Consider the following 57,671-nt stretch of genomic DNA (forward strand, 5'->3'; position numbering starts at 1 on the left):
GGAAAAGCTGACGGTTTCTTGCGCGACGGCTTCCGCGGTTGGGGAAACGGCCTTGATGGCTTCTGCAATCTGGTTTGTCATGCGGACTATTGTTACACACTATGACCATCCTCGTGCTTGACCCTCGTTGGCCCGACATGCTGCCCGTTTCAGTTGCGCAGCGCATCCGGGGACCAGTGGAGTTCACCATGGAAGTGCCCGTCTCCGTGCGTTGGGACCTTGCCGACGCCCCCGACGGCCCCTCCCCCTGGCTCCTCACCACGAACGAGGACGACGAGGTGGTGCGGGAGCGCGTCGCGAAGGGTGAGCACCTCGAGCGGGTGCCCTCGCTCGAGGACCCCGTCCACCAGGCAGTATCCGTCATGCACGCGGCGCGCACGCGCGGGCAGTGGGAGCGCTCCATGACACATGAAACGCTGCTGCCCTACCTCCACGAGGAAACCGAGGAGCTCGCCGCCGCCATCACCGACAACGAGGGCGACGAAGCCCTGCGCAAAGAGCTTTCCGACGTCCTGTTGCAAGTCCTCTTCCACGCCGAAATCGCGGCAGAGCGCGGCGCGTTCGGGTTCGCGGAGGTGGCGCAGGGGTTCGTCGACAAGATGAAGGCGCGCTCCCCCTACCTTTTCGACGGCAGCACCGGCACCATCGACGCCGAGACCCAGGACCGGCTGTGGCAGGAGGCCAAAGCCAAGGGCAACTAGCCTTGCGGCCCGTAGGCCCCGCCGCGCAGGGCGCGGTCGTTGAGCTCGCGGCGCGCCTGCTCAAGCGCCACCAAGTCGGAAAACAGCGCGTTGTAGGCGGCCTCGTCGTCGGAGGGGCGCATGCGCTGCAACTGCGCCTTCAGCAGCGCAATCTGATCCCCCACGCGGGTCTCCTGCAGGCGAGACAGCACCGAGTCCACGTAACGATCAATGTCGTCCGGGTGCATCGGCTCAACCGCCAACTCTGAAACGAAATTGCGGCCCACCAGGTCCAGCATTTCCTGCGCCACCTTCGCCAAAAACTGCGGGCCCACGTGCGCGCCCGTCACCCCGCCAGCCTTCTCGATCGCGTCACGCACCTGGCGATACGCCGGGTTGGTAAACGCCTCTGGCGAAATGCCCTCAAAGTAGCTGCCGGCCTTCTCCGGGTACTGCAACGCAATCTTGAGTGCCTCGCGCTGCGGCCACAACAGCGGATCCTGCGGGTTCGGCGGCACCAACGCGGGCGGCTGGCCCGGCGCGGCCTGCTGCTGGTTACGCTGTGGCTTCTGCCAGGTTCGCTGCTGCTTCGGGCGGCGGGCCTCCTCGCGGACCTGCTCGAGCACCTCGTCCGGGTTCGGCCAGCCCACCCAGCCTGCGAGTCTGCGCGCGTACTCCGTCTGCAGCACCTTGTCGCTGATACCGGCGACGACGGGAACGGTGCGCCGCAACGCCTGCAGACGCCCCTCCGCCGTGTCCAGCGAATAGTCCTTCAGCAGGGACTCAATCACGAACTCAAAAATCGGGATTCTCGACGCCACCAAGTCCCGCAACGCGGAATCCCCGCGCTCAAGGCGCAGGTCACAAGGGTCCAGGCCGTCGGGGGCGACCGCCACAAACGACTGCCCCGAAAACTGCTGATCCCCCTGGAACGCGCGCATCGCCGCCTTCTGACCGGCCTCGTCGCCGTCGAAGGTGTAAATCAGTTCGCCGCGGAAATAATTGTCATCCAGCATGAGGCGGCGAATCACCGCCATATGGTCCTTGCCGAACGCCGTACCACACGACGCCACCGCCGTCTTCACCCCGGCGGCGTGCATCGCCATCACATCCGTGTAGCCCTCCACCACCACCGTCTGGTGATCCGTGGCAATATGCTTCTTCGCCAAATCCAGCCCGAACAGCACCTTCGACTTGTGGTACAGCATCGTGTCCGCGGTGTTCATGTACTTACCCATCGGGTCATCATCGAACAGCTTGCGGGCGCCGAACCCGATCACGTTGCCGGCCACGTCCTTAATCGGCCAAATCAGGCGGCGCCGAAACTTATCAATCGGCCCGCGACGCCCCATACTCGAAATCCCAGCATCCTGGAGCTCCTGGGCGTCGAAACCCTTGCGAAGCAAGTGCTTCGTCAACGTGTCCCAACCATCCGGGGCGTACCCACACTCGAAGTGATAAATCAGCTCCTTCGAAAACCCCCGCTCCAGCAAGAAATTCCTACCGACTTCCGCCTCCGGCGTCTCCAACTGCTCACGGTAAAACTCGTGCGCCGCCTTATTCGCCGCCAACAGGCGCGCACGAGTCCCCGGCTTCACATCACGCCCACCAGTCGTGCCGCCCTGGTAATTAATGTGGTAGCCGATCTCCTGAGCAACCGCCTCCACCGCCTCCGGGAAGGACATCTGCTCCATCTCCATCAGGAACGAAAAGACATCCCCGCCCTTGCCCGTGGAAAAGCAGTGGTAGTACCCGCGCGCCGGCCGGACGTGGAAAGACGGCGTCTTCTCATCCTTAAACGGGCTCAAGCCCTTCAGCGAGTCATACCCAGCCGGTTTGAGCTGCACATACTCGCCAACGATGTCCTCGATCGCCGCCCGCTCACGAATAGCCTCAATGTCACTATCCGGAATTCTGCCCCTAGCCATACGCACATCGTAGCGCCTGTGCCACAATGACTCAGCGTGAGCCGAAAATCGAAGAACACCGCCGTCGGCGCCGTCGTTGTCGCCGCGGCGCTCCTGATCAACACGTTCCTGCCCCACAATGACGAGGGCGCCGCGTCGGGAGACCCCACCTCCTGCCCGAACCTCCCCGCAGAGGCCTGGGACACCATCAACCTCATCGAATCCGGCGGACCCTACCCGCATCCGGAGGACGACTCGCGCTTTGGTAACTACGAGCGCACCCTCCCCGAGGAGCCACTCGGCTACTACCGCGAATACACCGTGGACACGCCGGGCGTGCACCACCGCGGACTTCGGCGCATCGTGACCGGCGGCGGAGCCGACGGCGTCGTCGACGAGTGGTACTACACCGACAACCACTACGACACCTTCTGCGAGGTGCAGCCGAGGTAACCAACTGGGGGAAGGTGGCGTCTCGAGCACACTCGGGAAATTGTGAACAAAATTGCTACACTGCCAACGCATGGGGGAATTCGCAGCGCTCAGCGCACACATTCACAGCCTTCGGGGACGCACAGTACAAGCTCAGCGGCTCAAACGAGCCGTCACGACCGGAACTATGGTGCGGATTGGGAGGTATGGGGCCGTCGAAAAGCAGTGGTGGGGCACGCTAGACCCCGACACCCGCCGCATCGCACGAGCCCTCATCCACGGCCGCGAAAACCGCAAAGCCGCCATCGTTGGGCGCACCGCCGCGCGCCTCCACCGCCTCCCCGTGCCGCACCTCGGCCGACAGCCCGAACTCACCGAAGTCGCGCTGCCCAACGGCACCTCCATCACCCGCAGCAAATGGCGCCCCGGCCTCCACTATCGACGCCAAATCCTCCACACCACCGACACCATCGCCGGAATCCGCGTCGCACCCCTGCCCGAAACCATCGCGGGCATCTTCAAATGGGAGCCACGCGCGCAGCTCTACCCCGTCCTCAACCACCTCAAACACATCGGCGGCCACGAGGACACCATCACCGCAGCCATCTGGGCCCTGCCCCGCCAACGCGACCGCAACACCCTCCAACTCTGCTGGGAGCGCGCCTCCCACCACCCAATCGCGCCCGAGCTCAGCTACCTCGCCACCGCCCTCCTCTCCCACCACGCACTCCCCGCGCACTACTGGCACACCCAACCGCACCGCGTCATGTACGGCACCCACTTCGCCCTCGCACTCACCGACGCCCCACTTTTCGACGACCACTGCGCCCCCACCGAAACCAGCTGGGTCCGCACATTGCACGTCCCCGTGGAAGCACTCCACCGCGACCTCCGCGGCACGATCAGCCTCATCGCCGACACCGTGCGCGCCACCTACCGAGGCCGCCCGCATTGCGACATCTGCCGGGGCCCGCGAGAACCACTGCAATATGCTGACAGCTCCCCACGCGACGCAAGCATTGAAGCCTACATCGCACGGATTAGCAGATTCCCCGACGATGAGCGGCCCGAAGGCCTTCTTCCCACGTGGTGATTTTGGGGGTGGCATGTGTGCTCTCGAGCGGAGTCGGGAATTTGTGAACAAAATTGCGTGTGGTTGGAGTCACAAAATGCGCAATTCTATTCACGATTTTCCGAACAATCTCGCGAGGCATATCCCCACCCCACGCGAGCCGTCGCCGACGAGAACCTCCAGGAGAGTTCAGAAAACGCCGGAAATGAGCTGTGAGGTGTGGCATACTTTCCGAAGTTGTGACCCAAAACACGGAAAGAGAGGCGACCGCATGAACTCGCTCTTCCTGGTACTCATCGGACTGGCGATGCTGGTTACTGGGTACCTGCTGTACTCAAAGTTCCTCGCGCAGCGGGTCTATAAGCTATCGGAAAACTACGAGACCCCGGCGCACACCATGGAAGACGGTGTGGACTACGTCCCCACAAACAAGTACGTGCTGTGGGGCCACCACTTCACCTCCGTGGCGGGCGCTGCGCCGATTATCGGCCCGGCGGTCGCGGTCATCTGGGGTTGGCTCCCGGCGTTCTTGTGGGTGACCCTCGGTACCGTTTTCTTTGCTGGGATGCACGACTTGGGGGCGTTGTGGGCGTCGCAAAGGCATAGGGGCCAGTCGATTGGCACGTTGTCGGGTCGCTACATCGGCTCGCGGGGGCGCAACCTCTTCCTCGTGGTGATTTTCCTGCTGCTGCTGATGGTCAATACTGCGTTCGCGGTGGTGATTTCGAACCTACTGATTGCGACGCCATCAGCGGTGATTCCGACGTGGGGCGCGATCCTGGTCGCGGTGCTGATTGGGCAGGCGATTTACCGCTTCAAGTGGAATCTGCCGCTGGTGTCGGTGGTTGGCGTCGTGGCGTTGTACGCGCTGATGGTGCTTGGCGACCGCATGCCGCTCGCGCTGCCGGAGACCGTAATGGGTATTCCGGACCGTGGCATCTGGATTAGTTTACTGTTCGTGTACGCGTTCATCGCGTCGATGCTGCCAGTGTGGGTGCTGCTGCAGCCGCGTGATTACATCAATGGCCTACAGCTGTTCGTCGGCCTGATTATTCTGTACGCATCGTTCTTCATTGTGCGTCCGGAGATTGTGGCGCCGACGCTGAATGAGTCTGTGCCGGAGGGTACGCCGAGCATCTTCCCGCTGCTCTTCGTCACCATTGCGTGTGGTGCGGTATCTGGTTTCCACGGCATTGTTGCTTCAGGTACGTCAGCGAAACAGCTGGATAAGGAGACGGACGCGCGCTTCGTTGGGTACTTCGGTGCGGTCGGTGAGGGCCTGCTGGCACTCGGCACGATTGTGGCGACGACCGGTGGCTACAAGACCGTCGCGGACTGGGAGAACGTGTACAACGCGTGGAACGCCGGCGGCGTGAACGCCTTCGTTGAGGGCGGCGGCTCCCTGATGAACGAGGGCCTGGGTATCCCGACGACCCTGTCGGCCACTATCCTGGCCACCATGGCGGTCCTCTTCGCGGCTACCACAATGGACTCCGGTGTGCGTCTGCAGAGAATGGTCGTCGGCGAAATTGGCCAGATTATGGGCGTGAAGCTCTCCGGCCTGGTGGCCACGATCATCGCGGTTGGCGCTGCGCTTGGCCTGACCTTCTCGACGGGCCTGGACGGCTCCGGTGGCATGATCATTTGGCCACTGTTCGGTACCACGAACCAGCTGATGGCCGGGCTGACCCTGGCAGTCCTGGTGGTCATCCTGACGAAGCTGCGCCGCCCGACGTTGCCGCTGCTGATCCCGCTGGCGTTCGTCACGCTCATGTCGCTGTGGGCGGCAGTGCTGCAGCTGCGCACCCTGCACGCAGCTGGAAACTGGCTGCTGCTGGTGATCGACGTCGTCATTATTATCTGCGCAATCTGGGTCATCGTTGAGGCGATCACCGCGATCAACAAGGCGCGCCGCGAGCCAGCCATGCAGTGGGAGGACACCCCAGCCCATGAGCCTGCGCAGTAGGTTGGCCGCGCTCGGCGCGGGCCTCAACGAGTTCTACCAGGCGCCCTACCGGCGCGAATTCGCCCGCGCCGCGCGCGAGGAGGACGACCTGTTCACCCTGCTGGTCGCCTCCGAAATGCTCGGCATCCCGAACCCCGCCAGCTACTACACGCTGGAACTGTTGCCCCTGCTCTACGACGACTTCCACGCCTGGCACACCCGCATGGGCATGGAACGCTCACCACTCGATGGGATCTCATGTTGTTAGACGCCCCAGTCATGTTCTTCGGCGGGAAAGGTGGCGTCGGCAAGACGACGATCTCCGCCGCCACGGCCGTGCGCCTCGCCGCGCGCGGCGACCGCGTCCTGTTGGTCTCGACGGACCCCGCACACAACCTCGGGCACATTTGGGGCACCACGCTTGACGACGCCCCCACTGCCCTCGAACCGAACCTCCACGCCATCGAGCTCGACCCGGCAACCATTACGTCACAGCACCTGCGCGCGGTTGGCGAATCGATGCGCGCCATGATGCCCGAGCGTCTCCACCGCGAAGTGGACCGCCACCTGGAGATGTCGCGGCACTCCCCCGGCATGCACGAGGCCGCACTTCTGGAACGCATCGCCGACCTCGTCGCTGAGCGCGGCGACTACGACCACATCATCTTCGACACCGCCCCCTCCGGCCACACCTCCCGCCTCATGGCGCTTCCCGAAGTCATGGCCGCCTACACCGATGGCCTCTTGGCCCGGCGCGACAAGTCCGACAAGTTCAGCGAACTCGTCCGCGGGATAGGTGGCACTGCCGGCGACAGCGGCTCGCCCGTTGACCGCCGCAACCAGCAGATCCGCTCGACGCTGCTGAAGCGCCGCCGCAAGTTCGAGCACCTGCGCGCCGTGCTCACCGACCCTGCCCAGTGCGTCTTCCACATCGTGCTCACCGCAGAACGCCTGCCGGTCATGGAATCGATGGAGTTCTACGAGGAGCTCACCTCCCACGGCGTGCACGTCGGCGGCGCCTTCGTCAATCGGCGCGCGCCGGATGAGGCCGGCGATTTCCTAGCGGGGCGGCGCGTGGTGGAATCTCGAGCACTGGAGCTGCTGGATCTGCCGGTGCCGGTGCTTGAGTTGCCGTGGCTGCCGGGCGAAATCGGCACGCGAGATGCCCTCGAGCAGATTGCTGGTTTCCTCCCCGCGTAGGGGTAGAAGGTGTCATCTCGAGCGGAGTCGGGAATTTTTGAACAGAATTGCTTGTGGTTCGAGTCACAAAAACTGCAGTTTTGTTCACAATTTTCCGAATCTCGTCGTGACGAATACCTCTAGAAGAACCCGTCGAACGCAGCGGCCTTCTTCGCGGTGCGCTCCAGGCGTGACTCCGTCATCGAGGCGATCTGGTCCACGATGACGCGTTCGCGCTCCAGATCCGTCTCGGCGGCCTCGAACCACTGCTGGAACATCGTGTCCAGGGTGCCCGGCGCACCCGCGCGCAGGTACTCGTGGACGTGGAAGATGCGGTCGCGCTGCCGGTCCTGGCGCGCGAGGTGCGCGGGCTCGTCCATGACGTAGAGCACGGCCACGGTTTTGAGCAGACGGACTTCCGCCTCCACGTCGGGCGGGACGATGAGGTTGCCGTGCTGCCTGCCCAGTATTCGGTTTGCCTCGTCGTCGAGCGTGGCTTGCGTGACCCCGCCGACGTAGCGCCCCACTAGTTGCGAAGTCAGTGCTTTGAGTTGGGTCCAGGACTGGAGGGTGAAGTTGAAGTCGGCGGCTGCGGCGATGGCGGGCAGGGCGCGGAGGCGGTCGGCGGCGTCGATGAGTGAGTCGGCGGTGCCGCCGAATGCGGCGGCGCCTTTCTCGGCGAGTGCGGCGAGCTCAACGAAGTCCCACAGGACTTGGAGGGATACGCGCCCGGAGACGATACCGTCTTCGACGTCGTGGACGGAGTAGGCGATGTCGTCGGAAAAGTCCATGACTTGAGCTTCCATGGGTGGGCGCGAATCGGTGTGGCCGGCGCGTGCCCAGGCGAGTATGTCGGCGTCTTCGTCGTAGGCGGAGTATTTACGGTTAGTGGAGCCGTCGGGGTTGGTGCGGGTCCGCGGGTATTTGGTGGCGGCGTCGAGGCTGGCGCGGGTGAGGTTGAGTCCGTAGGTGGTGGCGTCGATAATTATTTTTGGTTCGAGGCGCGCGAGGATGCGCAGTGTTTGTGCGTTGCCTTCGAAGCCGCAGGGGGCGGCTGCGTTCAGGGCGTTTTCGCCGTTGTGGCCGTAGGGCGGGTGGCCGATGTCGTGGGTGAGGCCGGCCATTTCGCACAGGTCGGGGTGGAGGCCGAGTCCGGTGCCGATGCCGCGTGCGATCTGCGCGACTTCCAGCGAGTGGGTCAGGCGTGTGCGTGGTGTGTCGCCGTCGCGGGGGCCAACGACTTGGGTTTTGTCGGCGAGGCGTCGCAGTGCCGCGGAGTGGAGGACGCGGGCGCGGTCGCGGGCGAAGGCGTCGCGGGTGTCTGCCTGGGGTGCGGTTTGGGCCCCTTTGGCGGCTTCGGGGGCGCGGCGTTCGACGTCTGCGGCGTTATAGGTGTACACGCCTTCTGAGCGTAAACGGTTCCGGCACGTTTCTGTGTGAGCGACTACCCTCATTGGCATGACTAAGCGCAATTACCGTCTCTTGGCCGCTGCCCCGCTGTTTGTTGGGGGCGCGTTGCTGGCCGTCGCTCCGGTGGCGCAGGCTGCAGCGCCGTCCGTGTCTGTGCAGGCACTTCGGCCCAGCTTATTGACGACGCCGGTCACCGACGAAGCTGGTGTCCTGACTCCTGGGGAGATCTCCCAGATTGAGGACGCTATCGCGCAGGTCAGCGCGCAGAAGGGCCGCTCGGTGCGGGTGGTGTTCCTGGATTCCTTTGAGGGAACGCCGCCGTCGCAGTGGACGGAGGATGCGGTGCGGGCCAACGGGCCGAACACGGCGGTCATCGCGATTTCGCCGAATGAGCGCGCGTACAGCGTGACCACTGGCGAGCAGTGGTCGTCCGCGGAGGCGGACGCGATTGACCAGGCGGCGTACGCGAAGTTGACGCAGTCCGACTGGGCGGGTGCGGCGTTGGCCGCGGTTGAGGCGGCCGGCAGCTCAGGCGCGGGCTCGAGTGGCACAGGCTCGGCCGGCGGCGAGTCCACCGGCCTGATTGCTGGCGGTGCCGGGCTCGCCGCGGTTGCCGGTGGCGGGTACTGGGCGGTATCGCGTCGTAAGAATAAGCAGCACAGGGAGGCGCAGGTGGCGTCGGCACGCGAGCTCGCCCCCGGCGATGCGGATTCACTCAACCGCCTACCTACTTCCACCTTGGACGCGGTGGCGCAGGAGGCGCTCGTAGCAGCCGACGAGTCCGTGCAGCAGGGCCAGGAGGAGCTGCGCCTGGCTATCTCCGAGTTCGGCGCCGACCGTGTGCGCCCGTTTACCGCGGCGATGAACTCGGCGACGACCGCCCTGCAGCGCGCGTTTCGCACTCAGCAGGCGCTGCACGACGCCATCCCGGAAACGGAGCCGGAGCGTCGCGCCATGCTCATCGACATCATTACGTCCGCCCGCACCGCTGAAGCGTCGCTGCGCGCAAAGACGGAGGAGTTCAACTCGATGCGCGGTGTGCTGATGCGCGCGCCGGAGGAGATCGAGAAGGTCATGCAGCGCACCGTCGATCTGCGCTCGCGCCTGGAGCCGGCGAAGCGGCAGCTGGCGGCGCTGCGCGAGCAATACCCCGCACAGATGCTGCACTCCATCGACGGCAATGTTGAGCTCGCCGCCGAGTCCCTCGACGAGGCCGAGGCACAGCTGGACAAGGCCCGCGGGCTCACCGCACGCCCCGCCGGTGAGCAAGGTCCGCTTCTCGACGTCCTCTCCGCCGCCACCCGCGCCGTCGAGCTTTCCGACCACAACTTGTCCGCCATCGAGCACGCCGACGCGAACATCCGCACAGCGAAGGAGAACATCTCGGCGCTCATCCAGGAAATCCGCGACGAAATCGAGCAGATCGCGCAGCTCAAGGGTGCACGCGCGCAGGGCGCCGACATCGACGTCGCTGCCCTCGACCGCGTCACCGCGACCGCCCGCGAGGCCATCGCCAACATCGGCGACCGCGACACCACCGACCCGCTGAGCCTGTACGCCGACTTGAGCGACGTGGACGCCCAGATCGACGCAGAAATCGAACGCGCCGAGGGTGCCGCCCACGACCAGTCACGGGCGCTGACCATGTTCGACCAGCAGATGCAGGTGGCCACCACCCAGATCCAGTCCGCCGAGGACATGATTCGTTCCCGCGGCCGGATTATCAGCTCCCAGCCCCGCACGCTGCTGGCCCAGGCACAGCGCGAGTACGCGGAGGCCCAGCAGCGCCGCACCAGCAACACCCGCGAGGCCATCGAGTACGCCCGCCAGGCGACCACCACCGCGCGTCGCGCGATCCAGGCCGCCAAGGACGACTTGGATCAGTACCGCCGCGCCCAGGCCCGCGATACCGCGAACTCCATGGCGCAGGCCGTGCTGTGGGGATCGATCCTCTCCGGTGGCGGCAACCGCGGGGGAAGCTTCGGTGGGGGTGGTTTCGGTGGAGGCGGCGGCTTCTCCGGTGGCGGCGGTGGCGGCGGGATGACTACCCGCGGCGGCACCTTCTAACCGGCTAGTAGCGCAGCCTGCGCGTGGGCGTATCCACGTACGTGAGCGCCCACGTCATAAACAGCAGGTCCCCCACAAGCGCCTCGGAAGCGCAGTCCCCCAGAACGGTCACCTCTAGCTCCCCGTTGAGGTGGCCGTTTGTTGTTGCGACGGTGATACCGCGGGCGTCGATAATGTCGCGGCGGCGCCCCCGTGTCCGGCGCACCGTGTACGGTCTGCTGCCGCACTCGGCGGCGTAGCGCGCCACGGTCAGGCTGGCCTTGCGCAGCAGATAGCGCTGGCCGCGCTCGTCGACTCCGCGTAATGAGGCGGGGGACGTCGACACCATCGTGATGCGGTGGACGTCCGCGGTGATCGTGGCGCCCTCAACGGTTGCCACCGTTGCATCGCATCCTTCGAGCGCCGCACCGCGCCACCACCACGTGGTCATTAGAGGAACATCACCAGCACGATGATCCCCGAGAACAGCAACAGCGTGCCGATCAGCGCATTCGAAATCCCGAGCTTCTTCGCCTCCAGGACCTCGCGGCTCACCCATGCCAGGCCCGCAACGTCGGTGGCGGGCAGGGTGGTTTCGCCCTCGAACTCGAGGATCGCCTTGCGCACGCCGTTGTGGTCCTGGGTGAACTGCGCAACCTTCTCACCAGCCGCGTCGTTGACCACCCAGTTCTTGCCCCACTCGTTGACAAGCACGTAGGAACGCTCCCCGATGTGCGCCGGGATCTCCTTCGCGCGCGCCAAGGAAGCGGTAGCTTCCACTACTTTCTCACCGTTGCACGTCGCCACCGCACCGGACTCCGGCGCGACCAGCAGGTCCCACTGCTGCCCGCCCACCGTTGCGGACTCGTGCGTGAACTCGCCGAGCACCTCCGGGCCGGCCTCAGCCAGCAGCTTCGGGGCGTCGCGCTGCGTGCGGTCCCAGCTTACGTAATGCATGGTGCGTGCCTCCTAGCAGCCGATCAGGCGGGTCGCCAGGTATGCCTCGAGCTCGTCGATCTTGACGCGCTCCTGCTCCATCGTGTCGCGCTCGCGGACGGTCACGGCGCCGTCCTCAAGCGAATCGAAGTCGAAGGTCACGCAGAACGGCGTACCGGTCTCGTCCTGGCGGCGGTAGCGGCGGCCGATCGCACCAGAGGTGTCGTAGTCCACGTTCCAGTGCTGGCGCAGCTTCGCGGCGAGCTCCTCAGCCGGCTCAGCCAACTCCGGTTTCTTGGACAGTGGCAGCACGGCAACCTTCACCGGCGCCAGGCGACGATCTAGCTTCAGCACCACGCGGGTATCCGTGCCACCTTTGGCGTTCGGGGCTTCTTCCTCGTGGTAGGCGTCGACAAGGAAGGCCATCAGCGCGCGGCCAAGACCTGCTGCTGGCTCGATGCAGTACGGCGTCCAGCGCTCGTTTTCTGCCTGGTCGAAGTAGGACAGGTCCTCGCCGGACTTCTCAGAGTGCGTGCGCAGGTCGTAGTCCGTGCGGTTCGCGATGCCCTCGAGCTCGCCCCACTTGGAGCCGGTGAAGTTGTAGGCGTACTCGATGTCGACAGTGCGCTTCGAGTAGTGCGACAGCTTCTCCTTCGGGTGCTCGTACAGACGCAGGTTATCCGGGTTAATGCCCAGGTCGATGTACCACTGCAGGCGGTTATCAATCCAGTACTGGTGCCACTCTTCATCCTCACCCGGCTTGACGAAGAACTCCATCTCCATCTGCTCAAACTCGCGGGTACGGAAAATGAAGTTGCCCGGCGTGATCTCGTTGCGGAAGGACTTACCAATGTTGGCGATGCCGAACGGCGGCTTCAGACGCGCGGACGTCATCACATTCTTAAAGTTCACGAAGATGCCCTGCGCCGTCTCCGGGCGCATGTAGTGCAGGCCCTCCTTGTCGTCGACCGGGCCGAGGTACGTCTTCATCAGGCCCGAGAACTCACGCGGCTCAGTCCAGTTGCCCGGCTGGCCCGTCTCCGGGTCCTTGATGTCAGCCAAACCGTTTACTGGCGGGTGGCCGTGCTTCTCCTCGTAGGCCTCCAGCAGGTGGTCAGCGCGGTAGCGCTTGTTGGTGTACAGCGACTCCACCAGCGGGTCCGTGAACACCTCCACGTGGCCCGAAGCCTCCCACACCTGACGCGGCAGAATAATCGACGTATCCACGCCGACAGTGTCCTTGCGGGACTGCACCATGTGCTTCCACCACTGGCGTTTAATGTTTTCCTTCAGCTCGACGCCGAGCGGACCGTAGTCCCATGCAGAACGCGTACCGCCGTAAATTTCACCGGCCGGGTACACAAGGCCACGGCGCTTGCAAAGGTTAACAACGGTATCGATCTTGCTGGCTGACATGAACACTCCTCATAGATGGGTGATGCAAAAACTACCCGCTTAGTGTAGCCAATCACCCAGACACTTAGCATCTACCCCACCACATTGGCGCCGTCCGCTACTCTGGAACGCACTATGCCAAGCTCGAATAACCCCGTCAGGAAACTCGGCCCGCGCATGACCCGCCAGCGCCAGGCCGTCGTGGACGCGCTGAAAGACATTGACAAGTTCAGCCCCGCCAAAGACATCCACGCAGCGCTGATCGACCGCGACGAGCAAGTCGGTCTCACCACCGTCTACCGCACGTTGCAGGGGCTCGCAGAAATCGGCGCCGTCGACGTCATCCAAAGCCCAGAGGGCGAAACCCTCTACCGACACTGCCTCACCGAGCACCACCACCACCATCACCTCGTGTGCGTCAAGTGCGGCACCAGCGAGGAGATCGAAGGCGGCCCCGTCGAGTCCTGGGCTGAGGCCACCGCCAAAGAGCACGGCTTCACACTCGTCGCCCACGAAGCAGAAATCTACGGCATCTGCAGCACCTGCCAGGCCTAATCAAACTTATCGACGGCCCCTCCGAACCTCCTGTCCCGCTTCGCATACTCGTAGACGGCGTCGAACATGTCGTCCTTGGTGAAGTCCGGGAAGAGCTTGTCCTGGTAGACCATCTCCGCGTACGCCGACTGCCACAGCAAAAAGTTCGACGTCCGCTTCTCCCCACTCGGCCGCAAAAACAGGTCCACGTCCGGCATATCCGGGCGGTACATGTACTTCGCGAACGTCTTCTCCGTAATATCCCCAGGCGCAATCTTGCCGTCCCGAGCGTCCTTGGCCAGCTGGCGGGCGCCGTCGATAATCTCGGCGCGACCACCGTAATTAATGCACATCGCAAGTGTGAGCCCCGTGTTGTCCTGCGTGAGCTCCTCGGCCGCCTCGAGCTCGCGTAGCACCGAGCGCCACAGGCGCGGGCGACGCCCCGCCCACACGATGCGCACGTTCTTCTCGTGCAGCTCCTCGCGCTGGCGGTGCAACACATCGCGCGAAAAGCCCATGATGAAGCGCACCTCCGAGGCAGCGCGGCGCCAGTTCTCCGTCGAGAACGCATACGCCGACAGCCACTCCACCGACCCCATCTCAATGCAGGCATCCACGCAGTCCAGCAGCACCGCCTCACCGCGCTTGTGGCCCTCCGTGCGCTTCATGCCGCGCTCCTGTGCCCACCTACCGTTACCGTCCATCACTAACGCGATATGACGAGGAATAAACTCCGGGGAAATCTGCGGTCTGCTCATGGGAAACATTATGCCTGCTTCATCACTCGCAAACTTGTTAACCCCGCCCCCAAATAAAACTGCAGGTGAGCAGACGTCGCCCGGTGCACCTGCTCCGCGAACTCCTCCGAACACACATGGTCATGCTCCAACAGCCACATCGAATGCAGCACCTCCGGGTCCACATCCATCGCCCCCGGCGGCCTGCACAGCGTGCACACCGCGCCGCCAGCCGCCGCGTGAAACGCCTTATGCGGCCCCGGCGTCTGGCAGTTCGCGCAGTTAAACAGGCTCATCTTCCAGCCCGCGTGCGCCGCCGCCTTCAACAAGAACGCGTCCAACACCAAGGTCGGGTGCGTCGGCGACTGCAGACGCTCGAAGCCCTCCTGCAGCAGCGCAAATAACTCCGGATCCCCCTGATCAAAGGACAGCTTCTCGGCAGCCTCCAACATCGCGCAACCCGCCGCGTACCTATCGAAGTCATCAATGATCGCGTGACCATAAAACGCGACGGTATCGGCGCTAGTGATCGTCGATAAGCCTCTGCCCGGATAAACCTGCACATCCACCTCGACGAACGGCTGCAAGCGCGACCCGAACCGCGACCGCGCCTTGCGCACCCCCTTCGCCACACCCCGCACCAAGCCATGATCGCGCGTCAACAACACAACAACGCGATCCGCCTCCCCGAAATCGTACGTGCGCACCACAAACGCACGATCACGCCACGACGGCCTCCCCGCCCCGCGACCTCTCCTAGAAGCCAAGACGCCCCAACGCCTTCGGGTCCTCCTGCCAGTTCTTCAACACCTTCAAACGCACATCCAGGTACACGTTCTGACCCACAAGCTCCATAATCTGCTTCCGCGAACGGTGCACAATCCCACTCAAACGACGCCCGCCAGGCCCCTCGATAATCCGCTTCTGACCAGGACGCTCCAAAAACATCACCGCGTAAATCATCATCCGATCCGGGCGCTCCGGATCCGGATGCATCTCATCAATCTGCACCGCCACCGAGTGCGGCAGCTCCTCACGCAAACCACTCAGCGCCTCCTCACGGATCAACTCCTCAATCCGCGCCTCGACGCCCTCATCCGTCACCTGATCAACCGGATAAAACCGCGGCCCCTCCGGAAGCTTGCTCACCAACACATCCATCAGCACGTCCAGCTGCACCCGGTCCTTCGCAGACACCGGCACCAACTCCACGTCCTTACCCAAGTACTCGTGCATCTCCAACAGACGCTCCCCCACCACGTCCTTCGGCACCTTATCCAACTTCGTCACGATGCCCACAATCGGCGTCTTCGGCTTCGCCGCCCGAATCTCCTCCAAAATGTAGCGATCCCCCGGCCCCAACTTCTCATCCGCAGGCACCGTAAACCCAATCACGTCCACATCCTGGTACGTATCCTTCACGATCTCATTCAGCCGCTGCCCCAACAACGTCCTCGGCCGGTGCACCCCCGGCGTATCCACCACAATCACCTGCGCATCCTCCCGATTCACCACCCCACGAATCGGCCGACGCGTCGTCTCCGGCTGATCCGCCATAATCGCGATCTTCTCCCCCACCAACGCATTCATCAGCGTCGACTTGCCCGTATTCGGCCTGCCCACAAAGCTCACAAAGCCCGACCGGAAGCCCTCCGGGGTCTGTGTGAAGCCCGCGTAGTCGGGGGTGCTCGCATTTGCGTTTGTTTCTGCTGGTGCGTTGGACAGGTCCGGGAACTCCGGGAAGTTTTCGCTCATGGTGCAGAAGTCTACCCTGCGCGCTTGCAGGTGCTGCGTTGCAGCTGTTCGCGCCGCTGCTGTTTGCGTTCCGGTCGAGGTATTAAAAGCGCGCGACGGGCCCGACGCGACACCCGGTCCCTTCAGAAAAGTTCCCCGATTCCGCTGACCTTGGGAACTTTTTTCGTAGACATCCGTCGCGACCTGGCCAAACGTCGGAGCCGCTCGACGGGAACCTACCTAGACACAAAGTTGTTCCCGAGCGTGGGAACTTTTTCAGGCTGGACAGCCAGATAGTCGGACAGCCAACGCAAAGGTCGGCGGAACCGGCTAGAGCGCCTCGACCTCGAACTGCAGCTGCGGGTTGGCGTAGGCGTCCTGGGACTCGACGAGCAGGAGCTCGGCGGAGTCGGCGTCGTAGGTGCGCTTGAGCAGGTCGTAGACGGAGCTGGCGGTTTTGGCCAGGGCGTCGGCGGCGTTGCCGCCGCGCAGGTAGTGGCCGGTGAACAGGGCCGCGGTGACGTCGCCGGAGCCGTTGCGCTTGAATGGCAGGCGTGGGGTGCGCACGATCCACTTGCCGTGGTCGTCGACGGCGATCATTTCGATGGTGTCGGCGGGGGCATCGGCGCGCTCAACCGAGGTGACCAGGACGGTAGACGGGCCCATCTCGCGGGCGGCGTCGACGGCGCGGAGGGTGGAGTCCAGGTCAGTGACGTCTTGTTCAACGAGGTAGCCGAGCTCGAACTGGTTGGGGGTGATGAGGTCGGCGACGGGGACGACGCGGTCGCGCAGGAGGGGTGGGATGTTGTCGGAGACGAAGCAGCCGGATTTGGCGCTGCCCATGACTGGGTCGCAGGCGTAGATGGCGTCGGGGTTGACGGCCTTGACGCGGGCGACGGTGTCGATGATGACGTCGGCAATGTCGTCGCCGCCTTGGTAGCCGGAGAGGATGGCGTCGACACGCGGGAGGGCCCCGCGCTCCTCGATACCGTCAATGATGGCCGCGACCTCCGTGGCAGGGATCATTGGGCCTTTCCAGGAGCCGTAGCCGGTGTGGTTGGAGTAGTTGACGGTGTAGACGGGCCACACTTCGTGGCCGATGCGCTGCAGCGGGAAGACGGCGGCGGAGTTGCCTACGTGGCCGTAGGAGACGGCGGACTGGATCGACAAAATATTGCTCATGGGGATAAGCGTACAAACCTGTCGGCTACTTGTCTTCAGAACCCCCGTCTGAATTTTCCGTGGATTCATCAGCGGGCTCGGGGACCTCGATGAGTACGCTGCGGGTCTTGATGCGTCCGCGCCGGTCGCGGCCGCCTTCGGCGGTGTAGCGCAGGCCGTCGTGGACGATGGCGGAGCCGGGCAGTGGGACGCGGCCCAGGTCGTAGGACAGCAGGCCTGCCACGGTATCGACGGAGTCGGTGACGTCCTCTTCGAAGGTGAGCTCGTAGTCGAGGTGGTCGGCAAGGAAGTCGACGAGGTCGTCGAGCGGCAGGCGTGCCTGCGCGCGCAGGGTGCGCTCTGCGACGAACTCGATTGGGGCGTCCTCGTCGTCGTCGTATTCGTCGGTGATTTCGCCGACGATTTCCTCCAGGAGGTCCTCCATTGTGAGCAGGCCGGCGACGTTGCCGAACTCATCGATCACGATGGCGATGTGCGTGTTCACCCGCTGCATGTCCTGCAGCAGCACGTCGAGCGGCTTGGAGTCCGGGATGAACAGTGGCTCGCGCATCAGGGTAGACAGCACCGTGTCCGGCGCGACCGGGGTGCCACTAGGGCCGAACATATCCTTCAGATATGCGACGCCCACAATCTCGTCGACGTTCTCCCCGATCACAGGCACGCGTGAGTGCCCGGAGCGCACCATCAGTGTGGTTGCCTGGCGGGCGGTCTTCTCCCCCTCGATCCAGATCATCTCGGGGCGCGGCACCATGATTTGGCGGGCGTGGGTGGTGGCAAGGTCGAAGATGTTTTGGATCATGCGACCCTCGGTGGTTTCCACCACACCTTTCTCCTGGGCGATGTCGACCATCTCGCGCAGCTCCACTTCGGTGGAGTACGGGCCGTCGCGGAAGTCTTCGCCGGGGTGGAACAGGTTGCCCACCCAGATAAGCAGGCGCGACACCGGCCCGAGGACACGGTTGACGATGACCAGCCACGGCGCGGCCTTCAGCGAGATCGTGTAGGGGTTGCGGCGCCCAGCGGTGCGCGCAAATACGCCGATGATACTGAACTGCAGCAGCGTAACCGACGCGACGGCGGCGATGATCGCCCACGCGTCGGAGGGGATCAGATCCATCGCCAGCATGGCGGCGAAGACGGCTGCAACGGCGTCGAGGACGGTGCGCAGCATGACCAGCATGTTGATTTGGTTGGCGCGGGCGTCGACAACCCGGGCGAGCGCCTTGGCACCTGAGACTTCGTCCTTGACCATGGTCTCGACGCGCGCGCGCGAAATCGGGGTCAGCGCCGATTCGACCGATCCGAACAGGCCGGAAAGCAGCAGCGCGAGCACGGCGACGAGGCCGTAGGCAACGGTGAACTCCATTTAGTCGCGGCCCTTCATCATGCGATCGAGCTCCTCGCGGTCGGCGGCTGAGGGAAAAGCATGGGCGCCGGTCGGCTTAGGCTGGTACTCGATGCCGCGTGCCGCCAGCGAGTCGTACCAGTCCGCGAGCAGTTCGTTTTGCAGCGAGAACATCTCGCGTTCCTCGTCCGGCATGACGTGGTCGTAGCCGAGCAGGTGCAGCACACCGTGGACGGTGAGCAGGGCGAGCTCGTGGCCGAGGTTGTGGCCTGCCATCTCCGCCTGCTTGCGGTCGAAGGCCGGGCACAGGATGATGTCGCCGAGCATCGCCGCGCCGAACGGGGACGCGTCCGGGCGTCCGCCGCCTGGGGTGAGCTCGTCCATCGGGAAGCTCATGACGTCCGTGGGCCCTTCCAGATCCATCCACCGAACGTGGAGGTCAGCCATGGTGGCTTCGTCGACAAGCGTGATGGTGGCTTCCGTGTCTGGGTGCACATCCATGGCTTGCAGGGCGAAGGAGCAGACATCGACGAGCATTTCCTCGTTGACGTCCGCCTCCCCCGATTCGTTGAGGACTTCAATACTCACTGTCTTGCCTCTTCTTCGCGTTGTTTTCGTTCGTAGCGTGCGGCGTTGCGCGCGTCGTGCTCGTCGTAGGCCGCGACGATCCGGGAGATCAGGTGGTGGCGCACGACGTCTTCTGCGCGCAGGTCCTGGAAGGAAATGCCCTCGATGTCGCCGAGGATGCGGCGGGCGACGCGCAGGCCGGAGACCGTGCCTCGTGGAAGGTCAACCTGGGAAATATCGCCAGTGACCACCATCTTCGACCCGAAGCCGAGGCGGGTGAGGAACATCTTCATCTGGGATCCGGAGGTGTTCTGGGCCTCGTCGAGGATGACGAACGCGTCCGAGAGGGTACGCCCGCGCATGTACGCCAGCGGGGCGACCTCAATGATGCCGGCCTCGATGAGCTTCGGGATGGCTTCCGGGTCCATCATGTCGCGCAGCGCGTCGTAGAGCGGCCGCAGGTAGGGGTCGATCTTGTCACTCAGGGTGCCCGGCAGGAAGCCGAGCTTCTCCCCTGCCTCGACGGCGGGGCGGGTCAAAATGATGCGCTTGACCTCTTTATTGTGCAGCGCCTGCACGGCCTTCGCCACGGCCAGGTACGTCTTACCGGAGCCCGCAGGCCCAATGCCGAATGTGATCGTGTTGTCGTCGATCGCGTCGACGTAGGCCCGCTGGCCTGCCGTCTTCGGCCGGATGACCTTGCCGCGCCGCGAGATGATCTCCGCGCCGAGCAGCTCCGCCACCGACTCCGGCGACTCCACCTCCATCAGCGAAATCGCGTGCGTGACAGTATCCGGGGTGATCGGGACGCCGCGCCGCGCCATCGACTCGAGCTCGTCGAGCACCCGCAGCGCGTGCGCGACCACCACGGCCGGGCCCCGCACGGTCACCGCGTTGCCGCGCGCGTGCACGTCGGCGCCGAGGTGTTGGTTGAGCACCCGCAGGTTCGTGTCATTAATACCGAGCACGTCCTGCGTGTATACAGAGTCAAGCTCAATGTTGCGCGTGACCAAAGGTTCCATGTCGCCTAACCCTACCAGCGCGTCGTCAGCGCACCGATTGCGCATAGTGCGGCAAAACCGGCGCTGGCGGTGCGTAACACTTCCGGCCCGAGGGTGACAGCGCGGGCGCCGATGAGCTCGAGCTCATCCTCGCCGATGCCTCCCTCGGGGCCCACGATGAGCCAGATGTCCCGCCCGAACTCGACGGTGGTCAGCGGCACGGCCGCGTCTTCGTGCAGCACCAACGCCTGCTTTTCGACGCCCCCTTCGCCCACCTCGGCAAGCAGGTCCTTCAGCTGGTTCGTGGTCACCGGATCTGCGACCTGCGGCACCCATGCCCGGCGCGCCTGCTTCGCGGACGCGATCGCCTGGTGCTGCCACTTCTCCACCTGTTTGGCCTGCTTGGCGGCGGGCCAGCGCGCGATGGTGCGGTGCGAGATCCAGGGGACGATGGCGTCGACACCTCCTTGCACGGCGAGGTCGACGGCGATCTCCGCGCGTTCCGACTTCGGCACTGCCTGCACCAGGGTGACGCGCTGCTCGGGCGCGGGCACGGTGCGTACCTCAGTGACGTCGCCGCGCAGCTGCTGCTTGTCGCTGTGGCGGACAATGACGTCCGCGACGGTGCCGGCGCCGTCGGTCAGCGCGATGCGCTCGCCGGGCTCGATGCGTTTGACGAAGGCGTGCTTCGCCTCGTCGCCGTCGAGGGTGCCGCTGGCGGGGTTCGGGGTGAGGAAGTACGGGACGCTCATTTAGCGGCGGAACCTGTCGCGCATGCGGGAGAAGAAGCCTTCGTCGCGCTCGTCGTCGTGGTGGACGCCGGTGGCGTCGCCGCGGGCGTCGCGAAGCTGCTCGAGGCTGCGGCGCTCCTCGCCACTGAGGTGCGTCGGCACGACGACCTGGATGTGGGCGATCATGTCGCCGTGGCCCTCGGCGCGCAGGCGTGGCATGCCCTCGCCCTCGAGGCGGACCTCGTCGCCGGGCTGGGTGCCGGCCGGGATCTCGATGGTGGTCGTGTCACCGGCAAGGTTTTCGACGTCGATGCTGGTGCCCAGCGCGGCGTCGTACATCGGCACGTTCAGGCGCAGGTGCAAGTCGTTGCCGTCGCGCACGAAAATCTTGTGTGGCGCGGTCTGTACCTCCACGTAGAGGTCGCCGGCGGGGCCGCCACCGTGGCCGACCTCGCCCTGCCCCGCCATGCGGATGCGCATCCCGTTGGCGATACCCGCCGGGATCTTCACCTTCAGGTCGCGGGTGGCGCGCACGCGGCCGTCGCCGGCGCACTGGCGGCACGGATCCTGGATCACTTCGCCGTAGCCGTGGCACTTCGGGCAGTCGTGCGTGGTCATCACGTTGCCCAGGAAGGACTGCTGCACTTCCTGCACCACGCCCTGGCCTGCACAGTAATCACACTGCACGGGCTTCGCCTCAGACTCGGAGCCGGTGCCGTGGCACTTCTGACACAGCACCGCGGTGTCCACGGTGACTTCCTTGGTCACGCCCGCGTAGGCATCTTCCAAGGTGATCTGGGTGCGCAGCAGCGCGTCGCTGCCCGGCTGAACACGCGAGCGCGGCTCGTGGTTGCGCCCGCCGCCGCCGAAGAAGGCGTCGAAAATATCTCCGAAACCCCCAAAGCCGCCGCCACCGGCACCACCCATGCCGCCTTGCTCCATCGGGTCCCCGCCGCGATCCACGATGCTGCGCTTCGCCGGGTCCAGCAGCACCTCCTGCGCCAACGAAATCTCGGCGAACTTCTCCGCGGCCTCCTCAGACGGGTTCACATCCGGGTGGTACTTTCGGGCGAGTTTCCGGTACGCCCTCTTAATTTCCTGCTCGGTCGCCTCTCGGTCAACGCCGAGGATGCCGTAATAATCACGAGCCACTAGTTAGTTCCCTTTCAACACTTCGAAGTTATTCGCCCCGCAAAATGCGACTGATGTACTGAGCCACGGTGGCAACCTTTTGCATGGTACCCGGATAGTCCATATGTGTCGGACCGACCACCCCAAGGCCGCCCAGCGCTTCATCACCGGCTCCATATGCAGTACTAACAATGGAGGCCTGAGAAAATTCCTTTTCCTCATTCTCGTTGCCAATACTGACCGAGACGTGCTCCAGCTGCTGCGCGTTCGCCAACAGCTTCAGCACAATGACCTGCTGCTCCAGCGCCTCGATCACGCTGTGCAGGTCCACCATCCGGTTCACACTCAAGTTCCCGGCACCCGCGATGAGCAGCCGATCGGTCGTGGTTTCCACCAACGTCTCGATGAGCACTGCCGTCGCCCGCTCCACCGCATCGGCAATGACCGGTGGCGCCTGCGCGTGCAGCATCTTCAGCGCGGCGGCGGCATCCCGCATCGTCTTGCCCACCAGCACCGTATTGAGCAGGTCCCGCAGCAGGAACACCCCGTCGGTACCCAGCGGCGCAGCGAGCTCCACGTTACGCTGATCCACGCGCCCGGTGTCCGTAATCAGCACCAGCAGCAGCCGCGTTGAGGCCAGCGCCACCACCTCACAGTGCTTCACGCGAGACACGTTCAGCGTCGGCAGCTGCACCACCGCCGCCTGGTTCGTCAGCTGGGCCAGCAGCTGCACGCTGCGACGCAGCACGTCCTCCATGTCCACGCCGTGCTCAAGGAAGTCCAAAATGGCGTGGCGCTCCGCGGTGGAAAGCGGTTTGACGTCGTGGAGGGCGTCGACAAACGCGCGGTACCCCGCCTCCGTCGGGATGCGCCCCGAGGACGCGTGCGTCTGCGTGATGTAGCCCTCGCGCTCCAGCACGCTCATGTCGTTGCGGATGGTCGCCGAACTGACCTTCAGTCCGTGGCGCTCCACCAGCATCTTCGATCCGACGGGTTCCTGCCGCGCAATATAGTCGGCGACGATTGCGCGCAGCACCCGCTGTCTGCGATCATTCGCTGCACTCATTAGCACTCTCCTTCGTCGACTGCTAGCTCATACTACTCTGCCTCCTCGGCAGCCAAAATGTCCGTCACGATCCCGTCCGCCAACAAGCGCCCAGCATCAGTCACAGCCACGCGCTCGCCCGCAGTCAGCAGACCCGCCGCCACATACTTCTCGACGACCCCCTCCGCCCCCTCACCAATCATGCCCCGAGGCACGCCTTCTTTCAGGCGCAGCCCCAGCATCACCTGCTCCTCGTGCCGCTCCTGCGGCGTGAGCGTCTCCCCGCCCTCCATGGGCAGCGTGCCTTCGGCGAGCATCTGGTTGTAGCGCTCCGGCCGCTTCACGTTCCAAAACCTGCGATCCCCAATAAACGAGTGCGCCCCCGGACCCGCGCCCCACCAGTGCGCACCACGCCAGTACAACAGGTTGTGCTGGCACTCCCCGCCCAGCCGCGCCCAGTTCGACACCTCATACCAGCCAAAACCAGCCGTCTCCAGGGTGGCGGCGATCATCTCGTAGCGATCCGCGTACACGTCCTCCTGCGGGGCGGGCAGCTCACCACGACGGACCTTGCGCGCCATGGCGGTACCATCCTCCACGATCAGCGAATAAGCACTCACATGGTCAACGCCCGTCGACAGGATGGCGTCGAGGGTGCGACGGACATCATCGTCCGTTTCCGTCGGCGTGCCGTAAATCATGTCCAGATTCACGTGCTCGAAGCCGGCGTCGAGGGCCTCCTTGGCCGCCGCGACCGCCCTCCCCGGCGTGTGCTTCCGGTCCAACACCTTGAGCACCGACGCCGACGCCGACTGCATCCCCAACGACACCCTCGTAAAGCCGTGCTCCAGCAGCCCCGCGAAGTAGGCCGGATCCGTCGACTCCGGGTTCGACTCCGTCGTCACCTCCGCCCCCGCCTGGATGCCGAAGGTGTCCCGCACCATCGACAACACCCTGCTCAGTCCATCCGCCCCCAACAGCGAGGGCGTCCCTCCCCCGATAAACACCGTGCTCGCCTCAGCCACGCCCGGCTGCTGCGCCGCCAGCTGCAGCTCCTTTTCCAACGCCACCAGGTACTCCGCGTGCGAGCTCTCCACCTCCGTCGGCGTATAGGTATTGAAGTCACAGTACCCACACCGCGTTGCGCAAAACGGCACGTGAATATAGACGCCAAAGTCGGGCTGTGATTGCTGCGCTGTGTTCATACCTCGCAATTGCAGCAGACCGGACGCCGGTTTGCGAATTACACACGGCGCCCAGCTGAAATTGTTCCCGAGCCCGGGAACGATTTCGCTTTCGGGGGCGATTCCGGTCGACCAGCACTTGCATTCCCCCAGTTCACGACGTGTGTCAACGAAGAAAGTTCCTGCGATCACTATTGTGCCGGGAACTTTTTGCGTGCAGGAGGCGGCAGGAGGGCGTCGGGGCTCCGGGTCCGCCCTTTTGAACCTACGCCCCGCGGCGGCGGCGCTTCGCGGCCACCTTCGCCACGATGGCATCCACCCGGGCGCGCTCCTCGAGGAACTGCGGCGGGGCGACACCGCGCATCGTTCGTACGAACGCGGGGTGGTCGATGCAGACGGTCTCCATCCAGCCGTCGACGGCGGCCTCCACCAGCTCCCCGACCCTCGCGTAGAGGTGCGGCAGGCTCACGGCCCCCAACTCCCTGGCGACCATCTCGGTCTGCTCGAGCGTGTACTGCACGATTTCGCCGAGGTGCTGCACCGTCAGGTCCGTGCGGCCGACGAGAGCGTCCTGCATGGTCTGCACGGAGAACGGCGCCTGGAGTGGGAAGAGGTCTTCGAGGCCGTCGGCGTCGAGAAACTCGGGCTCGGGGATCTTCTCCTCTGGCCGGTAGGAGGCAGAGAGCACCCCGGCGCGCATCCCGGTGGTCAGCGCTTGGCGCAGCCCGATGAGCTCGCCGACGATGCGGCGGGCGTCGTTGCGGGCGTCGTCGACGATTTCGACGAACTCGGCGAGGCAGTCGTCGGTAAGTTCGCCGTCGTAGTCTGCGATTGCTTCGGCGAGGTGTTCCGTGTATTCAGCGACCTCGTCGCCGATGTTGTAGATCTCCTGTGTCAGTTCACGGTGGCGCAACATCGCGGCAGTTTTGTGCACGAATAGCCCCCTTCTGGCTCACAGGAAATGCGGAACAAAAGTCGATGGAAATGTTAAGCCATGGGCGCGCCCCACGGGTCGAGGCGCGCCGGGGCTTAGCGCTCGTAGAGCTTGTCGATGTCCTCACGGAAGCGCTCGAACACCACGTTGCGCTTCACTTTGAGGGTTGGCGTCATCTCGTTTGCCTGCTCGCTGAGGTCGCGGTCGAGGATGCGGAACTTCTTGATCGCCTCGGCGTGCGAAACAGTGCCGTTGGCGACGTTGATGGCGTCTTGTACCTCTGCGCGCAGGACGGGGTCGCCGGCGAGGTCGCTGAGTTTGCGGTTCTCTGGGATGTTGTGGGTGGACTTCCAGCGCCGCAGCTCTTCCTCGTCGAGGGTGACCAGCACGCCGACGAACGGCTTGCCGTCGCCGACCACGAGCGCGTTGGAGATCAGCGGGTCCTGGCGGATGATGTCCTCCATCGGCCCCGGTGAGATGTTTTTGCCGCCGGCGGTGACGATGAGGTCTTTCTTACGGCCGGTGATGCGCACGTAGCCTTCGTCGTCGACTTCGCCGAGGTCGCCGGTGTTGAACCAGCCGTCGGTGAATGCCTCCTCGGTGGCTGCTTTGTTGTTCCAGTAGCGGTCGAAGACGCCGGGGCCCTTGAATTCGATTTCGCCGTCGTCGTTGGTGCGGACCTGGTAGCCGTTGACGGGGCGTCCCACGGTGCCGATCTTGTTGGCGTTCTTATTATTGACGCAGGCTGCGGCGCAGGTCTCGGTGAGCCCGTAGCCTTCATAGATTGGGATGCCGATGCCGCGGAAGAAGTGCAGCAAGTCGGCGCTCATGGCGGAACCGCCGGTGATGCCGTACTTCACGGAACCGCCGATGGCCTCCTTGATCTTGGAGTAGACGATGCGCTCGAAGACGCGGCGCTTCGCCTTGAGCATCCGGCTTGGGCCCTCGGGGGTGTCCATCGCCTTGGAGTACTCGATGGCGACCTTTTCGGCCTCGAGGAACGCGGCCTTGCCGATCGCGGAGCCGTCCGCCGCCTTGTTGTAGGCCGCGTTGCGGACCTTCTCGAAGACGCGGGGCACGCCGAGCACCATGTTCGGCTGGGCGCGCTGCAGCTCCACGGTCAGCGTGTGGGTGTCTGCCCAGTGGGACTGGGTGGCGCCCGACATCGTCAGCGCGAGGCAGACTGCGCGCTGCAGCACGTGCGCCAGCGGCAAGAAGGTAACGACGCGCTTGCCGGGGCGGGCCACCTCACCGATGTCATTCTTGATCAGCGCCCAGGTCTGGTGTGCCCAGTTGCCGTGGGTTAAGGCCACACCCTTCGGGCGGCCGGTGGTGCCGGAGGTGTACACGATGGAGCCGAGGTCGTCGTGGGTGAGGGAGGCGGAGCGGGCGTCGACAAGCGATTGCTCAACGTCCCTGCCCTCGAACTTGATGGTTTCGACCCCGGCGGCGTTGAACTCGTAGATCTTGCGCAGCTTCGAGCTCGAGTCCTTCAGGCGTGGCTTGCCGTCTTCCTGGAGAAGGAAGGCGCTCATCAGCTGGGTGTGGTCGCGCGACTCGGTGAAGGCGATCTCGGCGCCGGAGTCCTCGAGGATCCACTGGATCTGGTGCATGGAGCTCGACGGGTAAATCGGGACGCTGACTGCCCCCGCGGCCCAGATGGCGAAATCGACGAGGGACCACTCATAACGGGTGGAGGAAAGCACCGCGATGCGGTCACCGGGTTCGACGCCGTTTGCGATGAGCCCCTTAGCGGTTTCGTAGACCTCCTCGAGGAACTCCCCCGCTGTCACGTTGACCCAGTCGTAGTTACGCGGGCGGGAAAACAGCACGATGTGAGGCTTTTTCGTGCAGATATCCACGAGCGCCGACAGGCAGGTGTCAGTGGGACTCAGCTTGAATCCGAGCGGAGTTGTGTACGTTTCTGAAGCCATGGTTGGCAAGGTTACCTGACAGAAACTACCTTTTGCGTGAGCTCCACTCTGCAAAACATCAGTTCTTTGGCAGAATGGGATGATGTGACCAACGTAGAACTACTCCATTCGTTAGCTTCCGCGTACGGGTTCGGCACGAGCTACCGCGCTTCGAACGGTACGATGACCACCCCGCCGCCGGAATCGTTCATCTCGCTGCTGCAGGCCCTGGGCGTCAACATGAGCGACGCCCCCTCCGACGAGGAGCTGCACCACCTGATTCACGCCAGGCACCAGTACTGGGCGACTCGCCCGCTGCCGCCCTGCGTCGTGGCAACGGCCGGGCAGGAGCGCCACTTCAACGTCCACGTGCACGACGGCCACCCGGCGCATACCTGGATCCAGCTTGAGGACGGCACCCCGCGTGAGACCTACCAGGACGAAAACTGGGCGCCACCAACCGCCGACGTCGCCGGCGTGGTCTGGGGCGAGGCCACCTTCCACGTGCCGGGCAACCTGCCCCCTGGCTACCACACGCTGCACCTGGAGTCCGATAACTTCAAGGACTCCTGCCCGCTGTTGGTCGTCCCGGCGCGTTTAGAGAGCAACCAGCGCTACATCGACAACCCGGTCTTCGGCGTGATGGCGCAGCTGTATTCGGTGCGCTCCGAGCAGTCCTGGGGCATCGGCGACTTCGAAGACCTGGGCACGCTCGCGGTGCTGCTGGCTGAGCAGGGCGCTGACTACCTGCTGATCAACCCGGTGCACGCCGCGCAGCCGATCCCGCCGATCGAGGACTCCCCGTACCTGCCGACGTCGCGCCGCTTCGTCAACCCGATCTACATCTCTGTGGAGGCGGTTGATGAGTACTACAAGTTGGACAAGGACGCGAAGGCCCAGATTGAGCACATGGTCGCTCCACTGAAGGCGCGCAACCGTAGTGCGGAGCCGCTGCGTCGCAACGAGATCTTCGAGACGAAGCTTGCCGTGCTTCGTGAGTTGTTCTTCATCGCGTGCGCCGACGAGCGCCGCACCCACGACTTCGACCTGTTCTGCCTCGACGAAGGCGAAGGCCTCGAGGAGTTCGCCCGCTGGTGCGCCGTGGAGGCGATGGAGACCGCGCCGTCGCGCCACGAGCACGACGAGGAGCTGGAGGAGCTCACCCGCTTCTACATGTGGCTGCAGTTCATTGCCGATGAGCAGCGCCGCCGCGCCCAGGACAAGGCCCTGGCCGCGGGTATGAAGGTCGGCATCATGACCGACCTCGCCGTGGGTATCCACCCCGATGGTGCCGACGCCAACACGCTCGCCAACGTGCTCGTGCCCGAGGCCTCTGTCGGCGCCCCACCAGACCAGTACTCCCAGCAGGGCCAGGACTGGTCGCAGCCGCCATGGCACCCGCAGGCGCTCGCCGAGGCAGGCTACGAGCCGTGGCGCGAGTTGCTGCGCACCGTCCTGCGCCACTCCGGTGGCATCCGCGTCGACCACATCCTTGGCCTTTTCCGTCTGTTCTGGATGCCTCGCAACGTCTCCCCGATGTTCGGCACCTACATGAACTACGACCACGAAGCCATGGTAGGCACCCTGGTGCTCGAGGCGCAGCGCGCGAACGCCGTGGTGGTGGGCGAAGACCTCGGCACGTTCGAGCCTTGGGTCCAGGACGTCCTGCAGGACAAGGGCATCCTTGGCACGACGGTGTTGTGGTTCGAGTCGTACGACGACGGCTCTCCTCTCCACACCTGGGATTACCGCCGGTTGGCGTTGTCGGCCGTCGGCACGCATGACCTGCCTCCGACCGCTGGTTACCTGCGGTTCGCGCACAACATCCTGCGCGACGAACTCGGCCTCATCGAGGAGCCCCTCGAGGAGCTCAATGAGCAGGACCACCAGTGGCAGGCCCGCGTGCTTGACCGCGTGCGCGAGGACGGCCACTTCCACGGCACCTCCCTTGAGCACACCGTGTTCACGCACCTGAGCGCAGAGGAGTTCGCCCGCGACGTCGACGTGGAGGACCTACTCGTTGGTCTGACGCGCTTCATCGCCGCTACCCCATCCGCGATGACGGTGACGAACCTGGTGGACATGGTCGGCGATACCCGCATCCAGAACCAGCCGGGTACCAACGCGGAGCAGTACTCCAACTGGTGCATCCCGCTGACGGACAACAACGGCAAGGCGGTCCTCATCGAGGACCTGCCGAGTATCGAGCTGTTCGGTCGGGTCGCGGAGGCGTCGAAACGCTAGCGCGCTAGAGCAGCCCGGCCAGGGCCGCGACGACGACCAGCGCAATCATCACCCACAGTGCCTGTGTGACACGGGACTGTGGGTATTTGCGTTTCTGCTTCGGCAGCTGCTGATCGCGTCTGCGGAGTTCTTCAGGGTTGGCCATAGTTGACCACCTTACTTCTTCGAAATTTTGTACGCGATCCAGTCACTCAAACGCAGGATCGCCCACGACGCCACCCCCGCGAGCGGCAGCGCCACCAGCAGGATCAGTGGCGTCTGCAGCCACGGCGCCAAATCAAACATCGCTGCCCTCGAGTCCGCGGCGCACCAGCAGGGCGCGCGTGTCCTTGTCGCGGCCGCGGAAGGCGCGGTAGGCCTCGGCGTAATCGCGCGCGGCACCAACCGAGAGCACCGTGTCCCGGAACCGCTGGCCGCTGTCCCGGTTGATACCGGATTCCTCGATGAACTGGTAGCCGTCGGCGTCCAACGCCTCCGCCCACAGGTAGGAGTAGTAGCCCGCTGAGTAGCCGCCCGCGAAGATGTGGTTAAACCACGTTGAGCGGTAGCGCGGCTCGAGGCCCTCCACATCCAGGCCAACCTTCTCGAGTGCCCGCTGCTCGAAGGCGTCAATGTCCTCGGGCACCTCGCCGTCGAGCGAGTGCCACGCCAGGTCAATCACGCAGGCCGCCAGGTACTCCGCGGTGGCGAAGCCCTGCCCGAACGTCCGGGACTGGCGCACGGCCTCCAGCAGCGCATCCGGGATGACCTCGCCGGTGTCCACGTGGCGCGCGTAGTTACGGATGATCTCCGGCGCGAACGCGTAGTTCTCATTGATCTGGGAGGGGAACTCCACCCAGTCGCGCGGCACGTTCGTACCCGAAAGGGTTGGGTAGCGCACGTTGGACAGCAGCCCGTGCAGCGCGTGGCCGAACTCGTGGAACACGGTCGTGACCTCGTCGATCGTCAGCAGGTCGGAGGTCAGCGACATCACGTTCACCACGACGGGCTTCGTGCCGGTCAGCGTCGACTGGTCCACGAAGGAGCTCATCCAGGCTCCCCCGCGTTTCGACGGCCGCGCCCCGTAATCCGTCAGCAGCAGGCCAATGCCGGTGCCGTCTTCCTCCTTGACCTCCCACACGTGCACGTCGTCGCGGTAGCCGTGCAGATCCTCGCGCTGCGTGACCGTGATGCCGTAGAGCAGGTTCGCAGCGTAGAAAACGCCGTCGCGCAGCACCTGCTGCAGCGGGAAGTACTTGCGCAGCTCCGCGTCGTTCACCGCGAAGGCCTCCTCCCTGCGGCGCGCTTCCCAGTACGGCCAGTCCGCGCCGTCCAGTTCCATCCCGGCCAGCTCGCCTGCCAGCTTGCGTTCCGCGGCGGCGTTTGACGCGGCCGCGGGCGCGAGGTCACTGATGAGCTTGTGGGCCGCGGCAGCGCTGCCCGCAGTTTCCTCCGCGATGACGTAATCGGCATGCGTGGCGAAGCCCAGCAGCTTCGCGCGCTCCTGGCGCAGCCGCACCGACTCGATCACGAGCGCACTGTTGGTGCCGCGGCCGCGCTGTCGGGAGGCGTCGAACAGCTTGTGGCGCGCGCTGCTGGACTCGAGCTCGGCCTGCAGCGACTGGGTCGTCGGCAGCTCGATCGGCACGACGTAGGCGTCTGGGTTGTCTGGGTCCTCTGCGTCGCGGTAGGCGGCGAGCTGCTCCCCGCTGAGGCCCGCCAGCTCGTCGCGGGTCATGCGCACCGCGAGCTTCGTCGTGTCCGCGAGTAGGTTGCGGCCGAACTGCTCGGAAAGCTCCGAGAGGCGCTGATTCAGCTCGCGCAGGCGCTGTTTGCCTGCCTCGTCGAGCTCCGCGCCACGGCGGGTGAACCGGCGCAGCAGCAGGTCGTAGAGGCGGCGCGACTCCTCGTCCGCCGGGGCCTCCACCGCACGCAGGCGGCCATAAAGCTCTTGGTTCTGGTAGATCGCGTCCGTGTGCGCAGACAGGCGCGGCACGATCGCGTCCGCGACCTCGTCGAACTCAGGCGAACCGTCGGTGCCCTGCAGGTTGAAAAACCATGCCAAGACTCGCTCTAAGTCGCTGCCCGCGCGCTCCAGCGCCTCGACGGTGTTCTCCCACGTCGGGGTGTCCTCGGCACAGATACGGGCGATTTCTTCTTCATGGAGCACGAGCGCCCGCTCGAAAGCGGGCAGCACGTGTTCAAGGCGGATCGCCTGGAAATCAGGCAGTCCATACGGCAAGTCGGACGGGTGCAACAACGGATTGTCAGTCATGGCACCCCATCCTACTTGGGGTGTAAGTTAGGCTGGCTTGCGGCCAATCACCAGGAAGGTCGGGCGCGACTCGTGTCCCTGTGGCGTGCCGAACTCCTCGTCGATCTTGGCAATCTCCGGCAGCTCAACAACCTCGACATCCTCCAGGCCAGCAACGCGGAAGACCTCTGCGTATGCCTCCGGGGAGTCGGCCGTCGCGAGTGGAAGCTCCTCGAGCAACTCGTCGGTGTAGGTCAGCACAAAGGAGTCCGGGCCGTTATCGGAGATGACCTGCGTGTCCTTCGAGATCCCGTTCGGGAACCAGGTCGCGTCCGCTGCGATGATCAGACCGCCAGGCTTCAGCGCCTCGGCCCAGCCACGGATCGCCTCCGTCGGCTCGCGCAGCGTCCACAGCAGGTAGCGGCTCACAACGACGTCGAAGTCGAAGAAGGACGGGGGCAGGTCCGTAACATCAACCTCGGCGAACAGCGGGGTGTTAATGCCTTCTTCTTGGCGAAGCTCAGCCTCGTCGCGGGCCTCGTCCAGCATCGGCTCGCACGCATCCACGCCAACAACCGCGTAGCCGAGCTCCGCAATGATGTGGGCAATGTAGCCGTCGCCTGTGCCCATATCCAGCACTCGAACAGCATCCTCTGGCATGTACCGCTTGAAAATGTCAGTCCACGCGGCACGGTCCGCCTTCGCGCGCTCTGCTGTTAGGTGCTCGCGGTGGTATGCCTCAGCCCGGCCTGCCCAGTACTCGGTGATGCGTGCTTGGGTATCTGTCATTTGGGACAACTCATTCCTACAGAAGAAAGACAATAATCATTCACTAGCATAAATCACCTTCGGCAGCTCGTCGAGGAACTTGGCGGAAGCGTTTAGACTGGCCTGTCATGGACGTCACCATCACCTGCCCCGCCGGCGCCATCACTGGCACCGCCACCGCCACAATGCGCGAATTCCACTCCATCCCCTACTCGCGTATCGACGTCCCCTTCGATCCCCCACGCCCCGCCCCCGAGGGCCATCTCATCGACGCCACCACGCCGCACCCAGACACCATCGGGCTGAGCATCACCACCCCGGCAACAGCGCGGACCCTGGATGACTACCCGGTGATGGTCTATCTGCACGGCGGCCGATTCGAGGAGGGCAACCACTGTGAAACCACCTCCCAGCCGGAGGCGTTTGCGCAGCAGGGCGTCGTGCAGGTGCGGGTGGGGTATCGTCGAAAATTCCCTGGGCTGCTCCCCTTCACCAATGACACGTCGTTCCGCGCGGTGGAGGACTGCCAGGAGGCGCTGCGGTGGGTGCTGCGCAACATCGAGCACTTCGGCGGCGACCCAACCAACGTCACGCTGGTCGGGCACTCGGCGGGGGCGGCGCTGGCGCTCTGGTTGGCGCGCCGCGACCACTACCAGGGAGCGTTCCGGCGCGTGCTGGCGCTGTCCCCCGCGTTTCCGCGCGTGCCCTTTGCTAAGCGCAAGTGGGCGGCGCGCGGGGCGCTCGGCACGGCGCTGACGCGCCTCGACCTCAACTGGTTGGCCGAGCGCCGCCCGGACGCCATCGAGCGCGCCTACCAGCGCTTCCGCACCCAGTACTTCCACGATATCGCGCTTGGCCCGGCACCCTTCGAGCCTGCGGAGCTCGCCGAGGTGCCAATCGTGGTCACCTCCACTCGCGAGGAGTTCCACCAGTCCGGCGAGGGCTTCAACGCCTTTGGTGCCACGTCCATCCGCTGCTTCGGCCGATTCTTCGGCGCCAAAAGCGCGGCGGCCCGGCGCAACTACATCGAGGCCGCACGCGCAACCGACCCCGGCAAACTCGCGGGGAGGTTCTTCTCGGACGCACTGATCCGCCGCTGGGTCGACGCCGCCTGCGAGCACGGCCCCGCCGACATCCGCCAGATCGAGTTTTGTGCGGATACGCCACTTGGCCACAGCTACGAGCTAGACGCACTCTTCGGGGAGCCCACGACCCACATCGGCCAACTCATCTACGACTACATCAGCAGCGGGCAGGCCGACTGGCCCACCTACCGGCCCGGCCGCCAAGTCCTGCGCGCCTCGCTCAGCGCGGACACCACGACCGTCGTGGAGGATCCGCTGCGCAGCGTTCGGGAGGCGTTCAACCAGTAGGCTAGCGCCCGGCGCGCTCCAGTACAGCGCGGAGCCGCTTATCCGCCAGCTCTTCGACCAGCCACGGCGAAAACGCGAACGGGGTCGCGTCCGCCGCGCGAACAACGTCGGCGGGGTCCGCCCAGTGCAACGAGTCCACCTCGTCCGGGTTCGGGTCCACAGCCTCGTGGCCGGGGGCCAGGCGCGCGGAATACACCGGGCAGATCTCGTACTCGACGATGCCAGAAGAATCCACGGCGCGGTAGCGGAACTCCGGCAGCACCGGCGTCACGTCCAGCACAGCCCCCTGCGGCAAGCGCAGTTCCTCGACCGAGCGGCGCAGGATCGCCGCCGGCACGTCCTCGCCGGGGCCGGGGTGGCCGCAGAAGGAGTTGGTCCACACACCGGGCCACGTCTTCTTCCCCAACGCGCGCCGGGTGAGCAGCAGCTGGCCGTCCTCGTTGAACAGCCAGCAGGAAAACGCCAGGTGCAGCGGGGTGTCCCCGGTGTGGACCGCGGCTTTGTCCGCGGAGCCGATCGGCGCGCCGTCCTCACTGAGCAGGATTACTTCTTCGCGCATTAGTTATTCAGGTTCCCCTTGAACTTCACGTTGCCGATCGTAAACTCCGCATCCCACAGGCCATCCGGGGTCACGTCGAAGGCATACTTCGCGTTCGTGGTTGCCCCCGGACCCAGCGGGCGGTCCACGCCGAGGATGTCTACCCCTGCCTGCTCGGCGCTGATCGGATTGGCGTCGACAAACTTGTTGTTGCCGGTGTTGTAGCGCAGCTTCGGCTTGAGCACGTCAACGGGCATTGGCACGTCGCTCTTGTTCGTCACTGCCACGACGATGATGCTGCCGGCGCCGGTGCCGTAGCTGCTGCCCTGCCACTTGTAGGACAGCTCCATCTTCGGGTCATCGACGCGCTCGCCGGTGATCTCCGTGGAGGTCACCGGGTCCACCTGCTCTTGGTGGAACTCCGGCTGTGGGGCGCCAGTGGGCGTCGTCACTTCGATGTCAGTGGATGTTGCGGTGTCATCCTCAGACACGCACCCGCCCAGCGTGAGAGTAGTAACGAGCAGCAAGACCGCAGCTGACAGTGTGTGGTGGCGCATCGGTGCCCTTTCGTATGGTTCAAGCGAAAACAATTGGTCACTATTGTACGAGTTTCACCCGGCCGCGCTACGCTGGGCCACCTATGCAATCTCTCACCCGTGTTTTAAAAAGCGCTTCCGCCCTGTGGCCGTTCTACCTCGCCATCGTCATCATCTCGACGGTTGTTGCAGGCCTCGGGCTGATTTCTCCCTTCATCGTGCGCGAGGCCACCGACACAATTGTCGACGCCATCAACGAGTCAACGAACGCGCCCGCCGACCCAGTGCGCACCGTGCTGTGGCTCGCATTCGCGCTGTTCATCGCGACCTCGCTCAGTGGGCTGGCGAAGAACGTCTCCGGCTACCTCGGCGACATCATGGCGGCGCGGATCCGACAGATCCTGTCCACCCGCTACTTCGCCAAGCTGCTGTCGCTGCCGCAGCGCTACTTCGACACCCAGGTCACCGGCACCATCATCGCCCGGCTGGACCGCTCGATTGCCACGGTGACGCAGTTCATCCAGTCCTTCTCCAACAACTTCTTGCCGATGATCATCCAGATCATCGCCATCCTCATCATCACGTCCTTCTACTACTGGCCGCTGACCCTGCTGCTGCTGGCGCTCTTCCCCATCTACACGTGGCTGACGGCGCTGACCTCGAAGCGGTGGCAGAAGTGGGAGGCGGAGAAGAACGCGCAGATCGACGAAGCGAACGGGCGCTTCGCGGAGGTTGTCGGCCAGGTCAAAGTAACCAAGTCGTACGTGGCGGAGGTCCGCGAGCTGGACAAGTTCGGCAACCACTACAACAACACGGTGAGCATCACCCGCCCGCAGTCGCGCTGGTGGCACTCCATGGACGCCCTGCGCGGGCTGGCGATGTCGCTGATTTTCATGGGGATCTACATGATCCTGTTCGTGCGTACCATCCAGGGCCACTTCAGTATCGGCGACATGGTCATGCTCATCCAGCTGGTCACCATGGCCCGTCAGCCGGTGATGATGCTGAGCTGGATCGTCGACAGTGCCCAGCGCGCCGTCGCCGGTTCCCGCGACTACTTCCAGGTCATGGACGAGCTGGTGGAGCCCACCGCGAATCGCGAGCTCGTCGCCGCGACCCAGACCTCAGGCGTTCCGGAGCTCACCGTTGTAAAGCACCGCCCGCTGCCAGTCCACGAGCCCGTCGTGGAGTTCGACTCAGTCACCTTCGAGTACGAGCCTGGCGAGCCCGTCATCCACGACATGAGCTTTCGCGCCCACGCTGGAGAGAAGGTCGCCCTGGTTGGAGAGTCCGGCGGTGGCAAGTCCACCATCGTGAACCTGCTGCTGGGCCTCTACCCCATCCAGGAAGGCACCCTGAAGGTGTGCGGGCAGGATCTGGCGGAGCTGGGCGTCGAAAAGCTGCGCGCGACCACGGGCGTGGTGTTCCAGGAGGCGGCGCTGTTCTCGGGCACGGTGTTTGAGAACATCGCCTACGGCAAGCCAGACGCGACGATGGACGAGGTGGTCGCGGTGGCTAAGCGCGCCAACGCGCACGACTTCATCATGAAGTTCAGCGAAGGCTACGACACCGTCATCGGCGAGCGTGGCCTGCGCCTGTCCGGCGGGCAGCGCCAGCGCGTCGCGGTCGCGCGCGCGATGCTGAAGGATGCGCCGATCTTGATTCTCGACGAAGCCACCTCCGCCCTCGACACCAAGGCGGAGCGCGCCGTGCAGGCCGGGCTCGACGCGCTGATGGAGGACCGCACCACCATCATGATCGCGCACCGACTATCCACCATCGCGGATGTCGATACCATTATCACCCTGCGCGACGGCCGCATCGACGAAATTGGTACCCCTGCGGAGCTTGCGGTCTCCGGCGGTATTTATTCAGAACTGCTGCGACTCACCGCGTCCTCCTCGGCGGCGGATCGTGCCAGGTTACAGGCCTTCGGCTTCCACACCGACGACAACGACGAGGAGTAGCAACCTCGCGGGCCTGTGGCGTGTGAGGGTGGCCTGACTACAGTCGTGGGACATGAAGTTCCCAGACCTTTCCACCCTCCGCGACCGCCGTACCCGCAAGTGGACCGTGCACGACGAGCACGTGCTGCCGCTGTTTATCGCCGAAAGCGACTTCCCCACCGCCCCGCCTGTGAAGGCGGCGGTGCTCGACGCCGTCGAACGCGAATGCCTCGGCTACACGCCCGCCCCGCGCGCGCAGTGCCTGGCAAAGAACGTCTCCGAGTTTTACGCCCAGCGCTACGGCTGGCGCCCGGACCCTGCACGCATCTTTACTGTCCCCGACGTGGTGCGCGGCGTGTTGCTGGCCATCGAGCACTTCACCGAAGGCGACGTCATCGTGCCCGTGCCGGCGTACTTCCCCTTCCTCGAGATCGCCTCAACCGCGGGGCGCAATCGCGTGGACGTCGGCAGCGAGGGCGGCCTGGACCTGGCAGAGGTCGAGGAGGCGTTTCGCAACGGTGCCGGCTCCATTATCGTGACCAACCCGATGAACCCGTGGGGCTACATCTTCAGCCGCGAGGAGCTCGACGCGATCTGCGACATCGCGCGCCGCTACGGGGGCCGTGTCATCGTTGACGAGATCCACGCCCCGATCGTCTACGAGGGCAGCCACGTCTGCGCCGCCGAGCACAACCCGGACGTGTGCATCACGATCACGGCGACGTCGAAGGCCTGGAACGTGGCAGGCCTGAAGTGCGCGCAGATACTCTTCTCCAACGATGAGGACGTGGCTACCTGGAACGCGCTGTCCGACATCACGAAGGAGGGCACGGGCACGCTCGGCATCGTGGCGGCGGAGGCCTGCTACGCACACGGCGCCGAGTACTTAGACCAGCAGGTCGAGCAGCTGCGCGCCAACCGCGACTGGCTCGTCGAGGAGCTACCGAAGCAGATCCCGGGCATCACCTTCCCCGTCCCGGAGGCGACCTACCTGCTGTTGGTGGACTTTTCCGGCACAAAGCTCACCACCGAGACCCCGGCCGAATGGCTCTTGGAACACGCGGGCGTGGCGCTCAACGAGGGCACCAGCTTCGGGCCCGGCGGCGCGCACAAAGCGCGCCTAAACTTCGCTACCTCGCCCGAGATCCTGCAGGAAGCCGTCCGGCGCATGGCTGAGGCAATCAAGCTACTGTGAGGAAGCATGAACGAAAACGACAAACTTCCTACCCCGCAGGCCACCGACTTCTCCACTCCCACCCCGGCCGCCGAGCCGTGGGAGCGCCCTGATCCGGAGTGGTACAAGGACGCAGTATTTTACGAGGTGCTGGTCCGCGCTTTCTTCGACCCGAACGGCACCGGCTCCGGCACCCTCCAGGGCCTGGAGTCCAAGCTGGACTACCTGCAGTGGCTCGGCGTCGACTGCCTCTGGATCCCACCGTTCTACGATTCGCCGTTGAAGGACGGCGGCTACGACATCCGGGATTTCCGCAAGGTGCTGCCGGAGTTCGGCACGGTGGAAGACTTCGTCTCCCTTATCGACGCCGCCCACCGCCGCGGGATCCGCATCATCACAGACTTTCCGATCAACCACACCTCCGACCAGCACCCCTGGTTCCAGGAGTCTCGCCGCGACCCGTCGGGCCCGTACGGGGATTACTACGTGTGGTCGGATGACCCGGAGAAGTACGCCGGGACCCGCATCATCTTCATTGACACCGAGGAGTCCAACTGGACGTTCGACCCGGTGCGCAAGCAGTACTTCTGGCACCGCTTCTTCTCCCACCAGCCTGACCTGAACTACGACAACCCGGCGGTCCAGCAGGAGATTTTGGACGTCATCCGCTTCTGGCTGGATCTGGGGATGGACGGCATCCGCCTCGACGCCATCCCGTACCTCTTCGAGCGCGAGGGTACCTCCTCGGAGAACCTGCCGGAGACGCACGAGTTCATTAAGAAGGTCCGCGCGTTGTTCGACGAGGAGTACCCGGGCCGCTTCCTGCTCGCGGAGGCGAACCAGCTCCCGGAGGAGGTCGTCGCCTACTTCGGTGAGGGCGAGGGTGACGAGTGCCAGATGGCGTTCCACTTCCCGGTCATGCCGCGCATCTTCATGGGGATTCGCCAGGAGCTGGCGCAGCCGATCGTCGATATCCTGCGCGAGACGCCGCCGATTCCCGAATCCGCGCAGTGGGGCATGTTCCTGCGCAACCACGACGAGCTCACGCTGGAGATGGTGACGGACCAGGAGCGCGAGTTCATGTACCAGAACTACGCGTTCGAGCCGCGGATGCGCGCCAACGTGGGCATCCGCAGGCGCCTTGCTCCGCTGCTGGGTGGGCACCGCGGGCGCCTGCAGCTGGCGCACGCGCTGCTGCTGTCCCTGCCCGGTTCGCCGTTTTTGTACTACGGCGACGAGATCGGGATGGGCGACAACATCTGGCTGCCTGACCGCGACGGTGTGCGCACCCCGATGCAGTGGTCGAACGACCGCAACGGTGGCTTTTCCAAGGCGGATCCGGAGCGGCTCTACCTGCCGCCGGTGCGCAACGACCAGTACGGCTACGACATTGTCAACGTGGAATCCCAGATGAAGCTGGAGAACTCGCTGCTGCAGTGGGTGCGCCAGATGATCATGATCCGCAAGCAGTACCGCGCGTTCGGCCGAGGCTCCTACATCGAGGTGGATCACGCAAACCCGCAGGTGTTGGCGTTTATCCGCGAGTATGAGGGCGAGCGAATCCTGTGCGTGCACAACATGTCTTCGCGCCCGCAGGCCGTCGAGATGGACCTGTCGCACTACAACGGCGTGGTGCCTCGCGAGCTGACCGGCGGCGAGGAGTTCCCGGCCATCGGTGAGCTGCCGTGGCTGAGCACACTCGCGCCTCATGGCTTCTTCTGGTTCGATATCTCCTAACATTGGTCACATGATTGATATTGCTGCGCAGCGCTTCTACGGCGCGAAGTCCGAGCCGGTCGACGCCATCGACGTCGTCGCCTCGGAAGATGTCACCTCCCCCACCACCGGGGAGCACTTCACTTGGCAGATCCTCGCGGTGCACCACGGCGGCACGGTCGACCATTACCAGGTGTTTGTCGACGCCACCGGCACCCACGACGTTCTGCACACCCCCGAAGGCGCCGAGGCCTACCTGGCCAACGTCGCAACATTTGGCGCGGTGGAGGGCACCATCGACTCCGCAGGCGCGCGCCCGCTCGGGGCCGAGCAGTCGAACACCTCGCTGGTGGTTGGCGAGCACATCGTCAAGGTGTTCCGCCGCCTCGAGGACGGGCTGAACCCAGACGTTGAGCTGCTGAGCCAGATCGCGGACTGCCCAGCGGTCGCCGCGGTGCGCGGCTACGCCACCCGCGACGGCCAGACCCTTGCGATGCAGCAGGACTGCATCGTGGGCGGCACCGACGGCTTCGTGCTCGCCACAGGCGGCACGCTCGACACCAGCGGCACCAAGGCGCTCGGCACGGCGATCCGCCAGGTGCACACCGCGCTCGCCGAGGCCTTCCCCACCGAGACCGCCAGCCCGTCGTCCCTGCGCACACGGCTCACGCACCACTTGGACTCCTACATCCAGCGCGCGCCGGTGCTCGAGCAGTACCGCGAGCGCATCCTGAAGCTCTACTCGCTTCTCGACGCCAGCTCCGCCGCCACCGCCACGACACCCCTGACCACGCAGCGCGTCCACGGCGACCTCCACCTTGGACAGACGCTGAAGACGGATTCCCAGTGGTTCCTCATCGACTTCGAGGGCGAGCCAGCCCGCCCGCTGCAGGAGCGCCGTCTGCCGGATCACCCACTGCGGGACGTGGCTGGGATGATCCGCTCCTACGGGTACGCCGCGGCTGTGGGCGGGTTTGACGCTGCCTGGGAGCGGGAGCACGTCGAAAAGCTGTTGGAGGGTTACGGCACTGCCCCCGCGAGCGAGGACCCGGTTCTTGCAGCATACGTGGTGGATAAGGCTGCGTACGAGGTGGTGTACGAGGCAAACAACCGCCCAGATTGGGTGGAGATTCCGTTGAGGGCGATCGAAACACTCGTATAAACGTCTCACAGAATGGAAAAGATTTCCCATTTTTTCGCTGTGTGTTGTACTGTGTGGCAATGGACCACACACAGAACGCTCAAACGGGCACGAAACAGGGGAACTCCACCCAGGCGGTCATCGTCACCGCGCTGGCACTGTTTTCCATGTTCTTCGGTGCCGGCAACCTGATTTTCCCACCAATCCTGGCCGTCCAGGCAGGCGATAACTTCTGGCCTGCCATCCTCGGCTTCCTCAGCACCGGCGCCCTGCTGCCGGTGCTGGCGGTCATCGCTATTGCCCTGTCCGGCACGAACGTGCGCGACCTCGCGCAGCGCGCCGGCAGCATCTTCGGTGTCGTTTTCCCGGTGCTCGCCTACCTGTCCATCGGCGCGTTCTATGCGCTGCCACGTACCGGCGCGGTGTCGATGGAAACGGCCATCACCCCGCTGTTCGGTGTGTCCGGCCTGTTCGCCTCGGGCGTGTTCAACGTCATCTTCTTCGGCATTGCCCTGGCGCTGAGCTGGAACCCGAACACCATCATGGAAAAGCTCGGTAAGTTCCTCACTCCGGCGCTGGTCATCCTGCTGGTCGTGATGATCGCCGTTTCGCTGTTCCGCTGGGACGTAGAGCCTTCCGCCCCTTCGGAGCACTACCAGTCCGGCCCGTACCCGACCGGCCTGCTGGAGGGCTACCTGACGATGGACTCCATCGCCGCGCTGGCCTTCTCCATTGTTGTGATTTCCACGCTGCGTTCGAAGGGCTTCCCTGAGGGCAAGAAGCTGGTCAACGGCACCATCGCAGCTGGCGTCGGTGCGGGCGCGCTGCTGGCACTCATCTACGTCGGGCTGGGCATGATCGGTCGCGTGATGCCGGACTCCGACCAGTTCGATAACGGCGCAGGCCTGCTGGCTGAAGCCTCCAACCTGACGATGGGCCAGGCTGGCCAGGTCATCTTCTCACTGATCGTGCTGCTGGCCTGCCTGACCACCGCAGTCGGCCTGATCACCGCGACCGCAGAGTACTTCTCCACCGAGTTTGGCGGCGCCTACCGCACGTGGGCGGTCATCTTCACCATCGCCTCGATGGTCATCGCGACTCAGGGCCTGGACTTCGTGATGACGATTGCCGCGCCGGTCATCGGCTTCCTGTACCCGCCGGCCATTGCCTTGATCTTCGTCACCCTGGTCGAGCCAGCGTTCAAGCGCCGCCTGACTTTCCGCTGGGCGTTCTTCCTGCCGATCTGGGTTGCTGTGGTCTGGTCCGCAATCGAGACCTTCATTTCCCTGGGCTGGGGTGCAGACGCCCTCTCCCCACTGGTGACGTGGGCACCGCTCGACTCGGCGGGCCTCGGCTGGGTCCTGCCGGTGGCTGTCGCGTTCGTCATTGGCCTGGTCGTGGACCTGGCCCGCCCGAAGCAACACGCGGAGGCCGTCAACGCGTAGTGTGGGGCCATGTCTCTCCCACTCTCACTGATTGATTTTTGCACCCGATACTCCGGCGAGTCCGTCGCCGACGCAATGCAGCGTTCCGTTGCATTCGCGCAGAAGGCGGAATCGCTGGAGTATTCGCGTATTTGGTACTCAGAGCACCACAACATGCACAGCATTGTCTCCTCGGTGCCCTCAGTGCTTATTGCCCACATCGGGGCGAAAACCGAGCGCATTCGGCTCGGCGCGGGTGGCGTGATGCTGCCGAACCACTCCCCGTACGTGGTTGCGGAGCAGTTCGGAATGCTCGAGGAGCTCTACCCGAACCGTATTGATCTCGGGCTTGGCCGCGCCCCGGGCACCGACCAGCAAACGCTCGGCCGGGCGCTGCGGCGCGACCCGCGGGCGGCCGAGCACTTTCCGGAAGACGTGCTCGAGCTACAGGCGTGGTTGAGCGACAACTCCCCGCTGGCCGGGGTGACCGCCGTGCCGGGCGCAGGCACCAACGTGCCGCTGTACATCCTCGGCTCCTCGATGTTCGGCGCGTCGCTCGCAGCGAAGCTCGGTCTGCCGTACTCGTTTGCCTCCCACTTCGCGCCCAACATGCTGGAGCAGGCCACGGCGTATTACAAGGAGAACTACGAGCCGTCCGAGCGCTACCCGGAGCCCTACTGCATCGCGGCCGTAAACGTCACCGCCGCGGACACCGCCGAGGACGCCGAGCGCCAGACCCACCTGGTGCGCCGCAACCGGGTGCGCGCCATGATCGGCCGCCGCGGCACTGTGCTCAACGACGAGCAGCTCGACGAGGTTGTGCGCTCCCCGCAGGGCCAGCAGATCATCGGCATGCTGCGCTACACCGCGGCCGGAACCGGCGAGCAGGTCCGCGACTACCTCACCGGCTTCGCGGAGACCGCGCACGCGGACGAGTTGATGATTTCGCTGCAGGCGCCAACGCATGAAGAGGCGCTGCGTTCGATGGAAATTCTCGCAGGAGTCTGGGACCGCTAGACTCTACACTCATGCATTTCAGCACCCTGTCGCGCGGGCTGGTGGCGTCCACGCTCGGCGCCGCGCTTGGGATGAGCCTCGCCGCGTGTGGCCCCGCGGCGCCGCGGGAGGATGTGGTCGTCGCAACGCAAGGGCCCCCTGCGGGCCTTGACTTCACCTCCATCGGCGGTGCCGCCGCACCCCAGGCGCTGATGGGCAACATCTACGAGACGCTCGTGCGTATCGACGCCAACGGCGAGCCCCAGCCGTGGTTGGCGACCTCGTGGCGCGTGAGCGACGACGGCACCGTCTACACCTTCGACCTGCGCGAGGGCGTGACCTTTTCCGACGGCTCTCCCTTCGACGCCAGTGACGCCGTCTTCTCCATCAACTACGTGAAAGACTCCTGGGTCAACGGCATCAAGGAGAATATGGACCCGGTCGCATCCGCCCGCGCGGTGGACCCGCGCACGCTCGAGGTAACGCTGAAGGCACCGAGCGAGCAGTGGCTGTGGTCCATGGGCACGATGACGGGCGCGATGATGACGCCCGACTCCGTAGGAAGACTCGCTCGAAACCCGTTGGGCACCGGGCCGTACACGCTGCGCTCGTTTGAGCCCGGCCACTCGATTGCCTTCGACCCGCGGCCCGACTACTGGGGCACCCAGCCGGAAAGCGGCGCGATGATCCGCTACTTCGGCGACGCCATCGCCGCGGTCAACGCACTGCGCGTCGGCGATGTGGACGTCGTGTGGGCGATGCAGGCGCCACAGCTACTCGACGCCCTGCCAGACGACATCACCACCGCAGTCGGTACCACCAACGGCGAGGTGATCTTCAGCATGAACAACAAGGCCGCACCCTTCGACGACGTCACCGTACGGCTCGCCGCCGCCTACGCCATCGACCGTGACGCGCTCAACGCGGTGGTCTACAACGGGCTTGCCACCGACACCGGCGGCGCCCCCGTCCCACCAACCGACCCATGGTTTACCGGCACCAACTACTACCCCTTCGACCCGGACAAGGCACGGGAGCTGCTCGCCGGACGCACCCCTGAGGTCACCATCGAGGTGCCCAGCCTGCCATACGCACAGACCGCCAGCGAGCTCATCTACTCCCAGCTTCGCAGCGTCGGCTTCCACGTCACGCTGCACACCGTCGAGTTCCCGGCGGTGTGGCTGAACAAGGTGCACAAGCAGCACGACTATCAGGCGTCGATTATTTCGCATGTGGAGCCGCGCGACATGGTGCACATGTTCGGCAACCCGGACTACTACTTCGGCTACGACTCCGCGCACGCCCGCGAGCTCATGGCTCAGGGCGACCTGCGGGCCGCGGTGGACACCATCATGGCCGACGCCGGGGCGCTCACCCTGGTCAACGCGCCGAACATCGTGCTCTACGCGCCGGGCGTGCACGGGCTTGACCCGAACGTGGTCACCGATTCCCTGCCACTCAACGAGGTGCGCCGATGAAACACGTTGCGTCAACGCTGCTGCGGCTGCTCGCGCTGCTCGCCGCGGCCAGCGTGGTGATTTTCCTGCTGCTGCGCGCCATCCCGGGCGACCCGGCGCGCATCGCGCTTGGGCTCAACGCCTCGGATGAGGCGGTGGCGGAGCTGTCCCACTCGTTGGGCACAGACCGACCGCTGGTGGCTCAGTATGTGGGCTGGATCGCGGCGATGCTGCGCGGTGACTTCGGGGTGTCGCTGGCCAGTGGCGCAGACCTGGGCCCGGTGATCTGGCAGCGCGCGGGGGTCTCGCTGGTGTTGGCAGCGGCTGCGATGGTGCTGTCGCTAGCCATCGCGCTTCCTGTCGGGATCTGGCTGGCGCGGCGAAACAGTGCGGTGCTGTCGGGGCTGACGCAGCTGGGCATGGCGGTGCCGAGCTTCGTTGTCGGCATTGTGGCCGTGGCGGTGTTCTCGGTGCGTTTGGGCTGGTTGCCTGCCAACGGGTGGGGCACGGCGGCGCACGCGGTGTTGCCGGTGCTGTCGCTGACCGCCGTGCAGACGGCGATCCTGGCGAGGTATATCCGCACCGCGGTGTCCGAGGAGCTCGAGCGCGACTACGTGCGCACCGCGCGCTCTACCGGCGCGAGCATGACGCAGGTGGTGCGCGAGCACGTGCTTCGCAACGCCGCACTGCCGGTGCTCACGGTGGTGGGGATCCAGCTGTCCGCGCTGGTGGTCAGCGCCGTGGTTGTGGAGCAGGTCTTCGCCATCCCCGGCCTTGGCTCTTTCCTGCTGGACTCGGTGCGAAACCGTGATATCACGGCGGTGCAGTCCACGATGATGCTGCTGGTGGCGTTTACGCTACTGGTCAACGCGCTCGTGGACATCGCCTACGGGGTCGTTGACCCGCGTGTCAGGAGGGCGAAGTGAATCCGAAACGAGTTGCCGGATGGGCAACCCTGGGGGCGATCCTGTTCGTGGCGGTGCTCTCCCTGGTGTGGACGCCCTACGACCCGCTGCAGGCCATGCCGGCGCAGCGCCTCGCCGCGCCAAGCGCCACGCACTTGCTCGGCACCGACGAGCTGGGCCGCGACCTACTCTCGCGCATCATGATGGGCGCGCGCTACACCGTTGCTGCGAGCGCAGGTGCCGCGGCGCTCTCCCTGCTCGTGGGGGTGCCACTCGGGGTGCTCGCGGGCATGCGCCGCTCCTGGACGGAGTGCACCGTCATGGGCGGCAGCGACGTGCTCATGGCGTTTCCGGCGCTGCTGCTGGCCATCGCGTTGACCGCTGCATTCGGCGCCAGCATGTGGATCGTGGTGCTCGCCCTTGGCATCGCGGGTATCCCCGGGTTCGTCCGTGTCTCGCGGGTGGCCACGCTTCGCGTGATGTCCCAGGACTACATCCTGGCCGCGCGCCTGAACAAGGTGCCTGGGATTATGGTGGCGTGGCGCCACGTGTTGCCGAACATCCTGCCGGTGGTCATCACCCAAATCGCGGTGGCGTTTTCCATGGCGGTGCTGGCCGAGTCGGGCCTATCCTTCCTCGGCTTCGGAGTGCAGGCGCCCTACGCGTCCTGGGGCCGGATGCTGCAGGCCAGCCAACCCTACCTGGCCACAGCCCCGCACCTTGCGCTGTGGCCGGCGCTGGCCATCGCGCTGACGATTCTCGCGTGCAACGTAGCAGGAGGCCACCGTGATCAACGTTTCTAACCTCCGCATCGAGGGCCTGCTGCACGGCATCAGTTTCACGCTCGAGCGCGGCCAGCGCCTGGGCATCATCGGCGAGTCCGGCTCCGGCAAGTCGCTCACGGCGCTGTCCATCATGGGGCTGACGGACCTCCCGGCCGAAGGTTCCATCACCGTCGACGGCGTCGAAATGATCGGCACCTCCGAGCGGACCCGCCGCCGCGTGCGCGGCTCTCGCGTCGCAATGGTCTTCCAAGAACCCATGACGGCACTCGACCCCCTGAAGAAGATCGGCAAGGTCGTGCCGCGGCACCTGCTGCAGGAAGTCGGCGTCGACCGCCCCGAGGCTTACCCGCACGAGCTCTCCGGCGGGCAGCGCCAGCGCGTGCTCATCGCGCTTGCCCTCGCCGGCGACCCCGATTTCTTGCTTTGCGACGAGCCCACCACCGCCCTTGACGTCACCGTCCAACGCCAGATCTTGGACCTCATCGACGCCGTGGTCCGCCGCCGCGGCATGGGGCTGCTGTTCATCTCCCACGACATGCCGGTGGTCAAACACATGACGAACGAGGTCCTGGTGTTTCGCGCCGGGGCAATCGAACCTGGCGACAGCCCCTACTCGCGCGCACTGCTCAACCCGGCGCTGCCCACGCTCGCGAATGCGCCGCGCGAGGTTGGCGGGCCCGTGGTCACCCTTCGCGACGTGACTGTCACCCGCGGCACCACCAAAGCCCTTCGCAACGTGAACCTGGAGGTCCGCCAGGGCGAACGTATCGGCATCGTGGGCGGTTCTGGCTCCGGAAAGACCACCCTCCTGCACGTCATCGCGGGTCTGCGAGGCGTCGACTCCGGCGAGGTCCGCGTTGGTGGCGGCTGCCAGATGGTGTTCCAGGACCCCTACTCTTCCCTGGACCCGCGGATGCGGGTCGGGGCGTCGGTGGAGGAGGCGGGCGTCGATACGCGGCGGGCCCGCGAGGTGCTTGCCGCGGTGGGCCTCGAGGGCACCGAGCGACGCTTGCCCCGCGAGTTCTCCGGCGGGCAGCGCCAGCGCATCTCTATTGCCCGCGCGACCGCCGCCACCCCCGATATCCTGCTTGCGGACGAGCCCGTCTCCGCCCTCGACGCCACCCTGCGTAACCAGGTGCTCACCCTGCTCGACGAGCTCGCCTCCACCCTCGTGTTCGTCTCCCACGACCTCGGCGTGGTGCGCGCGCTGTGCCCGCGCACGATCGTGATGCACGAGGGCGAAATCGTGGAGGAGGGCCGCACGCAGGACGTCCTGCGTAATCCGCAGCACGAATACACGCGGCGCCTCATCGACAGCATGTTTTAGGCGCTACTGTGGGTGGGTATGAAGATCGTAGTAGTTGGTTCCATTAACGCAGACCTCACCGTCAACGTTGCCCGCCACCCTAACCCGGGCGAAACACTCCTGGGCGAAGGCGGCGGGCTCACCGCCGGCGGCAAGGGCGCCAACCAGGCGTGCGCAGCCGCGAAGCTGGGCGCGCATGTGGCGCTGGTCGGCGCGGTTGGTAAGGACTCGAACGCGGCGCCGGCGCTCGCGCTCCTGGAGGTCGCGGGCGTGGACCTCACCCACGTCGAGCAGAAAGAGGAGGTCACCGGCCTGGCCGTGATCACCGTGGCCGCCGACGGCGAGAACACCGTCCTGGTCGTGCCCGGCGCGAACGCCGAGGTGGACGCGAACCACGTTGAGCGCCACGTCGCCGCCATCGAGGACGCCTCACTCGTGTTGCTGCAGGGCGAGATCCCCGCGGACGGCTTTGCCAAGGCGGTCGAGCTGGCGCAGGCCCACGGCGCGCGCGTCGTCATCAACCTGGCACCAGTCGTCGAGGTGGATCGGGGGGCGTTGCTCGCCGCCGACCCGCTGCTCGCCAACGAGCACGAGGCCGGCCTCATCCTCGAGCAGCTCGGCGTCTCCCCGCAGGAGACTCCGGAGCAGCTGGCCCAGCAGCTTCTCGACGCCGGCTTCGCCTCCGTCGTGCTCACCCTCGGCGCGGCCGGGGCGCTCATCGCCGACGCGGAGGGACTGCGCCCGGTGGCCACGCCGCGTGTGGAGGCCGTCGACACCGTCGGCGCTGGCGACGCGTTCGCCGGCGCGCTGTGCCACCGACTCGTCGAGGGCGACACGCTGGATGAGGCCGCGAAGGTCGCGGCGAAGGTCGGCGCAATCGCGGTGACCAAGCCGGGTGCCCAGCCCTCCTACCCGAGCGCCGCCGAGCTAGACGCCTACGATTTCTAGCAACTTGCCCAGCACGGCCTCGCCGTGTTTGCGCAGCCCGTCGTGCTGCATGTGGTCGTTTTCCCACACGTTGATGCCGAGTGCCTCGGCGGTCTCGAGGGAGAACTGGCGCGGCACGTACATATCCTGCGTATAGACGGCCGCCGCGGTCCGAATCCCGTGGTCGGCTGCGTTGAACCCTGCAGCCCCGGCGTAAAGGTTGGGCCAATCGTCCTTGGCCGCCAGCTCGTGCGCTGCCTGTTTGAAGGGGCGCAGCGCCGGGTCCTCGTCGAATTGGAACGGGAAGACGTGCTCGCCGGTGAGCAACCCTTCGCCGGCGCCGAAGCCGGGAGTGCGCTCGGCGACGCGCTGCGCCGACCACGCGGTCGCACCCGGTACGGTACCGCCGTAGATGGATTCGTGGATCACCCCGTAGAGCGGGCCAGACTCGTAGCTGACCAGCGCGCCGATCTGCGCAAGCACGTCCGTGCGCATCGCACCATTCGGGTGGAAGGGGGCCTCGAGCAGCGCCGCGATCGTGCCTGCGCCGCCCTCCTGCCCCAACAGCGTGCCGATGGTCCGGAAACGCCGCGCGCTCAGCCGCTCCCCGGTTGGCAGGAACTCCTCGCGCTGCTCGAGGTGCTCGCACACCTCCGCGATGCGCTCCTGCGCCCACGGCACTGCCTCGAAGAGCTCCTCGTGGCGGGCCCGCACGGTGGCGAACGTCGCCTCGTACACCTCGTCCACGCCCCTGCTGATCGAGGGCAACCCACCCGTAAACAGCGCCGCACGCAGCGAGTCCGGGTAGCGCAGCATGTAGTGCACCAGGCAGAACCCGCCGAAGGACTGGCCCAGCACGTCCCACTGCGCCAGCCCCAGCGTGCGGCGCAGCGCTTCCGCGTCGTCCACGATGACGTCGGCGCGAAGACGGGTGAAGTCGATGGTGGCGTCGCCAAGCATGGCGCGATCGATGCGGGAGGAGCGGCCCGTGCCGCGCTGATCCAGCAGCACCACCTGGTAGCCGCGCTTGGTGGCGTACTCGATCCACTCGAAGCGCTCGCGTGGGCTCGGGAAACCTGGGCCGCCCTGGAGGAAGAGCAGCGCCGGCGCGTCCTTCGCGGTCGTGGCGCTGCGCACGATGCGCGCGAACAGCTGCACCCCCTCGCGCTCGAAGGGGACATCAACGCAGTGGAGAGAGGAAGCAAACAGAGACATGGCCCTCATGCTATACCCCCACTAGCATTGGGAGCCGTGACGCAACCACTGTTTTTTCATTCCCAGCACAATCCGGCCCACGGAGGCATCCCAGTTGTTGCCCCGTGGTTCGCACAGACCCTCGGCGAGCAGATGCACGGCTGGGCAACCAGCCTCGAGTGGCAACACGACGGCGACACGATGCGCGTGAGCCACGACAACTTCCACCTCGTCTTCCGCAGCCAGCTTGACGACGCCCGCTCGCGCTTCGAACTGACCATCACCAACGGGGCGACCACCCCGCGGCCCGTCCAGATCGCGCTGCACCCCTACTGGGCCTGCGACGCGGCAACCGCGGAGCTCTCGGGTGTCCAAGGCTCCCGCTTCCTCGACAAAACCGACGGCGAGTTGAAGACGGTGGAGGGCCCGCTGCGCTTCGGCAACGAAACCGACGCCGTGATTGCCGGAGCGACCAGCGCCGTCCTCCGCGACGCCACGCGCGAGCTCACGTTTACCTGCACCGGCACCGACCACCTCGTGGTGTGGAACCCCGGCCCCGACGTCTGCCGCGACGCCGAGGACCTCGGCGACGACGACTGGGCGCACTTCGTGTGCGTGGAGCCAGCGCTGCTCGGCGAAGACCGCCGCGGCGTGACCCTGATCCCGGGTGCTTCCGCGAGCATCGCGCTGGAGGTCGCCGTTGCAGCCCTACCCTGAGTACCACCTCCTCGCCGCTGAACGGCCGTGGTGGCGCGCGCTCATAGAGGCGCTGCTGCTCGTAGCGTTCTTCCTCACGCTGACGCTGGCTGCCTTCTTCTTCCTGGACGCCACCGGCGACATGGAATCTCAGCTGGCCATCGTGCTCAGCCTTGCGCTGACGCTGCCGGCGGCGTTCCTCGCAGCACGGGTGGCCGGACGCGATCCGGCGCTGCTCGTCAGCGTGGCGGGCCGCGTGCGCTGGCCAATCGTGCTTCGCAGCAGCCTGGTCATGCTGGTACTGTTCGGCCTGACCACGCCGTGGGAAGACATCGACCTCACGCCAATCCTGCTGATGTACGTGCTCATCACGCCGTTTCAGGCGGCGTCGGAAGAGTTCATGTTCCGCGGCGCTATCCCCCAGATCGTCGGCACGTGGGTGCGCTCGCCGTGGGTGGCGTACGCGGTACCGGTCATCCCCTTCGTGGCGTTGCACGAGTACAACTGGATCGGGTTGACCGACATCCTCGTGTTCACCATCTGCGTCTCCGCCCTTGTCTGGTACACCGGCGGACTCGAGGCCGCAGTGGTGATGCACGCGTTTAATAATATCTCTGTTTTCTTCATCGAACCCGACGCCAGCCCTACCGAACTTGATTGGGTTGACCTCGCGTTTTCCTCCGCGTTCACCATCGGTACGACGCTGCTCCTCCTGACTATCAACCGCCGAAAACGTCCGGACCCAACTAGCCATATCGTCCCGGATGCGGTTAACTAAGAGACTCACAATCGCAAGGAGCACCTCATGTCCAGCACCAATGCTGCACCCGCCTACCCCGACGACATGCACCCCGGACTCGTCCCCGGGATCAGCGTAGAAGAACAACGCAACCGATTCGGGGTGGACAAGCTCGTCTTCGGTGTCACCGCGGTGCTCATCGTCGCGTTCATCATTTGGGGCATCGCCGCCCCAGACACCGTCGGCGAAGTCGCCGGCAACGCACTGAACTGGGGCATGTACAACTTCGGCTGGCTGTTTAACATCATCATGTCCGGCTGCGTCGTCCTGATGCTCGTCATCGCGTTCTCACGCTTCGGCACCATCAAGCTCGGCAAGGACGACGAGGAACCGGAGTACTCCTTCTTCTCCTGGATCGCCATGATGTTCGCGGCAGGTATTGGCGTCGGCATCTTCTTCTTCGGCCCCTCCGAACCCCTCAACCACTACATCACCCCACCACCGCTGACTGTCGACGCCGAAACCCCCGAAGCCCTGCACCAAGCCATGGCGCAGTCCCACTTCCACTGGGGCGTTTCGCCGTGGTCGGCCTACGCGCTCGTCGGCGGTGCACTCGCCTACTCGACGTATCGACGCGGCCGCGTCTCCCTCCTGTCCTCCATCTTCACCCCGCTGACCAAGGGTGGGGCGACATGGACCAGCAAGATCGTTGACATCCTCGCGATCGTCGCCACCCTCTTCGGCACAGCGGCATCCCTCGGCGTTGCGTCCCTGCAGATCACCGAGGGCGTGTCCATCGTCGGCGGCGTCGAAGTGTCCACCGGTGTGCTCATCGCCATCGTGATGCTGCTGTCTACCGGCTTCATGATCTCGGCCGTCTCCGGCGTGTCCAAGGGCGTGCGCATCCTCTCCAACATCAACATCACGCTGACACTCGGCGCGATCTTCTTCGTGTTCGTCACCGGCCCGACCCTGTTCCTCACGAACCTGATCCCGTCCGGCACGATCGCGTACGTCGACAAGTACATGGACATGGCGTCCCGTTCGCTGACCTGGGGCACGGAAACCCTCGACTTCCAGTCGGCCTGGACCGCCTTCTACTGGGCATGGTGGATCGCGTGGACCCCGTTCGTCGGCATGTTCATCGCCCGCATCTCCCGCGGCCGCACGCTACGCCAGTTCGTCATCGTCACCATCGTCGTACCGACGACCGTGCTCATCCTCGCGTTCACCATCTTCGGCGGCACCGCCATCTCCTTCAACCGGGACAACATCCCAGGTTTCGACGGCACCAGCTCCACCGAAAGCGTCCTCTACGCCATGTTTGAGCAGCTGCCCTTCTACGGCCTGACGTCCGCCCTCCTGATCGTCATCCTCTCGATCTTCTTCATCACCTCTGCCGACTCCGCCTCCGTCGTCATGGGCACCATGTCTTCCAAGGGCGACCCCGCGCCGAAGAAACCGATCGTGTTGTTCTGGGGTGCGTGCATGATGGGCATCGCCGTCGTCATGCTGCTCACCGGCGGCGAAGACGCGCTGTCCGGCCTGCAGTCCCTGACCATTCTCTCCGCGCTGCCCTTCTCCGTCATCCTGATCTTCATCGGCATCGCCTTCCTGCGGGATCTCTCCACCGACCCACTCGCAATCCGCAACACCTACGCGCGCTCCGCAATGCGCGCCGCCGTCATCAAGGGCCTCGAAGAATACGGCGACGACTTCGAACTCACCGTCAACCAAGCCGACGAAGGCAAAGGCGCCGGCGCCGACTTCGACTCCACCGCCGCCCACGTCACCGACTGGTACCAGCGCACCAACGAGGACGGCGAAAACGTCGGCTACGACTACGAAACCGGCACCTGGGCCGACGGCTACGAGCCAGAGACCGAAGATTCCGATTCTGAGTCTGGGTCTGGGTCTGGGTCCAAGAAGGACTAGCTCGGCAGGGCGCCGACCAGCTCGGCTCATCAGCGCCCTTTGCGCAAATGGGAGTAACAGGATTGTAGTAATCCGGATTTTGGACCCCGAGGGATTACTACCATCCTGTTACTACCTTTTAGGTTTTACGGCCGAGCCTCACCTCATCGATGCAGCACCCCGGGCAGCTTCAACATACCCGTGTGCAGCCCGAACGCGACAGCACCACCGATCAACACCGCCAAGATTCCGAGCACGATACCCACGATGCTGCCCGTCGAAGAGCCTGGCATAGGTGCTGCCGTCGGTTTCGCTTGAACAGTCATTTTCGTTTCGTTGCCGGCAGCATCACGAACCTTCACGACGTCCCCCGCACGCAACGGCCGCGACAACCGGAGACTCCACCTCTTTTTGTTGTTCGCTTGCACAGGCGACTCGCCCTGACCTGTTACCGACACTGTTAGCCTCTGCCCCGCATGGTCAGCGCCACCTCGGAGCTCTGTCAGCCCCTCAACGAGGGCGTCCAAAGTCGGTGCCTTCGTTGTCCGCGGGGCGGACTCCGGAGCCGACGTCGTAACCGATGGTTTCGTCGTTGCAGTTGTCCGCGGGGCGGATTGCTTCGTGGTCGCGGTTGTCCGCGGGGCGGACGGCTTGGTCGTTGCGGTTGTCCGCGGGGCGGACTCCGGAGCCGACGTCGTAGCCGATAGTTTCGTGGTCGTAGTTGTTCGCGGCGCGGACGGTTTCGTGGTCACAGTTGTCCGTGGGGCGGAACTTTCAGCACTCGACGGAGCCGGCCTCGTAGCCGACGGTTTCGTGGTCGTGGTCGTGGTCGTGGTTGTCCGCGGGGCGGACGGTTTCGTGGTCGTGGTTGTCCGCGGGGCAGACGGTTTGGTCGTTGCGGTTGTCCGAGGCGTGGACTTCGGAGCCGGCCTCGTAGCCGACGGTTTCGTGGTCGTGGATGTCCGCGGGGCAGACGGTTTCGTGGACGTAGTTGTCCGCGGCGCGGAACTTTCAGCACTCGGCCGAACAGACGTAGTTGTCCGCGGCGTGGACTCCGGTGCCGACGTCGTAGCCGATGGTTTCGTCGTTGCGGTTGTCGGCGGGGCGGACGGCTTGGTCGTCGTAGTTGTCCGCGAGGTGGACGGCTTGGTGGTCGTGGTTGTCCGCGGGGCGGAACTTTCAACGCTCGACGGAACAGGCCTAGTTGTCCGCGGCGTGGACTTCGGTGCCGACGTCGTAGCCGATGGTTTCGTCGTTGCGGTTGTCGGCGGGGCGGACGTCGTTGGCTTCGGAGGTACTACACTCGGCGCCACACTCGGCGCCGAACTCGACGGCGTGGCCTCAGCCTCAGCTGCGGACACTGTCACAGCGGCAGTAACCGTCTCGGTGGACTGGTCCGGGTAGGTAACCAAAACCCGGACGTCGTGGCGCCCGGCTTTTGTCCCGGCGGGCGGGGTTACGGTGAGGGATCCATCGGCGGACACGGTGACCCAATCTTGTGTGTGGGCGTCGCGGGCGAAGCTGACGTCGTCAGGCGCGGGACGACCTGTGGGAGCGAGTGTGGGTGCCGGCGCCGTGGTGCGCTTCCCTGCTTCGACGGTGATTGGCTGCCATTCCGGCTGGTAGTCCTCGGCGAGTGGTTTGGCGCTGACTGCGAATTGCGCGGAGTCCACAATTTGGGACTCGAGCATCAATCGACCCTGGAAGGTGGTGCCGTCGGGGGTGTCGTCGGGGACGGTGAAGGAGCAGCTGTTGAGGTTGTCGTCGTTGCAGGCACCGACGATTTCGCCTCGCGCGTTGGTCCACTCGATGTCGGCGGACTGGCCAAGTGCGGAAACCATTTCTACGAAGGGGTGCACGTCGGCTCCAGGCGCGGCGCGGTGCAGGCCGGTGGATGCGCTGAGGTGGAGGCGGGGGTCGGAGGCGTCGGGGACGAGGGCGAAGTGGACGCCGTCGGCGGCGAAGATGCCTTCCGCGCGGTACTGGGCTGCGGGGAGTACGGAGTGTTCGCCGGCGGGGCCAAACATCGGCACGGACCATCCCGAGTACGCCGGGAGCACCTGCTGCGTTGGCCCGGAGTGCTTCGAGCCTGCGACGACGAAGCCGTACAGCGAGTCTTCGGTTACGCGTCCGCTGAATCGCACGGTGTAGTGGCCGTGCTCGACCTTTGCCATCACGGTTTCAGCGATCGCTTCGGGGTATTCGCGCAGGTATGCGGCCTGTGCGCGGGAAAGCTCGGCAGGGTCTGCGATGTCGCCGGTGGCCTCCCTCAGCTTTTCGACGCCCTCTTCGCTCAACCGGCTCATCACCACGTAGTGGCCGTCGCCATCTTGGCCTTCAGTTTTGCGCGGGAATCCGTCTTCCTGGTTGATGCTGGACCAGTACACCACGCCGGAGACTGAGTACTGTGGCCGATCTCCGGCAGGGCCGTGCTCGTCGAGTTTCCACTCAGCGCGCGGGCGGGCGAACGCGAAGGGGGCGTCGGCGGTGGCGGGTTGTTCGGCGGCGTAGATGTGGGCGTGCGTCAGTGCGGAGCCTTCGATGACTTTGGCGCCGAGTAGTTCGTCGGTGTCGGGGCTCATGAATCCGACACCGGAGCCTGGTCCCTGACGCAGCGTGACTAGGGTGTTGCCGGCGGGCCCTTGTTGGTTGGGGCGCAGCCACAGCTTGTAGCGGGTACGTTTGCCTCCAGATTCCGGGGCGAAACGGTGCAGGGCGCCTTCGGAGTCAACCCAGTCGAGGTTGTCGAAGACGAAGTAGCCTTCTCCCGGAGGGGTGCCGTCGGCAAGTGTGTGGGTGCTCGCAGTGAACACTGGCGACGCCGGGGACGTGTTGTCCATCCACTGCAGGTAGACGGTGTAGCCGTTTCCGAGTCCCTGCTGTTGCGCATTCAGCGAGTAGGCGTCCGTGGCCAGCACTGCGCGGCCCTGCACGACTCCCTGCACCTGCTGCTGCTCGATCTGCTCCAGCGAGGTGACGCGGCCGGCGGCGATGGCGTCATTTTCAGTTTGTGCCTGCTCTACAGCGGGGTGCGGGTCCGCCGCGAGAGCGGGCGCGTCGTTAAGCGCGAGTGAGCAGATGATGGTTCCGGCGATCAGCGCACGTCGGCGGGCGGCGCGGGACGCTCCAAAGTTTCGCATGAGGGGTGTCCTTTCGGAGGCAATAAAATCGCCCTGATGCTACTTCAAAGTTTCTCGAAAACACGCATCCTAATTAGCCCGACAAAAACATATGAAACACGGTAGACAATTCTCCCGCCTGCACATTTACGAGCCGTCACGCCGTAGCCCATACAGTACATTTTCGACACCTGGCCACAAACAGGCGCCGCACACTAATGAAACTTCAAGGTCACAAAAACATCCACCGCACACTCGCGCGGTGGATGCATCACAAAGGATATAGACCGTAAAATGTGTGGTGATTTCCACCACACTCGGCGCTGAGGGGCTACGCCTCGTCGGTCGACAGCGCTGCCACGAATGCCTCCTGCGGCACGGTGACCGAGCCGATCGCCTTCATACGCTTCTTGCCGGCCTTCTGCTTCTCCAGCAGCTTGCGCTTACGCGAAATGTCGCCGCCGTAGCACTTGGACAACACGTCCTTACGCAGCGCACGGATGTTTTCGCGCGAGATGATCTTCGAGCCAATCGCCGCCTGCACGGGGACCTCGAACTGCTGGCGTGGGATGAGTTCCTTGAGCTTCTTGGTCATCTTGTTGCCGTACCACTGCGCGGAGTCCTTGTGCACGATCGCGGAGAACGCGTCCACGGGGTCGCCCTGCAGCAGGATGTCCACCTTGACCAGGTCCGCTTCCTGCTCGCCGGCGTCCTCGTAATTCAGGGAGGCGTAGCCCTTGGTGCGGGACTTGAGCATGTCGAAGAAGTCGAAGATGATCTCGCCGAGCGGCATGTAGTAGCGCAGCTCGACGCGGTCCTCCGAGAGGTACTCCATGTTCTTCATGGTGCCGCGCTTCGACTGGCACAGCTCCATCGTGGTGCCAACGAACTCCTGCGGGACGATGATCGTCATGTTGACGATCGGCTCATACACCGCCTGCAGCTTGCCACCTGGCCAGTCGGATGGGTTGTGCACCATCTGCTCTGAGCCGTCCTCGGCGATCACGCGGTAGGTGACCGACGGCGCGGTGGAAATCAGGTCCAGGTCGAATTCGCGCTCGAGGCGGTCGCGGGTGATCTCCATGTGGAGCAGTCCCAGGAAGCCGCAGCGGAAACCGAAGCCCAGCGCCACGGAGGTCTCTGGCTCCCAGGTCAGGGAGGCGTCGTTAAGCTGCAGCTTCTCCAGCGACTCGCGCAACGCCGGGAAGTCCTCCTGTGAGACCGGGAACAGGCCCGAGTACACCATCGGCTTGACCTCCTCGAAGCCGTCGAGTGGCTCCTCTGCCCCCTTGTTAGCCCAGGTCACGGTGTCGCCGACGCGGGTTTCGCGCACATCCTTCACGCCGGTAATCAGGTAGCCGACCTCGCCGGGGCCGAGCCCCTTTGTCTTCTTCATGGTTGGAGAGACCACGCCGATCTCGAGGATTTCGTGGCGCACGCCGGTATTCATCATCTGCACCTGCTGGTTCGGCAGCAGCTTGCCGTCCATCATGCGGATGT

Annotated in this window: 52 protein-coding genes (2 of these 52 cut by a window edge); 24 read left to right on the plus strand and 28 right to left on the minus strand. The window is 65.0% G+C overall.

Annotation, left to right across the window (positions count from 1 at the left end):
* Positions 1 to 81, minus strand: the 5' portion of a protein-coding gene (locus tag BJP06_RS08185; RefSeq protein ID WP_071573505.1) for a hypothetical protein. The gene continues 573 nt to the left of window position 1, outside the view; 81 of the gene's 654 nt are visible here — the first part of the coding sequence; its start codon is at positions 79 to 81; its stop codon lies beyond the left edge, outside the window.
* Between the two features lie 20 nt (positions 82 to 101).
* Here BJP06_RS08185 and BJP06_RS08190 point away from each other — a divergent pair, with 20 nt between their 5' ends.
* Positions 102 to 701 carry a MazG nucleotide pyrophosphohydrolase domain-containing protein gene (locus tag BJP06_RS08190; RefSeq protein WP_071573506.1) on the plus strand — a complete coding sequence of 200 codons (600 nt, stop codon included), beginning with the start codon at positions 102 to 104 and terminating at the stop codon, positions 699 to 701.
* Here BJP06_RS08190 and dnaG read toward each other — a convergent pair.
* Positions 698 to 2,608, minus strand: a complete 1,911-nt coding sequence (gene dnaG, locus BJP06_RS08195) for a DNA primase (protein WP_071573507.1) — start codon at positions 2,606 to 2,608, stop codon at positions 698 to 700. The genes BJP06_RS08190 and dnaG overlap by 4 nt on opposite strands.
* 36 nt (positions 2,609 to 2,644) lie before the next feature.
* On the opposite strand from dnaG, the gene BJP06_RS08200 reads away from it, so the two are divergent.
* From BJP06_RS08200 to BJP06_RS08220, 5 genes are all read left to right on the plus strand, one after another.
* A complete protein-coding gene (locus BJP06_RS08200) occupies positions 2,645 to 3,040 on the plus strand; it encodes a ribonuclease domain-containing protein (protein WP_071573508.1) in 396 nt (131 codons plus the stop codon).
* A gap of 70 nt (positions 3,041 to 3,110) precedes the next feature.
* Entirely contained in the window at positions 3,111 to 4,112 is a 1,002-nt protein-coding gene (locus BJP06_RS08205; RefSeq protein WP_143110599.1) for a hypothetical protein, read from the plus strand.
* 250 nt (positions 4,113 to 4,362) lie between these two features.
* The gene (locus BJP06_RS08210; protein ID WP_071573510.1) at positions 4,363 to 6,057 is read left to right on the plus strand and encodes a carbon starvation protein A; all 1,695 of its coding nucleotides are present in this window, start codon (positions 4,363 to 4,365) and stop codon (positions 6,055 to 6,057) included.
* Positions 6,041 to 6,304, plus strand: a complete 264-nt coding sequence (locus BJP06_RS08215) for a cory-CC-star protein (protein WP_071567736.1) — start codon at positions 6,041 to 6,043, stop codon at positions 6,302 to 6,304. Before BJP06_RS08210 ends, BJP06_RS08215 begins: the two co-directional genes overlap by 17 nt.
* Positions 6,295 to 7,236 (plus strand): ArsA family ATPase, encoded by a 942-nt coding sequence (locus BJP06_RS08220; protein WP_177224291.1) that lies wholly within the window; start codon positions 6,295 to 6,297, stop codon positions 7,234 to 7,236. Before BJP06_RS08215 ends, BJP06_RS08220 begins: the two co-directional genes overlap by 10 nt.
* Before the next feature lie 119 nt (positions 7,237 to 7,355).
* On the opposite strand, the gene BJP06_RS08225 is transcribed toward BJP06_RS08220, so the two are convergent.
* Entirely contained in the window at positions 7,356 to 8,615 is a 1,260-nt protein-coding gene (locus tag BJP06_RS08225) for a deoxyguanosinetriphosphate triphosphohydrolase (RefSeq protein ID WP_071573511.1), read from the minus strand.
* Positions 8,616 to 8,673: 58 nt separating this feature from the next.
* Here BJP06_RS08225 and BJP06_RS08230 point away from each other — a divergent pair, with 58 nt between their 5' ends.
* Positions 8,674 to 10,692, plus strand: a complete 2,019-nt coding sequence (locus BJP06_RS08230) for a TPM domain-containing protein (RefSeq protein WP_071573512.1) — start codon at positions 8,674 to 8,676, stop codon at positions 10,690 to 10,692.
* A 4-nt stretch (positions 10,693 to 10,696) separates the two neighbouring features.
* Here BJP06_RS08230 and BJP06_RS08235 read toward each other — a convergent pair whose 3' ends face one another.
* The 3 genes from BJP06_RS08235 to BJP06_RS08245 are packed head-to-tail and all read right to left on the minus strand — an operon-like array spanning position 10,697 to position 13,023.
* On the minus strand, positions 10,697 to 11,122 hold the full coding sequence (locus tag BJP06_RS08235; protein ID WP_071573513.1) for a hypothetical protein: 426 nt from the start codon (positions 11,120 to 11,122) through the stop codon (positions 10,697 to 10,699).
* Positions 11,122 to 11,628 (minus strand): hypothetical protein, encoded by a 507-nt coding sequence (locus tag BJP06_RS08240; RefSeq protein WP_071573514.1) that lies wholly within the window; start codon positions 11,626 to 11,628, stop codon positions 11,122 to 11,124. Before BJP06_RS08240 ends, BJP06_RS08235 begins: the two co-directional genes overlap by 1 nt.
* Before the next feature lie 12 nt (positions 11,629 to 11,640).
* A complete protein-coding gene (locus tag BJP06_RS08245; RefSeq protein WP_071573515.1) occupies positions 11,641 to 13,023 on the minus strand; it encodes a glycine--tRNA ligase in 1,383 nt (460 codons plus the stop codon).
* Between the two features lie 114 nt (positions 13,024 to 13,137).
* Here BJP06_RS08245 and BJP06_RS08250 point away from each other — a divergent pair, with 114 nt between their 5' ends.
* The gene (locus BJP06_RS08250) at positions 13,138 to 13,557 is read left to right on the plus strand and encodes a Fur family transcriptional regulator (protein ID WP_071573516.1); all 420 of its coding nucleotides are present in this window, start codon (positions 13,138 to 13,140) and stop codon (positions 13,555 to 13,557) included.
* Here the strand turns inward: BJP06_RS08250 and BJP06_RS08255 are convergent.
* From BJP06_RS08255 to BJP06_RS08315, 13 genes are all read right to left on the minus strand, one after another.
* Positions 13,554 to 14,294: an isoprenyl transferase gene (locus tag BJP06_RS08255; RefSeq protein WP_240492792.1), complete on the minus strand. Its 741-nt coding sequence runs from the start codon at positions 14,292 to 14,294 to the stop codon at positions 13,554 to 13,556. The genes BJP06_RS08250 and BJP06_RS08255 overlap by 4 nt on opposite strands.
* Positions 14,295 to 14,302: 8 nt before the next feature.
* Entirely contained in the window at positions 14,303 to 15,040 is a 738-nt protein-coding gene (recO, locus tag BJP06_RS08260) for a DNA repair protein RecO (RefSeq protein ID WP_071573517.1), read from the minus strand.
* The gene (era, locus tag BJP06_RS08265; RefSeq protein ID WP_083433250.1) at positions 15,030 to 16,028 is read right to left on the minus strand and encodes a GTPase Era; all 999 of its coding nucleotides are present in this window, start codon (positions 16,026 to 16,028) and stop codon (positions 15,030 to 15,032) included. The genes recO and era overlap by 11 nt, the downstream gene beginning before the upstream one ends.
* 309 nt (positions 16,029 to 16,337) lie before the next feature.
* The gene (gene pdxY / locus BJP06_RS08270) at positions 16,338 to 17,189 is read right to left on the minus strand and encodes a pyridoxal kinase PdxY (RefSeq protein ID WP_071573519.1); all 852 of its coding nucleotides are present in this window, start codon (positions 17,187 to 17,189) and stop codon (positions 16,338 to 16,340) included.
* Positions 17,190 to 17,214: 25 nt separating this feature from the next.
* Complete coding sequence (locus BJP06_RS08275; protein ID WP_071573520.1) at positions 17,215 to 18,555, minus strand: hemolysin family protein; 1,341 nt, start codon at positions 18,553 to 18,555, stop codon at positions 17,215 to 17,217.
* Complete coding sequence (gene ybeY, locus BJP06_RS08280; RefSeq protein ID WP_071573521.1) at positions 18,556 to 19,122, minus strand: rRNA maturation RNase YbeY; 567 nt, start codon at positions 19,120 to 19,122, stop codon at positions 18,556 to 18,558.
* On the minus strand, positions 19,119 to 20,123 hold the full coding sequence (locus BJP06_RS08285; protein ID WP_071573592.1) for a PhoH family protein: 1,005 nt from the start codon (positions 20,121 to 20,123) through the stop codon (positions 19,119 to 19,121). The genes ybeY and BJP06_RS08285 overlap by 4 nt, the downstream gene beginning before the upstream one ends.
* Positions 20,124 to 20,134: 11 nt before the next feature.
* Positions 20,135 to 20,854 carry a 16S rRNA (uracil(1498)-N(3))-methyltransferase gene (locus BJP06_RS08290; protein ID WP_071573522.1) on the minus strand — a complete coding sequence of 240 codons (720 nt, stop codon included), beginning with the start codon at positions 20,852 to 20,854 and terminating at the stop codon, positions 20,135 to 20,137.
* Positions 20,855 to 21,985, minus strand: a complete 1,131-nt coding sequence (dnaJ, locus tag BJP06_RS08295) for a molecular chaperone DnaJ (RefSeq protein WP_071573523.1) — start codon at positions 21,983 to 21,985, stop codon at positions 20,855 to 20,857.
* Between the two features lie 28 nt (positions 21,986 to 22,013).
* Complete coding sequence (gene hrcA / locus BJP06_RS08300; RefSeq protein WP_071573524.1) at positions 22,014 to 23,030, minus strand: heat-inducible transcriptional repressor HrcA; 1,017 nt, start codon at positions 23,028 to 23,030, stop codon at positions 22,014 to 22,016.
* A 32-nt stretch (positions 23,031 to 23,062) separates the two neighbouring features.
* On the minus strand, positions 23,063 to 24,214 hold the full coding sequence (gene hemW / locus BJP06_RS08305; protein ID WP_071573525.1) for a radical SAM family heme chaperone HemW: 1,152 nt from the start codon (positions 24,212 to 24,214) through the stop codon (positions 23,063 to 23,065).
* Between the two features lie 244 nt (positions 24,215 to 24,458).
* The gene (locus tag BJP06_RS08310; protein ID WP_071573526.1) at positions 24,459 to 25,127 is read right to left on the minus strand and encodes a hypothetical protein; all 669 of its coding nucleotides are present in this window, start codon (positions 25,125 to 25,127) and stop codon (positions 24,459 to 24,461) included.
* A gap of 95 nt (positions 25,128 to 25,222) precedes the next feature.
* Positions 25,223 to 27,061: a long-chain fatty acid--CoA ligase gene (locus tag BJP06_RS08315; RefSeq protein ID WP_071573527.1), complete on the minus strand. Its 1,839-nt coding sequence runs from the start codon at positions 27,059 to 27,061 to the stop codon at positions 25,223 to 25,225.
* Between the two features lie 84 nt (positions 27,062 to 27,145).
* Here BJP06_RS08315 and malQ point away from each other — a divergent pair, with 84 nt between their 5' ends.
* Positions 27,146 to 29,284 (plus strand): 4-alpha-glucanotransferase, encoded by a 2,139-nt coding sequence (gene malQ / locus BJP06_RS08320; RefSeq protein ID WP_177224292.1) that lies wholly within the window; start codon positions 27,146 to 27,148, stop codon positions 29,282 to 29,284.
* Positions 29,285 to 29,288: 4 nt separating this feature from the next.
* Here malQ and BJP06_RS12130 read toward each other — a convergent pair whose 3' ends face one another.
* Genes BJP06_RS12130 through BJP06_RS08330 form a run of 4 tightly spaced genes read right to left on the minus strand, consistent with a single transcriptional unit; the run spans position 29,289 to position 32,306 of the window.
* Positions 29,289 to 29,429 (minus strand): hypothetical protein, encoded by a 141-nt coding sequence (locus tag BJP06_RS12130; RefSeq protein ID WP_177224293.1) that lies wholly within the window; start codon positions 29,427 to 29,429, stop codon positions 29,289 to 29,291.
* An 11-nt stretch (positions 29,430 to 29,440) separates the two neighbouring features.
* Complete coding sequence (locus tag BJP06_RS12320; RefSeq protein ID WP_255365824.1) at positions 29,441 to 29,569, minus strand: hypothetical protein; 129 nt, start codon at positions 29,567 to 29,569, stop codon at positions 29,441 to 29,443.
* A complete protein-coding gene (locus BJP06_RS08325; protein ID WP_071573528.1) occupies positions 29,562 to 31,538 on the minus strand; it encodes a M3 family metallopeptidase in 1,977 nt (658 codons plus the stop codon). Before BJP06_RS08325 ends, BJP06_RS12320 begins: the two co-directional genes overlap by 8 nt.
* A gap of 27 nt (positions 31,539 to 31,565) precedes the next feature.
* Positions 31,566 to 32,306: a class I SAM-dependent methyltransferase gene (locus BJP06_RS08330; protein WP_071573529.1), complete on the minus strand. Its 741-nt coding sequence runs from the start codon at positions 32,304 to 32,306 to the stop codon at positions 31,566 to 31,568.
* A gap of 107 nt (positions 32,307 to 32,413) precedes the next feature.
* Between BJP06_RS08330 and BJP06_RS08335 the strand changes: the two genes are divergently transcribed.
* A complete protein-coding gene (locus tag BJP06_RS08335; RefSeq protein WP_071573530.1) occupies positions 32,414 to 33,658 on the plus strand; it encodes an alpha/beta fold hydrolase in 1,245 nt (414 codons plus the stop codon).
* Position 33,659: 1 nt separating this feature from the next.
* Here the strand turns inward: BJP06_RS08335 and idi are convergent, their stop codons facing one another.
* Both idi and BJP06_RS08345 read right to left on the minus strand, forming a co-directional pair.
* A complete protein-coding gene (idi, locus tag BJP06_RS08340; RefSeq protein WP_071573531.1) occupies positions 33,660 to 34,217 on the minus strand; it encodes an isopentenyl-diphosphate Delta-isomerase in 558 nt (185 codons plus the stop codon).
* Positions 34,217 to 34,687 (minus strand): hypothetical protein, encoded by a 471-nt coding sequence (locus tag BJP06_RS08345; RefSeq protein ID WP_240492791.1) that lies wholly within the window; start codon positions 34,685 to 34,687, stop codon positions 34,217 to 34,219. The genes idi and BJP06_RS08345 overlap by 1 nt, the downstream gene beginning before the upstream one ends.
* 149 nt (positions 34,688 to 34,836) lie before the next feature.
* Here BJP06_RS08345 and BJP06_RS08350 point away from each other — a divergent pair, with 149 nt between their 5' ends.
* From BJP06_RS08350 to BJP06_RS08400, 11 genes are read left to right on the plus strand one after another with little or no spacing between them, the layout of a single operon-like run.
* Positions 34,837 to 36,699, plus strand: coding sequence for an ABC transporter ATP-binding protein (locus BJP06_RS08350; protein WP_071573532.1), 1,863 nt, complete (start codon positions 34,837 to 34,839; stop codon positions 36,697 to 36,699).
* Positions 36,700 to 36,751: 52 nt separating this feature from the next.
* The gene (locus BJP06_RS08355; protein WP_071573533.1) at positions 36,752 to 37,873 is read left to right on the plus strand and encodes a MalY/PatB family protein; all 1,122 of its coding nucleotides are present in this window, start codon (positions 36,752 to 36,754) and stop codon (positions 37,871 to 37,873) included.
* A 6-nt stretch (positions 37,874 to 37,879) separates the two neighbouring features.
* Positions 37,880 to 39,589: a maltose alpha-D-glucosyltransferase gene (treS, locus tag BJP06_RS08360; RefSeq protein WP_070362071.1), complete on the plus strand. Its 1,710-nt coding sequence runs from the start codon at positions 37,880 to 37,882 to the stop codon at positions 39,587 to 39,589.
* Between the two features lie 10 nt (positions 39,590 to 39,599).
* Complete coding sequence (locus tag BJP06_RS08365) at positions 39,600 to 40,730, plus strand: phosphotransferase (protein ID WP_071573534.1); 1,131 nt, start codon at positions 39,600 to 39,602, stop codon at positions 40,728 to 40,730.
* A gap of 59 nt (positions 40,731 to 40,789) precedes the next feature.
* Positions 40,790 to 42,154, plus strand: coding sequence for a branched-chain amino acid transport system II carrier protein (brnQ, locus tag BJP06_RS08370; RefSeq protein ID WP_071573594.1), 1,365 nt, complete (start codon positions 40,790 to 40,792; stop codon positions 42,152 to 42,154).
* Positions 42,155 to 42,163: 9 nt separating this feature from the next.
* Positions 42,164 to 43,150 carry an LLM class flavin-dependent oxidoreductase gene (locus BJP06_RS08375; protein ID WP_071573535.1) on the plus strand — a complete coding sequence of 329 codons (987 nt, stop codon included), beginning with the start codon at positions 42,164 to 42,166 and terminating at the stop codon, positions 43,148 to 43,150.
* Between the two features lie 11 nt (positions 43,151 to 43,161).
* Positions 43,162 to 44,607, plus strand: coding sequence for an ABC transporter substrate-binding protein (locus BJP06_RS08380; protein WP_071573536.1), 1,446 nt, complete (start codon positions 43,162 to 43,164; stop codon positions 44,605 to 44,607).
* Entirely contained in the window at positions 44,604 to 45,512 is a 909-nt protein-coding gene (locus tag BJP06_RS08385) for an ABC transporter permease (RefSeq protein ID WP_071573537.1), read from the plus strand. The genes BJP06_RS08380 and BJP06_RS08385 overlap by 4 nt, the downstream gene beginning before the upstream one ends.
* Positions 45,509 to 46,294, plus strand: coding sequence for an ABC transporter permease (locus tag BJP06_RS08390; protein WP_071573538.1), 786 nt, complete (start codon positions 45,509 to 45,511; stop codon positions 46,292 to 46,294). Before BJP06_RS08385 ends, BJP06_RS08390 begins: the two co-directional genes overlap by 4 nt.
* On the plus strand, positions 46,278 to 47,603 hold the full coding sequence (locus BJP06_RS08395) for an ABC transporter ATP-binding protein (RefSeq protein ID WP_071573539.1): 1,326 nt from the start codon (positions 46,278 to 46,280) through the stop codon (positions 47,601 to 47,603). Before BJP06_RS08390 ends, BJP06_RS08395 begins: the two co-directional genes overlap by 17 nt.
* Before the next feature lie 18 nt (positions 47,604 to 47,621).
* Positions 47,622 to 48,530, plus strand: coding sequence for a ribokinase (locus BJP06_RS08400; RefSeq protein ID WP_071573540.1), 909 nt, complete (start codon positions 47,622 to 47,624; stop codon positions 48,528 to 48,530).
* Here BJP06_RS08400 and BJP06_RS08405 read toward each other — a convergent pair.
* Positions 48,510 to 49,724, minus strand: a complete 1,215-nt coding sequence (locus BJP06_RS08405) for an alpha/beta fold hydrolase (protein WP_070975093.1) — start codon at positions 49,722 to 49,724, stop codon at positions 48,510 to 48,512. The two genes, BJP06_RS08400 and BJP06_RS08405, sit on opposite strands and share 21 nt — an antisense overlap.
* 36 nt (positions 49,725 to 49,760) lie before the next feature.
* Here BJP06_RS08405 and BJP06_RS08410 point away from each other — a divergent pair, with 36 nt between their 5' ends.
* From BJP06_RS08410 to BJP06_RS08420, 3 genes are read left to right on the plus strand one after another with little or no spacing between them, the layout of a single operon-like run.
* On the plus strand, positions 49,761 to 50,420 hold the full coding sequence (locus tag BJP06_RS08410) for a hypothetical protein (protein WP_070478029.1): 660 nt from the start codon (positions 49,761 to 49,763) through the stop codon (positions 50,418 to 50,420).
* Positions 50,404 to 51,177 carry a CPBP family intramembrane glutamic endopeptidase gene (locus BJP06_RS08415; RefSeq protein ID WP_071573541.1) on the plus strand — a complete coding sequence of 258 codons (774 nt, stop codon included), beginning with the start codon at positions 50,404 to 50,406 and terminating at the stop codon, positions 51,175 to 51,177. Before BJP06_RS08410 ends, BJP06_RS08415 begins: the two co-directional genes overlap by 17 nt.
* Before the next feature lie 27 nt (positions 51,178 to 51,204).
* Positions 51,205 to 53,073 (plus strand): BCCT family transporter, encoded by a 1,869-nt coding sequence (locus BJP06_RS08420; protein ID WP_071573542.1) that lies wholly within the window; start codon positions 51,205 to 51,207, stop codon positions 53,071 to 53,073.
* 143 nt (positions 53,074 to 53,216) lie between these two features.
* Here BJP06_RS08420 and BJP06_RS08425 read toward each other — a convergent pair whose 3' ends face one another.
* Entirely contained in the window at positions 53,217 to 56,192 is a 2,976-nt protein-coding gene (locus BJP06_RS08425) for a Rib/alpha-like domain-containing protein (protein WP_071573543.1), read from the minus strand.
* Between the two features lie 310 nt (positions 56,193 to 56,502).
* Positions 56,503 to 57,671 carry the 3' portion of a translation elongation factor 4 gene (gene lepA, locus BJP06_RS08430; RefSeq protein ID WP_070362058.1) on the minus strand. The gene runs 688 nt beyond the window's last position, so only the last 1,169 of its 1,857 coding nucleotides appear in the window; its start codon lies beyond the right edge, outside the window — the gene reads right to left on this strand; its stop codon occupies positions 56,503 to 56,505.

It is taken from the genome of Corynebacterium sp. NML120713, assembly GCF_001875735.1.
Lineage (GTDB): Bacteria > Actinomycetota > Actinomycetes > Mycobacteriales > Mycobacteriaceae > Corynebacterium > Corynebacterium pseudogenitalium.

Bases quoted from the DNA above. Each gene is read 5' to 3' on its own strand.
- BJP06_RS08330 (WP_071573529.1), bottom strand. From the start codon at position 32,306: ATGACAGATACCCAAGCACGCATCACCGAGTACTGGGCAGGCCGGGCT.
- BJP06_RS08255 (WP_240492792.1), bottom strand. From the start codon at position 14,294: ATGAGCAGACCGCAGATTTCCCCGGAGTTTATTCCTCGTCATATCGCG.
- hemW (WP_071573525.1), bottom strand. From the start codon at position 24,214: ATGAACACAGCGCAGCAATCACAGCCCGACTTTGGCGTCTATATTCAC.
- BJP06_RS08315 (WP_071573527.1), bottom strand. From the start codon at position 27,061: ATGGCTTCAGAAACGTACACAACTCCGCTCGGATTCAAGCTGAGTCCC.
- BJP06_RS08245 (WP_071573515.1), bottom strand. From the start codon at position 13,023: ATGTCAGCCAGCAAGATCGATACCGTTGTTAACCTTTGCAAGCGCCGT.
- BJP06_RS08375 (WP_071573535.1), top strand. From the start codon at position 42,164: ATGTCTCTCCCACTCTCACTGATTGATTTTTGCACCCGATACTCCGGC.
- BJP06_RS08285 (WP_071573592.1), bottom strand. From the start codon at position 20,123: ATGGAACCTTTGGTCACGCGCAACATTGAGCTTGACTCTGTATACACG.
- BJP06_RS08420 (WP_071573542.1), top strand. From the start codon at position 51,205: ATGTCCAGCACCAATGCTGCACCCGCCTACCCCGACGACATGCACCCC.
- BJP06_RS08240 (WP_071573514.1), bottom strand. From the start codon at position 11,628: ATGCATTACGTAAGCTGGGACCGCACGCAGCGCGACGCCCCGAAGCTG.
- BJP06_RS08230 (WP_071573512.1), top strand. From the start codon at position 8,674: ATGACTAAGCGCAATTACCGTCTCTTGGCCGCTGCCCCGCTGTTTGTT.
- BJP06_RS08405 (WP_070975093.1), bottom strand. From the start codon at position 49,724: ATGTCTCTGTTTGCTTCCTCTCTCCACTGCGTTGATGTCCCCTTCGAG.
- BJP06_RS08290 (WP_071573522.1), bottom strand. From the start codon at position 20,854: ATGAGCGTCCCGTACTTCCTCACCCCGAACCCCGCCAGCGGCACCCTC.
- BJP06_RS08325 (WP_071573528.1), bottom strand. From the start codon at position 31,538: ATGACTGACAATCCGTTGTTGCACCCGTCCGACTTGCCGTATGGACTG.
- BJP06_RS08215 (WP_071567736.1), top strand. From the start codon at position 6,041: ATGAGCCTGCGCAGTAGGTTGGCCGCGCTCGGCGCGGGCCTCAACGAG.
- era (WP_083433250.1), bottom strand. From the start codon at position 16,028: ATGAGCGAAAACTTCCCGGAGTTCCCGGACCTGTCCAACGCACCAGCA.
- BJP06_RS08250 (WP_071573516.1), top strand. From the start codon at position 13,138: ATGCCAAGCTCGAATAACCCCGTCAGGAAACTCGGCCCGCGCATGACC.
- BJP06_RS08210 (WP_071573510.1), top strand. From the start codon at position 4,363: ATGAACTCGCTCTTCCTGGTACTCATCGGACTGGCGATGCTGGTTACT.
- BJP06_RS08355 (WP_071573533.1), top strand. From the start codon at position 36,752: ATGAAGTTCCCAGACCTTTCCACCCTCCGCGACCGCCGTACCCGCAAG.
- BJP06_RS12130 (WP_177224293.1), bottom strand. From the start codon at position 29,429: ATGGCCAACCCTGAAGAACTCCGCAGACGCGATCAGCAGCTGCCGAAG.
- BJP06_RS08205 (WP_143110599.1), top strand. From the start codon at position 3,111: ATGGGGGAATTCGCAGCGCTCAGCGCACACATTCACAGCCTTCGGGGA.
- BJP06_RS12320 (WP_255365824.1), bottom strand. From the start codon at position 29,569: ATGTTTGATTTGGCGCCGTGGCTGCAGACGCCACTGATCCTGCTGGTG.
- BJP06_RS08190 (WP_071573506.1), top strand. From the start codon at position 102: ATGACCATCCTCGTGCTTGACCCTCGTTGGCCCGACATGCTGCCCGTT.
- BJP06_RS08400 (WP_071573540.1), top strand. From the start codon at position 47,622: ATGAAGATCGTAGTAGTTGGTTCCATTAACGCAGACCTCACCGTCAAC.
- BJP06_RS08425 (WP_071573543.1), bottom strand. From the start codon at position 56,192: ATGCGAAACTTTGGAGCGTCCCGCGCCGCCCGCCGACGTGCGCTGATC.
- BJP06_RS08275 (WP_071573520.1), bottom strand. From the start codon at position 18,555: ATGGAGTTCACCGTTGCCTACGGCCTCGTCGCCGTGCTCGCGCTGCTG.
- BJP06_RS08380 (WP_071573536.1), top strand. From the start codon at position 43,162: ATGCATTTCAGCACCCTGTCGCGCGGGCTGGTGGCGTCCACGCTCGGC.
- pdxY (WP_071573519.1), bottom strand. From the start codon at position 17,189: ATGAGCAATATTTTGTCGATCCAGTCCGCCGTCTCCTACGGCCACGTA.
- BJP06_RS08220 (WP_177224291.1), top strand. From the start codon at position 6,295: ATGTTGTTAGACGCCCCAGTCATGTTCTTCGGCGGGAAAGGTGGCGTC.
- BJP06_RS08385 (WP_071573537.1), top strand. From the start codon at position 44,604: ATGAAACACGTTGCGTCAACGCTGCTGCGGCTGCTCGCGCTGCTCGCC.
- BJP06_RS08350 (WP_071573532.1), top strand. From the start codon at position 34,837: ATGCAATCTCTCACCCGTGTTTTAAAAAGCGCTTCCGCCCTGTGGCCG.
- BJP06_RS08235 (WP_071573513.1), bottom strand. From the start codon at position 11,122: ATGACCACGTGGTGGTGGCGCGGTGCGGCGCTCGAAGGATGCGATGCA.
- brnQ (WP_071573594.1), top strand. From the start codon at position 40,790: ATGGACCACACACAGAACGCTCAAACGGGCACGAAACAGGGGAACTCC.
- BJP06_RS08365 (WP_071573534.1), top strand. From the start codon at position 39,600: ATGATTGATATTGCTGCGCAGCGCTTCTACGGCGCGAAGTCCGAGCCG.
- dnaG (WP_071573507.1), bottom strand. From the start codon at position 2,608: ATGGCTAGGGGCAGAATTCCGGATAGTGACATTGAGGCTATTCGTGAG.
- hrcA (WP_071573524.1), bottom strand. From the start codon at position 23,030: ATGAGTGCAGCGAATGATCGCAGACAGCGGGTGCTGCGCGCAATCGTC.
- BJP06_RS08335 (WP_071573530.1), top strand. From the start codon at position 32,414: ATGGACGTCACCATCACCTGCCCCGCCGGCGCCATCACTGGCACCGCC.
- treS (WP_070362071.1), top strand. From the start codon at position 37,880: ATGAACGAAAACGACAAACTTCCTACCCCGCAGGCCACCGACTTCTCC.
- idi (WP_071573531.1), bottom strand. From the start codon at position 34,217: ATGCGCGAAGAAGTAATCCTGCTCAGTGAGGACGGCGCGCCGATCGGC.